This window comes from Kluyvera sp. (genome assembly GCF_965301105.1).
The window spans coordinates 1-43,866 of record NZ_CBDKZX010000031.1 but is presented as its reverse complement, the minus strand read 5'-3'; the positions used below and the strand labels follow the sequence as shown (position 1 = coordinate 43,866).

Genomic DNA, 43,866 nt, shown 5'->3' with positions numbered 1-43,866 from the left:
TCGACGATGCCGTTGGCGTACTGAATAATCGCCCCGGCGGACGGGCACGCCTTCAGGCAGCCCGGATCCTCACAGTGCATACAGCCGTCTTTACGAATCAGCCATTCCAGCTTGCCGTTCTGCTCGGTTTCGCTAAAGCGCATCACCGTCCAGGACTTGGCGCTCAGATCAGCCGGATTATCGTAAACCCCCACGCAATGACCTACCTCGTCGCGAATATCGTTCCACTCGGAGCAGGCCACCTGGCAGGCTTTGCAGCCCACACAGGAAGAGACATCAATCAGCTTGGCAACTTCTGCCTTATAATCCCGCGCACGAGGCGCAGGAGTGATCGGGTTGGTCGCAGAGCGTTTAATAATGTCTTGTGTTTCCATCGCCATTTAAACGCTCCTTACGCTTTCTCGATGTTAACCAGAAACGCCTTATACTCCGGCGTCTGCGAGTTGGAATCGCCCACGTTCGGCGTCAGGGTGTTGGCGATGTAGCCTTTACGCGCCACGCCTTCATAACCCCAGTGCAACGGGATACCAATGGTTTCCACCTGCTGGCCGTTCACGTTCAGCGTTTGCAGACGGCGAGTGACCACCGCGACGGCGCGAATAAAACCACGCTGGCTGCTGACGGTCACACGATCGCCGTTGGCAATCCCCTTGGCTTTCGCCAGCCCTTCGCTGATTTCCACAAACTGCTCCGGTTGGGCAATAGCGTTCAGGCGTGCATGCTTGGTCCAGGTATGGAAATGCTCGGTCAAACGATAGGTGGTCCCCACGAACGGGAACTTGTCCTTCTTGCCGAGACGCACGGCATCTTCTTCGTACAGACGAACCACCGGGCTTGAGATCACGTTCGGATGCAGCGGGTTGGTACCCAGCGGCGTTTCCATCGGCTCGTAGTGCTCCGGGAACGGCCCTTCTGCCAGCTTATCGAGCGCAAACAAACGGCCCAGACCTTCAGGCTGCATGATAAACGGATTGGTTTTGCTTCCCGGCGGCGCGGTATTGAAGTCCGGAATATCGTTACCGGCCCATTTCGTGCCATTCCACTGGATCAGCATGCGTTTCGGATCCCACGGTTTGCCGTTAACATCCGCCGAGGCACGGTTATACAGTACGCGACGGTTCAGCGGCCACGCCCACGCCCAGCCCAGCGTATTGCCAAGGCCTGACGGATCGGCGTTATCGCGGTTGGCCATCTGGTTGCCCTGCTCGGTCCAGCTACCGGTATAAATCCAGCAGGAGGACGACGTCGTACCGTCATCGCGCAGCAGCGCAAAGCTACTGAGCAGTTGGCCTTTTTTCGCCACCAGCGCGCCGTTGGCATCATAGAGATCCGCCAGCGCATAGCCGTTGTTCTCTTTCGCCACTTCTTCTGATTCCGGATGGTCCGGCTGTTTGTAGTGCCAGCCCATCTTCAGCAGCGGCTCAACGCCTTTACCGCCTTCGTTGCGATACATCTCGCGCAGACGATGGTAAATACCGGCCAGAATCTCGCCATCGTTACGGGCTTCACCCGGTGCTTCCTGGCCTTTCCAGTGCCACTGCAGCCAGCGGCCGGAGTTGGCGATAGAACCGTCTTCTTCAGCGAAACAGGTGGACGGCAGGCGGAACACTTCCGTCTGGATCGTCGATGGGTCAACATCGTTCGATTCACCGTGGTTCTGCCAGAAGGTGGAGGTTTCGGTCACTAACGGATCGATAACCACCATGTACTTCAGCTTGCTTAAGCTGCGCACCACTTTGTTTTTATCCGGGAATGACGCCACCGGGTTAAAGCCCTGACAGATGTAACCGGTGACCTTGCCGTTATCCATCATGTTGAAATATTTGATAACGTCGTAGGCCTGGTCCCATTTTGGCAGCCAGTCGAATCCCCAATCGTTCTCTTTTGTCGCCGCGTCGCCGTAGAAGGCTTTCATCAGGCTGACGTAGAACTTCGGATAGTTGCCCCAGTAGTTAACCTGATCCGCCAGTGTCGCTTTCGGCGTATTGGCGGACAGATAGCTTTGCAGATCGGTCTGTTTTTCCGACGGCAGCGTCAGATAGCCTGGCAGACTGGTCGACAGCAGACCCAAATCGGTTAAGCCCTGAATGTTGGAGTGACCGCGCAGCGCGTTCACGCCGCCGCCCGCCATCCCCATATTGCCAAGCAGCAGCTGGATCATCGCCATCGTGCGGATGTTCTGGGCGCCAACGGTGTGCTGAGTCCAGCCCAGCGCATACAGGAAGGTGGTGGTACGGTCTGCCGCGCTGGTCGAGGCCAGTACTTCACACACTTTCAGGAAGTCCGCTTTCGGCGTACCGCAGATATTTTCCACCACATCCGGCGTATAGCGGGAAACGTGCGCTTTCAGCAGGTTCCACACGCAGCGCGGGTCGGTCAGCGTTTCATCGCGTTTGGCGTAGCCTTTCTCATCAAACTGGTAGTTCCACGAAGATTTATCGTACTGGCGTTTTTCGGCATCGTAACCGCTGAACAGACCGTCTTCGAAGGTAAAGTCTTCCCGCACCAGCAGGCTGGCGTTGGTATAGTGCTTCACATATTCGGCGTTGATCTTGTTATTTTCGATCAGGTACAGCAGCACCCCCGACAGGAAGGTAATGTCGGTGCCGGAACGAATCGGCGCGTAGATATCGGCCACCGACGCGGTACGCGTAAAGCGCGGGTCGACGACGATAAGCGTCGCATCATTGTTGTTTTTGGCTTCCATCGCCCAGCGGAATCCCACCGGATGGGCTTCTGCGGCGTTACCGCCCATCACCACCACGACGTTAGCGTTTTTGATATCAACCCAGTGGTTGGTCATCGCACCGCGACCAAATGTTGGAGCAAGACTTGCTACCGTTGGTCCGTGTCAGACGCGCGCCTGGTTATCTACCGCCAGCATGCCGAGCGAGCGCACAAATTTTTGCGTCAGCATACCGGTTTCATTACTAGCCGCCGAAGCGCACAGCATCCCCGTGGACAGCCAGCGGTTGACCGTCACGCCCTGCTCGTTCTTCTCAATAAAGTTGGCGTCGCGGTCGGCCTTCATCAGTTTTGCGATGCGATCGAAGGCTTCATTCCACGAAATACGCTGCCATTTATCCGAGCCAGGCGCACGGTATTGCGGATAGCGCAGGCGGTTTTCACTGTGCACATAGTCCAGCAGCCCTGCGCCTTTCGGGCACAGCGCGCCACGGCTCACCGGATGATCCGGGTCACCTTCAATGTGATAAATTGATTCCCGGGTATTTTTAGCCCCATCGCCCAGGCTATACATTAAAAGCCCACAACCCACGGAGCAGTATGTGCAGGTATTACGAACTTCTTTGGCGCGCAGCAATTTGAAATTACGCGCCTGAGCCAGCGCCATTTTAGGAGCAAATCCTAATGCCGCTGCCGTCGTCCCGGCCATACCGCCCGCGCAGATTTTAAAAAACTTTCTGCGGCTGACGTCCATTGTTTTCCTCATTGTATGGATGTACTTCGCCGGAAAAACTAACAGCAATACTCTTGATTTATTTGCGTCAAATCAATGTCGAAAACCGATCCCCCCTTAATAGTCAAGGGTAACCAATTTTATTAATCCTTTAGGGTTAATCGTTATGGAAAAATATCCCAGTTAGCCGAAAAAAAATGCTATAAACGCAGACTTCGTTTGTAAAATCATCGGGTCAGAGATGGATAAAAAAAGAGCGACGCTCATCGGCCTCACCGCCATTGTATTATGGAGCACTATGGTGGGGTTAATTCGCGGCGTCAGCGAAGGGCTTGGCCCGGTGGGTGGTGCGGCGATGATCTATTCCCTTAGCGGCCTGCTACTCATTTTCACCGTCGGTTTCCCGCAGTTACGCCAGTTCCCACCGCGTTATTTGCTTGCCGGCAGCGTGCTGTTTGTCTGTTATGAAATCTGTCTGGCGCTCTCACTTGGCTACGCCGGCACGCGTCAACAAGCAATTGAAGTTGGCATGGTCAATTATCTCTGGCCAAGCCTGACGATTCTGTTTGCTATTCTGTTCAACGGTCAAAAAAGCAGCTGGTTGGTCATCCCTGGATTATTGCTCTCCCTGTTCGGCGTCACCTGGGTATTAGGCGGCGAACAAGGGCTGGATATCAATGAAATAACCCGCAACGTCATCTCAAGTCCACTCAGCTATATTCTGGCCTTCGTCGGCGCGTTTATCTGGGCAGCCTACTGCACCGTCACCGCCAAATATGCCAAAGGCAAAAATGGTATTACCCTGTTTGTTTTGCTGACGGCCTTAAGCCTGTGGGTAAAATTCTTGCTAAGCGACCAACCGCCGATGATCTTCAGCTGGCCGGTGAGCGTTAAACTTGTGATGTGCGCGCTGGCGTTAGGATTAGCCTATGCCGCGTGGAACGTAGGGATACTGCACGGTAACGTCAGCCTGCTGGCCGTCGCCTCTTACTTTACGCCAGTGCTCTCTTCAGCGCTGGCGGCGGTATTGCTTAGCGCCGCGCTCTCCTGGTCGTTCTGGCAAGGCGCTGCGATGGTCTGCGTGGGCTCACTGCTCTGCTGGCAGGCCACCCGGCGATAACCGGGCTAGTCTCCGTAGAGCTTAATACTCAGGATATTGGTAATTGAACGGCCATTCCAGTGGTACTCCAGGTGCTCTGCCTGCGTCACCTTCGTGACCAGACAGGGCCGATACAGCACGTAGCAGGTGTGCCCGATATGGCGCACCGAACAATAATGAATACCATCCCTGCCCTGCATTTTTTGGCCCTGCGCAAAGACCTTCGACTGGCTATAATCCGTCGCGTGATAAAGGGGCGATGAGATAAACGGCTCGTGGGTGATATCCGCTAAGGTCGCATTAAATTCGGTAAACAGCACCCGCATTTGTACTTTTTGCGCCGGCTCGTTGGTATAACCAAAGATACGTTCCTGATGGTAGACCGTCTCTTTAATGGCGGTGTCGAGCTGAGGCGCGCAGTAGTAGCCGCCAAAATCGCCGGTGCTAAACCGCGCGCCTTCCGGATTAATATGGGTGAAGGCCGCCATCACGTAACTGCTGCCGTTAAGCCCAACCAGCCAGTCCGCTTTCGGCACCCGCATCAGCTCACCGGCCTGCTCCAGCAAGCGTTCATTGGTAAGCGCTTCAACGGCCCACACCGCTTCAAGCTCATCGCTGCTGGCGACATCCTCGAACAAATCAATGGTGGGATAGCGGCTGGGAATGATCCGGTACGCCGCTGCCCCTGTTACATCAATGAGTGGTGGCGTTTCAGTGCTCAAGCCATGCCCCCTCGCCAGGACTGAAGCCGGGTCGCGACCTCGTAGAGATCGGCAACACGTCCACCGTTCATCACATCCATCGCTGAACGTCCCGCAAAGAAAGGATGAGAATTTGGTTTGCGCACCCAGCCATAGATGCTGTCATCAGCGGTGAACAGCAAACGCAGGCATTTATGGATATTCAGGATGTAGCTCATCCGTTCCTGAATATCCAGACTTAAACGAATGCCGCCCTTCGACTCTTTGTATTTGTTCAATGTTGAACGTGAGCTAATACCCAGAAGCCGAAGCTGTTCATCTGTGTTGCACTGCCATTTTTCCAGGATGCGGAACACAACCGGCAGTGCCTTGCTGGTATCAACGTTACCGTTTACATGGCTTTCTTGTACTGTAGCCATATGTCCTCCCATGCTTCATTTCGCGACACGCCAAAAAACTGGCCTGTACATTTAATCACAATTGTAGTCTAACTGTTCAACAATGTACATTGTCGGATAAAAAGCCACAAGGGTCTACCCGGATTAAACCGGGTCCGGAATCTTAGCCAGGCTACGCCAGATCCCGCCAGCCAGCAGCATAAGCAGTACGCCTGCGGTCGCCAGCACGATGCTATGCGAATTGATAAACGCTATTTTTGCCGCCTCCATCAGGCTTTGCGCCGGAATGGCGGGCATCGACTGCGCCAGCTTGATCGCTTCGCTGATTGAGGAAGCTGCCTGCTCCGCGGCCATACCGTCGATCCCCGCGGGCAGCACGATTGACGAGGTATAGCTGCGGGTCAGGATCAGACCAAACAGCGCAATGCCCAGCCCCGCTCCCAGCTCGTAGGCCATCGTTTCGATGGCGCCTGCCGCTGCCGCTTTCTCTTTAGGCGCCGCCGCCATAATCGCCGCACTGGAGGCGAGCAGCGCGCTGGCAACGCTAAAGCCCAGCAGGGTCATCATCCCCCATGCCAGCCACGGGTGGGCGCTGAAATCGGTCATAGACAGGCCAAGGAAGCTCAGCGCGCTTAACAGCATTCCGCCGGTCGCCACCTCACGCAGCCCAAGTTTCGACACCAGTATGCCGGCAATTGGCCCGCTAAAGCCGCTCGCCACCATCAGCGGCAGCATAAAGAGCCCGGCTTCAAATGGCGTTTTACCGTGCACAAACTGCAGCTCCTGCGCCATCAGCAGCTCAAAGCCCACCAGGGTAATCAGCGCCGTCATTGCCATCATCACCCCGCTTAAAATAACGCGATGGGTAAAGAGACGCATGTCCACCATTGGACGCGCAGCCGAGAGCTGTTTACGCACAAACCAGTACAGCATACCGGCACCGGCGATCGCCACCATCGACACCAGCCACAGCGCAAGCTGCCCTTTCAGCGCCGACTTGGCACTAAACACCAGCATCAGAATGGCGGCAATCAGCACCAGCGCCTGGAGCAGATTCAGCGGCTGTTCCCGTCGCGCGGGCTGACGCGGAACCACTCTGGCATTAATGGCAATAACCACCAGCACAATCGGCACGTTGATCAGGAATACCGAGCCCCAATAAAAGTGTTCAAGCAGCATCCCGCCCACCAGTGGGCCAAACGCCGCGCCACCAGAGCCCACGGCCGCCCACAGCCCTAGCGCCATATTACGGTGACGAGCCTGCGCAAAGGTGGTGCGGATCCCGGCAAGCGTCGCGGGGACAATCATCGCCGCGCCAATGGCCAGCAGCGCGCGGGAGGCAATCAGCGTCAGCGCGGTTGGCGAAAACGCCGCCGCCAGCGATGCCAGACCAAAGATCCCGCTACCCAGCAGCAGCAGGCGTTTAAAACCAATCTTATCGCCGAGCGCGCCCATCGGCAGCACCATCCCGGCCATGACCAGTGAATAGATATCAATGATCCATAGCAGCTCATTGCCGCTGGTACCCAGCGCGACGCTCAGCGTCGGCGCGGCCACGTGCAGCACGGTGGCATCAATCGCCACCGGGATATAGACCATCAAAATAGCCATGAGCGTTAACCATTGGCGTGACATTTTTTGTTCCTCAAATCATTATTTATTGTTGGACATGCGTCCAGGAACGAGATCCTGCCGGATTGTTGAACGCATGTCCAATTTTTTGTTATTCTGTTCGAAACCCTACGTAAACGAAGAAAAATGAATTATTTAACCCGAGAAGAACGGCGGGAAGAGATCCTCAAAACCGCCATGAAGGTCGCGCTGAGCGGCGGCTTTAGCGCCATGACCGTTCGCCATATCGCCAGCGTCGCCGGGGTCTCCAGCGGCCAGGTGCACCACCACTTCACCTCGATTGGCGAACTGAAATCCCTCGCCTTTGTCCGGCTGATTCGTGAAATGCTCGATATGCCGCTGGTGGCCGATGACGCCAGCTGGCACGATCGCCTGTTTTCGATGCTCGGCAGCGACGATGGCCGCCTTGAACCCTATGTGCGTCTGTGCCGGGAAGCGCAACTGCTGGCGGACAGCGACAGTGATATTAAAGGCGCCTACCTACTGACGATGGATATGTGGCATAAGGAAACCGTTTCACTGATTGTGCAGGGCACAGAAGCAAATGAATTCAGACCAATAGATAGTGCGGAAAATATTGCCTGGCGATTAATTGCTCTGGTGTGTGGACTGGATGGAATTTATGCGCTAGGGATGACGGAAATAAGCGACGAGATCTTTGCTCGTTATATACAGCATTATATTACACTAGAACTCCACCCCGCATAATTTACATTTAGTAACAATTAACAACGTTTTATTCACAGCGCGTTTTCTTACAACGCGCTTTTTTTATCTATTCTTCAACGATAAAGAGATAAAACGGCCAGACGATAATAATCCTCTTCCTACCTACTTCGCTGTTTTTCCTTTGTTTCTTTTTTATGACGTGTCTATCGAGGGTATTATGCCAAGCAATGAGAAAGATAATCATTACCTTTTAAAAGAATGGAAACCGGAAAATCCTGCCTTCTGGGAAAATAAAGGTAAATCAATCGCAAGGCGAAATCTGTGGATTTCCGTGGCCTGCTTATTACTCGCGTTCTGCGTCTGGATGTTATTTAGCGCAGTGGCGGTCAATCTCAATAAAGTCGGTTTTAATTTTACAACTGACCAACTCTTTTTATTAACCGCACTGCCTTCTCTCTCTGGTGCTATTTTGCGCGTGCCCTACTCCTTTATGGTACCTATATTTGGAGGGCGCTATTGGACGGTATTAAGCACGGTTATCCTTGTTATTCCGTGTATTTGGTTAGGTATCGCCATTCAGGACACCGCTACTCCGTTCTGGGTATTTGTCATCATCGCTCTGCTGTGCGGTTTTGCAGGCGCTAACTTTGCCTCGAGCATGGGTAACATCAGTTTCTTCTTCCCCAAAGCCAAACAGGGCAGCGCGCTGGGGGTCAACGGTGGCCTTGGCAACCTTGGCGTTAGCGTGATGCAGATGGTTGCCCCGGCGGTCATTTTTCTGCCCATGTTCGCGTTTATCGGCATTCACGGCGTCACGCAGGAAGACGGTTCGACGCTGGCGCTCAGCAACGCCGCGTTAATCTGGGTGCCGCTCCTCGTGATTGCCACGCTCGCCGCCTGGTTTGGTATGAACGATATTGCCAGTTCCAAAGCCTCGGTGCGCGAACAGCTGCCGGTACTCAAACGTCCACATATGTGGCTGCTGAGCCTGCTTTATCTCGCCACCTTCGGCTCGTTTATCGGTTTCTCGGCAGGGTTTGCCATGCTGGCAAAAACCCAGTTCCCCGACGTTAACATCCTCAAACTCGCCTTCTTCGGGCCGTTTATCGGCGCGCTGGCGCGTTCGTTTGGCGGGGTGATCTCCGACCGACTCGGCGGCGTCAAGGTCACGCTGGTGAACTTCATTCTGATGGCGCTGTTCTCCGGCCTGCTGTTCCTGACCTTACCGGGCAGCGGTTCCGGCAGCTTCCTTGCCTTCTACGTGGTGTTTATGGGGCTGTTCCTCACCGCCGGTCTGGGCAGCGGTTCAACTTTCCAGATGATCGCCGTCATCTTCCGTCAAATCACCATCGACAGCGTGAAAAAGCGCGGCGGCACCGACGAGCAGGCCCAGCATGAAGCGGTGACCGACACCGCCGCCGCCCTGGGGTTTATCTCCGCCATTGGCGCGATCGGCGGCTTTTTCATTCCAAAAGCGTTCGGCACCTCGCTTGCCATGACCGGTTCGCCGGTTGGCGCCATGAAAGTGTTCTTTGTCTTTTACGTCGTCTGCGTACTGGTGACCTGGTTGGTCTATGGCCGCCGCAAACCGACGTCCAAATAAACATAAAAATGTGAGCAGTGTAACCACGGGGGCGCAATCCCCCGTCAGGAGAAAATGTCATGAGCAAACTACTGGATCGCTTTCGCTACTTTAAGCAGAAAGGCGAGACCTTTGCCAATGGTCACGGACAGGTCTATGACAATAACCGTGATTGGGAGGATAGCTACCGTCAGCGCTGGCAGTTCGACAAAATCGTCCGCTCGACGCACGGTGTGAACTGTACAGGCTCATGCAGTTGGAAGATTTATGTCAAAAATGGCCTGGTGACCTGGGAAACCCAGCAAACCGACTACCCGCGAACCCGCCCCGACATGCCCAACCATGAGCCCCGTGGCTGCCCCCGCGGCGCAAGCTACTCCTGGTATCTCTACAGCGCTAACCGCCTGAAATATCCGCTGGCGCGCAAGAAGTTGATTGAACTGTGGCGCGAGGCGCTGGCGCAGCAAACCGATCCGGTGCTGGCCTGGGACAGCATCATGCAAAGCCCGGAGAAAACCCGTCGCTACAAAGAGGCGCGCGGAAAAGGCGGATTCGTCCGTTCGTCGTGGAAAGAGTTGAACCAGCTGATCGCTGCCGCTAACGTCTGGACTATCAAAAACTACGGCCCCGACCGCGTGGCGGGCTTCTCGCCCATTCCGGCGATGTCGATGGTCTCTTATGCCGCGGGGACGCGCTACCTGTCGCTGATCGGCGGAACCTGCCTGAGCTTCTACGACTGGTACTGCGACCTGCCGCCGGCCTCGCCGATGACCTGGGGCGAGCAGACCGACGTGCCGGAGTCTGCCGACTGGTACAACTCCAGCTATATCATCGCCTGGGGCTCTAACGTCCCACAAACTCGCACCCCGGACGCCCACTTCTTCACCGAAGTACGCTACAAGGGAACCAAAACCATCGCCATTACCCCCGACTTCTCGGAAGTGGCCAAACTCAGCGATCAGTGGCTGGCGCCGAAACAGGGTACCGACAGCGCGCTGGCGATGGCGATGGGGCACGTGATCCTCAAAGCATTCCACCTGGATAATCCGAGCGATTATTTTATCAACTACTGCCGTCGCTATACCGACATGCCGATGCTGGTGATGCTCGATAGCCGGGAAGATGGTTCATACGTCGCGGGCCGAATGCTGCGCGCCGCCGACCTGGTCAATGGACTTGGCGAAAGTAATAACCCGGAGTGGAAAACCGTTGCCTACAACAGCGATGGCGAACTGGTGGTACCAAACGGGTCCATCGGCTTCCGCTGGGGTGAAAAAGGGAAATGGAACCTCGAATCACAGGCATCCGGTAAAGAGACCGAGCTGACGCTTTCTCTGCTCGATAATCGCGACACGGTGGCGGGCGTGGCCTTCCCCTACTTTGGCGGCAACGAAAACCCGCACTTCCGCAGCGTGAAACAAGATCCCATTCTGGTGCGCAAACTGCCAGCAAAAGAGCTCACCCTCGCCGACGGCAGCCGTCGCCTGGTGGTCAGTATTTATGACCTGACGCTGGCCAACTACGGGCTCGATCGCGGCCTGGACGACAATCTGGCGGCCAAAAGCTTTGACGAACTGAAAGCCTATACCCCTGCCTGGGCCGAACAGATCACCGGCGTGTCGCGGCAGAATATCGAAAAAATCGCCCTCGAATTCGCCGATACGGCGCATAAAACGCATGGCCGTTCGATGATTATTCTCGGTGCCGGGGTGAACCACTGGTACCACATGGACATGAACTACCGCGGCATGATCAACATGCTGGTGTTCTGCGGCTGTATTGGCAAAAGCGGCGGCGGCTGGGCGCACTACGTCGGCCAGGAGAAACTGCGGCCGCAAACCGGCTGGCTGCCGCTGGCCTTCGCGCTGGACTGGAACCGTCCACCGCGCCAGATGAACAGCACCTCTTATTTCTACAATCACGCCAGCCAGTGGCGCTACGAGAAGCTGACCGCGAAGGAGCTGCTCTCACCGCTGGCCGACCCGACGAAATATAGCGGTCACCTGATCGACTTTAACGTGCGCGCCGAGCGCATGGGCTGGCTGCCCTCCGCCCCGCAGCTCAATCTCAATCCGCTGTCACTGAAAGCGAAAGCCGACGCGGCCGGGATGACTCCGCAGGACTATACCGTACAAGGACTGAAGTCCGGAGAGATCCGCATGGCCTGCGAGCAGCCGGACAGCGGGAAGAACCACCCGCGCAATATGTTTATCTGGCGCTCAAACCTGCTGGGCTCCTCCGGTAAAGGTCATGAATATATGCTGAAGTACCTACTGGGGGCAGATAGCGGTATTCAGAGTGAGGAATTTGGCTCCGCAGAAGACGTGAAACCGGAAGAAGTGGAATGGCAGACCGCCGCGATTGAAGGCAAGCTCGATCTGCTGGTGACCCTCGATTTCCGCATGTCCAGCACCTGTTTGTTCTCCGATATCGTCCTGCCAACCGCCACCTGGTACGAAAAAGACGATATGAACACCTCGGATATGCACCCGTTTATCCACCCGCTGTCTGCCGCCGTCGATCCGGCATGGGAATCGAAAAGCGACTGGGAAATCTACAAAGGCATCGCCAAATCGTTCTCCGAAATCTGCCAGGGACATCTGGGTACGGAAACCGACGTAGTACTGCAACCCCTACAGCACGACTCCCCCGCCGAACTGGCGCAGCCGTTCGCGATTCAGGACTGGCGCAAAGGCGAATGCGATCTCATTCCGGGTAAGACCGCGCCAAATATTATCGCCGTGGAGCGCGATTATCCGGCCACCTACGAACGCTTTACCTCGCTCGGCCCGTTGATGGACAAGCTAGGTAACGGCGGCAAAGGCATCGGCTGGAAAACGCAAACCGAGGTCGATTTCCTCGGCAAGCTCAACTACGTCAAGCAGCAGGGCCCGGCGAAAGGTCGCCCCTGTATCGAGACGGCAATTGACGCTTCAGAAGTGATCCTCGCCCTCGCCCCGGAAACCAACGGGCAGGTTGCGGTGAAGGCCTGGCAGGCGCTGAGTGAATTTACCGGCCGCGACCACACCCACCTGGCAACCAACAAAGAGGACGAAAAAATCCGCTTCCGCGATATTCAGGCGCAACCGCGCAAGATTATCTCCAGCCCCACCTGGTCTGGTCTGGAAGACGAGCACGTCTCTTACAATGCGGGCTATACCAACGTTCACGAACTGATCCCGTGGCGCACCGTCTCCGGGCGTCAGTCGCTGTATCAGGATCACCCGTGGATGCGCGACTTCGGTGAAAGTCTGGTGGCCTATCGACCGCCGATTGACACCCGCAGCGTGAGCCAGATGAACGCTATTCCGCCGAATGGGTTCCCGGAAAAAGCGCTCAACTTCCTGACGCCACACCAGAAATGGGGCATCCACTCCACCTACAGCGAAAACCTGCTGATGCTGACGCTGTCGCGCGGCGGGCCAATCGTCTGGCTGAGTGAAACCGACGCCAAAGAGCTGGGCATTGCCGATAACGACTGGATTGAGGCGTTTAACGCCAACGGCGCGCTCACCGCCCGTGCGGTGGTCAGCCAGCGCGTGCCGCCGGGCATGACCATGATGTACCACGCCCAGGAGCGCCTGATGAATATTCCTGGCTCGGAAGTGACCGGGCGGCGCGGCGGGATCCACAACTCGGTAACCCGTATTTGCCCGAAACCCACCCATATGATCGGCGGCTATGCACAACTGGCCTGGGGCTTTAACTACTACGGAACGGTCGGTTCGAACCGTGATGAGTTCATTATGATTCGCAAAATGAAAAACATTAATTGGCTGGATGATGAAGGCAATGATCAGGTACAGGAGGCGGCAAAATGAAGATTCGCTCACAGGTTGGGATGGTGTTAAACCTCGATAAATGCATTGGCTGCCACACCTGCTCAGTGACCTGTAAGAACGTCTGGAGCAGCCGCGAAGGCATGGAGTATGCGTGGTTCAACAACGTCGAAACCAAGCCTGGCATCGGTTTCCCGAAAGACTGGGAAAACCAGGAAAAATGGCAAGGCGGCTGGGTACGCGGCATCAGCGGTAAACTGACGCCGCGCATGGGCGGACGCGTCGGCGTGCTGGCAAAAATCTTCGCTAACCCGCTGATCCCGGGCATCGACGACTACTATGAGCCGTTCACCTACGATTATCAGCATCTGCATAACGCGCCGGAAGGCAAAAACCTGCCGACCGCCCGCCCACGATCGCTGATCAGCGGCCAGCGGATGAACAAGATTGAATGGGGGCCGAACTGGGAGGAACTGCTCGGCGGCGAATTCGAAAAACGCGCCCACGACCACAACTTCCAGGAAATGCAAAAGGAGATGTACGGCCAGTTCGAAAATACCTTCATGATGTACCTGCCGCGCCTGTGCGAACACTGCCTCAACCCAAGCTGTGTCGCCACCTGCCCGAGCGGCGCTATCTACAAGCGTGAAGAAGACGGCATTGTCCTGATTGATCAGGACAAGTGCCGCGGCTGGCGCATGTGCATCAGCGGTTGCCCGTACAAAAAAATCTACTTCAACTGGAAAAGTGGTAAATCAGAAAAATGCATCTTCTGCTATCCGCGTATTGAGTCCGGCCAGCCGACCGTGTGCTCTGAAACCTGCGTCGGCCGTATCCGCTACCTCGGCGTGCTGTTGTACGACGCAGACCGCATTGAAGAAGCGGCCAGCACCGAGAAAGAGACCGATCTTTACGAGCGCCAGTGCGACGTGTTCCTCGACCCGAATGACCCGGCCGTCATTGAGGAAGCCTTGAAACAGGGGATCACTCAGAACACGATTGATGCCGCCCAGCGTTCGCCGGTCTACAAAATGGCGATGGACTGGAAGCTGGCGCTGCCGCTGCATCCGGAGTATCGCACGCTGCCGATGGTCTGGTACGTCCCGCCGTTGTCACCGATTCAGTCGGTCGCCGACGCGGGCGGCCTGCCGAAAACCGATAGCATCCTGCCCGCGGTGGAAAGCCTGCGCATTCCGGTGCAGTACCTGGCGAATATGCTCAGCGCCGGCGATACCGGCCCGGTACTACGCGCCCTGAAACGTATGATGGCGATGCGCCACTATAAGCGTTCGCAGACCGTAGAAGGCGTGACCGACACCCGCGCCATTGAGGAAGTGGGCCTCAGCGTGGAACAGGTCGAAGAGATGTATCGCTACCTGGCGATCGCCAACTACGAAGATCGCTTCGTAATCCCCACCAGCCACCGTGAAATGGCGGAAGACGCCTTCCCGGAACGCAACGGCTGCGGCTTCACCTTCGGCGACGGCTGCCACGGGTCAGACACCAAGTTCAACCTGTTTAACAGCCACCGTATCGACGCCATTAACATCGGGGAGAAAGACTAATGCGGATCCTGAAAATCATCGGGCTGCTGCTGGAGTACCCCGATGAACTCAGTTGGGACAACAAGGACGAGCTTTTTGCCCTGATTGACAGCGATGCCCCGGCGCTGCGCCCGTTCCTGGAGCAGCATCTGGCGGTCTCGCTGCTCGATAAGCAGGCCGAGTGGTGTGAGATTTTTGAGCGCGGGCGTGCGACCTCGCTGCTGCTGTTCGAGCATGTTCATGCCGAATCGCGTGACCGCGGCCAGGCGATGGTTGAGCTGATGGCGCAGTATGAACAGGTGGGTCTACAGCTCAACTGCCGCGAGCTGCCTGACTATCTGCCGCTCTATCTGGAGTACCTCAGCATTCTGCCGCAGGCTCAGGCACAGGAAGGCCTGCAAAACGTGGCGCCGATTCTGGCGCTGATTGGCGGTCGGCTGAAACAGCGTCAGGCGCCGTGGTATCAGCTGTTCGATACCCTGCTGACGCTGGCCAATACCTCACTATCAAGTGACAGTGTCACAAAACAGGTGGCGGGCGAAGCGCGAGACGATACCCGCCAGGCGCTGGATGCGGTCTGGGAAGAGGAACAGGTGAAGTTTATCGAAGATAACGCCACCGCCTGCGACAGTTCTCCGCTGCAGAGCTATCAACGACGCTTTAGCCAGGACGTGGCGCCACAGTATGTGGACGTCCGTATGGGAGGCCCGAAATGATACAGTACCTTAACGTCTTTTTTTACGACATCTACCCTTATCTCTGCGGCACGGTGTTCCTGCTGGGCAGTTGGCTGCGCTACGATTATGGCCAGTACACCTGGCGCGCCTCCTCCAGCCAGATGCTCGACAAACGCGGAATGGTGATTTGGTCAAACCTGTTCCATGTCGGCATCCTCGGCATCTTCTTCGGCCACTTCTTCGGCATGCTGACCCCGCACTGGGTGTATGAATCCTGGCTGCCGCTGTCGCAAAAACAGCTGATGGCGATGATTCTCGGCGGTGCCTGTGGGGTGATGACGTTGGTCGGCGGCGCTGGCTTGCTGATTCGCCGTCTGTTTAACCCACGTATTCGCGCCACCTCGTCGACCGCGGATATTCTGATCCTCAGCATTCTGCTGATCCAGTGCTGCCTCGGCCTGACCACCATTCCGTTCTCCGCGCAGCATCCGGACGGCAGCGAAATGCTGAAACTGGTCGACTGGGCACAGGCGGTGGTCACCTTCCATGGCGGCGCCTCCGCACACCTGGACGGCGTAGCCTGGGTCTACCGCGTGCATCTGGTACTCGGCATGACCATCTTCCTGCTGTTCCCGTTCACCCGCCTGGTGCACGTCTGGAGCGCGCCGGTGGAATATCTGACCCGTCGTTATCAGGTGGTGCGTTCACGCCGATAGCCTTTTCGAACCCTGTAACCCGGCCGAGCATCGCGACGCCGGGTTTTTTATGCCACAAATAAAATATTAAACCTATTCTCAACCACTTTATCTTTCACCGCCACAATGCGTAATAACGCGCTATATTACGCTCGTTGAATTTATCGTAGTGTCTGACAGCACGCGGGAAATATAAATTCACCCAGCATCGTAATTAATAATCTTGTTATGGCGAGGCTCCTGAATAAACATAAGTTATCGCCCTGGTGGTATCGAGAGAGACCATCACAGGGAAATACAGGCATCCATCGAATCAAGGTGTTGCCAAGATAACTTCTGACGGCTCAAGGCCGTACAGATACGTTGTTCAGTGCTAAAACCGGGACGTAGGGATTTTTCTCAGCTTTTCCTGTTTTGTTCGCCCTATATAGAATTTCTATAGGGAACATTTTAATGTCTTACATTCATGCCACTGCACCGCACTACCCAACCGTCCCTGTAACGGGCGATCTTATTGCAAGCTACATGTCGAAAACGTTTATTTCGCTGCCGGAACCACTGAGCGTAAAAGAAGCGCGCGAGATGTTCCTGCGACAATTAAATGACGACCATTTCCCCTGCGCCGTATTCGTGGTTTCCGGCGACAACCTGCGCGGAATATTATCGACACGCACGCTGCTCCAGGCGTCCGATGATAATCAGCCGGTCGCGCAGTTGATGACCACCACCCTATACCACGTCGGCCCGGACGATACCCGCGACGTGGCAGCGGAACTGATCGAAAAGCACCGTCTGACCCTGCTGCCGGTGATTAAAAACGGCAAGCTTATAGGCTGTCTGAATGAAAAAGAGATCGACCAGCTGCTAGCGGATGAAATCACCGAAGACGCGCAGCTTCAGGGGGCGACGTTGCCGCTGGAAAAACCGTATCTGGAGATAAGCCCGGTTACGCTGTGGAAAAAACGCGCCGTCTGGCTGCTGCTGCTGTTTATCGCTGAGGCTTACACCAGCACCGTTATCCAACACTTTGAAGAGGCGCTGGAATCCGCCATCGCACTGGCGTTCTTTATCCCACTGCTGATTGGCACCGGAGGCAACAGCGGCACGCAGATAACGTCCACCCTGGTGCGCGCGATGGCGCTTGGCGAAGTGGGCCTTCGGGATCTGGGACGGATCCTGCGTAAAGAGATGTCGACGGCAATGCTGGTCGCCATCACCCTCGGCGCGGCAGGCTGCCTGCGGGCGTGGATAATGGGCATTGGCCCGGAAATTACCTTTATCGTCAGCCTGACGCTGGTGTGCGTCACCCTCTGGAGCGCCGTGGTTTCCTCTGTGATCCCGCTGGTCATCAAACGCGTCGGCATTGACCCGGCGGTGGTCTCCGCGCCGTTTATCGCGACGCTGATTGACGGCACCGGGCTGATTATCTACTTCAAAATCGCCCAGCACTTCTTAGGGTTAAACTAAGCGAACGCCCGGCCGAGGGATAGCCAACGCCGGGCTACAGGGCGGCGATGATTTTGTTAATGAGGATTTCCGGTGAGCCCATTGCGAAAATCTGGATATCGCCCAGCGCCATATAGTCGGGAAATCGCTGGCGGAACTTGGCCTCTTCTTTATCCCGTTCGAGCCCAAATCCGCGTTTAAGCTGACGCGTAACGATGCAGTCACACGCGACATCGACATCCTTTGACGGCATAAGCAAAATAGAACGCCCGGACTCCCGCACGCGCTGGCGGTTGCGTTGAACGATATCCGGGCGAATATCGGTTGCAAGAAAACCGGAAGACAGCGCAAAAACCACATTATGATGGCGCAGCTCAACCGATAGCGCTTCAAACAGCGCGGAGTTTTGTTCAAGATAAGCTTCATAGCCGTCAGTCTTGAGGTAATCACGAATGTTTGCCAGACGTTCGCAAAATTGCGTATCAAGATCGACAAACGCGTAGCCAAGCCGTTCGGCCAGTCTTTCCCCGACGGTGCTTTTCCCCACCCCGCCAGGGCCAATCATATAAAGATGCACGCTCCCCCCATCACTCGACCAGAACAATGTCGCGAACATAGCTATTCAAACACAAACGTATCTCCGGTCGCCGGGGAGATAACCTCCGGTAACCACAGTTTTCCCCACGCGCCAGTGCAGTGGCAACCCATGATTTTATCGGGCTTTAACTGCTGGAGAAACTGCCTGCTCTGCCAAAGCGTACGCGGAGAGGCGCAGCGCAAATGAAAGCCGCCAATCAGCGCATGAACGCGGTTTATCCCGGTAATTTTCTGACAGTGCTGGACAATGTTAATGATTCCACGATGTCCGCAGCCGGTAATAATCACCAGCCCGCGTTCCGACAAGTAGATCAGTACCCCTTCATCAATCACATAATCCGTTTTACCCGCGGCCACGCCATAGGCTCGGGGATGATCGACGCCGATCTCACCGGACCAGATAAAACGTTCGCTAATCGGCAACGGTGTGCGGGTGTACTCCATGTGATGACGGGTGTAATCAATATCCAGCGAGAGTTTTTTGATTTTATGGCTGCGCCCCGCAACGTTCACCGCGGCAAAGCGCTCCTGCCCAATTGTCGGGTGGCAGATGATGCGACTATTGTCCGGCAGCCAGGGAACGCCGCCGCAATGATCGTAATGACCGTGCGAAAGCACCGTCGCCGTGAGGTTATCAAGAGAAACGCCCATCAAAGCAGCATTGTGAAGGAAACTGTCATCCGGGCCAGTGTCGAACAAAACAGAGGTGGTTTCATCCTGCAGCAACAGGCTTAATCCGGCTCGGTTCCGTAACCGACTGTCGGCATCGCTGGCGAGATGATTTTCCAGTAAAACACGAAGCGTTAATGCCATGATCATTCATCCCTGAGGGTTTACCCCGGCGTCGGCTATCCCTCGGCCGGGCTACCTGTTATTTACCGGCTTCCGGATGGGTGTCGAATGCCGCCATTACCGCCGCCAGTTCGCTGACGCTAAAACCATATTTCGGATCGGTGACGCCAAGTCCAAAGCGGGTTTGTAGCGCTTCATACAGCGCGGGCACGTCCGGAAAATCCACCTTCTCGACCACGTGGTTTTTATCCCAATGGGTAAAGTGAAAGTTAGTCAACGTCATCTTGCCGCCGTCCGGTAGATGGCGGCACATCAGCAGGTGATGACGGAAATGCGACTGCGGCCAGTGCGCCGACCAGAAGTTGCCCATCACATAGTCAGAAGCGTACTGACGACCCAAATCAAAATGATACATCGACTGCCAGTGATCGTGATGGCTGTATTGCAGGATCCACTCCTGATTTTCATACAGCAAACGGTAATCACCGTGCGGGGTCGATTGCACAATATCCGCCAGCAGCTTGATCGGCGCGGTCAGCGTCTGGCCGCCAAAACCAACGTCGGCAATCCAGCGCTCTCCGTCGACCTCGACCAGCAGCAGGCGATGGGTACGCGGCGGCATCTGCGGCGGATGCGCCAGCACAACCCGCCCCAGCAGGCTACGCACGTGAAAGCCAATCTCCCGCAGCACGCGTTCAAACAGGCCATTCTGTTCAAAACAGTAGCCGCCACGATGGGCGTTAACCAGCTTGTCTTCCAGCGCCTGGTCGTCAAGATGCATCTCGCGTGGCAGGAGTACGTCGAGATTCTCAAAGGGAATTGCGCTGTTGTGATGGATATGCAAACTACGCAGCGTTTCCACCGAGACGTCGGGAGTGCCCGTCCAACCCAGACGAGCAAAATAGGCGTTTAAAAAAGGGGTCATCAATGGCTCCAGCATGAGGTTTCCGTCTTTTATAGCTTATTTTGCGCTTAAGAATGATTGTTTTGTGCGATCGGTTGAGGCGGCGTGTACAACGTCAAGCGCCCCACTTTATTCTGTATATTGCTTACGATTTTCACACCAATTAGTGTGAAAGCTGCATACCTTCATTCTCAGAGGAACCTCTATGAGCCGTTTTCGCCCCGTCGAACTTCACCACGCCAGCCGTTTACTTAACCATGGCCCAACCATTCTGATAACCAGCTATGACGATGAAACGAAGCGCCGCAACGTGATGGCCGCGGCCTGGTCTATGCCGGTTGAATTCGAACCGCCGCGTATCGCCATTGTGGTGGATAAAAATGCCTGGTCACGGGAAATTATTGAACGTAATGGCACCTTTGGCATTGTGGTGCCGGGCGTTGCCGCCGCCAACTGGACCTATGCGGTTGGCAGCATCAGCGGGCGCGAAGAGGATAAATTCAATGCCTACGGTATTCCGACAATCAACGGACCGGTGCTTGGATTGCCGGTGATAGAAGAAAAATGCCTGGCATGGATGGAGTGCCGACTCCTGCCCGCCACCGCAGCGGCATCACACTTTGACACCCTGTTTGGCGAGGTGGTGTCCGCTGCTGCTGATGAGCGGGCGTTCGTCGCCGGACGTTGGCAGTTCGACGATGATAAGCGCAATACGCTACATCATCTTGGCGCAGGCACCTTTGTCGCCAGCGGTAAACAGATCCGCGTGCCGCTCATTGACGCGCAATAAGGCCTTTTTTGAAGACTGCGCAAAAAATTTGTGCAGTCTCCTTAGCAGGAATGAAACACTGTTCCAACAACTCTTTGTTTTATCAACAATTCCCTCCCCTATTTCGCGCAAAAAAACCTCTGCGTAGACCAATAAAATATCGGCAATGCTCACAGAATATGAACGCAAAATTTTTTCGTATTGCGCATATGAAATGCGTAGTGATTTAATCCTTATTGCCAAATCTTCTTTACACGTAGACTGAGAATAAAAATGGAAAAGCGTTCACTGAATAAAAATATTGATTTACTCCTGCGCGGCTTTACTGAATTAAAAGATAATGGGCGTTTTAATGAACCCAATCTTGACGGGAGCGCCGGAGATTATATTTCATTCTCCAGTTGGGAATGGCCGCAGGGCGTTGGGCTATTTGGACTGGTACGTTTATGGGAAAACACAAAGTCTGATGATCTATATCAAATTATCGACCAGTGGTTTCAGGGAAATATCGAAAAAGGTCTGCCGAGCCTCAACGTAAATACCACCGCGCCGATGCTGCCCCTCTCGCTGTTCTGGTCCCATCACCGTCAGCCGCACTACCAGCAGGTGCTGGATAACTGGGCAAACCGCGTGATGACTGAGCTTCCGCGCACCCCGGAGCAAGGCTTCCAGCATGTGGTTTCCGACGGTATTAACGAAATGGAGATCTGGGACGACACGCTGTTTATGGTGGTGCTATTCCTCGCGCACTACGGTACGGTTTCCGGGCGTCAGGAGTTGGTTGATGAGGCGGTGCGTCAGTTCCTGCTGCATGCGCGCTATCTTAACGATCCGCAAACCGGTTTGTGGTACCACGGCTGGAGCTTTGTTGAGAACAGCAACTTTGCCAAAGCCCGCTGGGCGCGCGGTAACGCGTGGATTACCGTTGGTATCCTTGAGCTGCTGGAACTGGCAGACGTGGGCGCAGGCGTGCGCGAATACCTGATCGAGTGCCTGAAAAAACAGGTGAATACGTTGATTGACCTGCAGGCGGATAACGGCGCCTGGCATACCCTGCTGGATCATCCCGATTCTTACATCGAAATTTCCGCAACCGCCGGTTTTGGCTACGGCTTATTAAAAGGCGCACGCCTGGGAATTGGCGACGAACGCTGGTTAGAGGCAGGAATGAAAGCGCTGGCGATTGTTCAGGATAATATTGATGCTGAAGGAACTGTTCATAATGTTTCTTATGGCACGCGAATGGGGCGAACCCTGCAATTTTATAAAGACATTCCATTACAACCAACCGGCTATGGGCAAGCGTTGGCAATATTATGCCTGAGTGAAGGTTTGCGCCTGGCGGATAACAAATAAAATACGACTCTTCTCTTTGGGAGAAAAAAATGGCTATTGAATATAGTAATTTTAATTTAACGGCGGGAAACGCCGTGCGCTACTGGCAGCTATCTGATATTACAAGTTTGCGCTATGACACGGTGGATTCACCGATGGCAGGCGAAATGGATCCGTTTTTCTTTTTAAGCAAACATAAAAACTTTATTCCTCACACCTATCCGTGCCGCGATGATTTTCGCCAGCACTTTGCCGAGAAAAAGCCTCAGCCGTTCGCCAGTGCAAGCTACACGCGTTGGTGGTTCCCGTTTGCCTCTGACAGAGTCGATCTCTCAGGCTTTTGGTTCCGGCCAACCCGCGTTGGCGCCTGGGCCAGAACGCAGCTCGACTGCCCACAGGCGGGTGAGTATCGTTTCCGTCTGGCGACCTGCGGCGGCGCATTGCTCAAGCTGAATGGCGAAGAAGTGCTCTGGATGGCGGATTATCAGCGCAACCTGGAAAACCAGCGCGAATTCACCCTTTCGCTGAAAGCGGGGAAAAATGAGCTGGAGCTGTGGTTTGATGACTTAGCCGAACGCGATATTCGCTTCTTTTTCCAGCTCAACTACCTTGCCGGCGAACCGCTGCAGATCGCACTGGAAACCCCGCTGGTCGACGCGCAGGTCAAGGAGATGGAGCAGCTGCTTGACGGCGCATCCTTTGAGCATCCGGTGTATAACCGCGGCACTATTCGTCTGGTATTTCCTCAGCCGGCATCGACGGACTATGACCTGCACGTCAATGTGCTGGGCGATTTTATCTCTCTCGATGAACCGGTCGCGCTGGACAGCCGTCTGCCTGCCGGCGAGTCGCTGGTCGCCATTGCGGAAAGTGAAGACATCCCGGCTGACTTCCGTAATTTCCACATTACGCTGCAACGCGAAGGTTTCAGGATAAGCCGCACCCTCGGCGTCGAAATCTGCCACGCCGACCGACAGACGGCGATCCCGCAAACCCAGGAAGCGCGCATTGCGGAGGCGTTGAACGTCGTCGCTCAGGAAGGCGAATACAGCAGCGTTAAAGCGCTGGCGCGCCTGGCCTGCGGTCTCAACGATGAGCAAACTCAGCAGATGCTGGATGGCGTTCTGCCGTCGGTACTCGACTGCCATGATTGCGCTGACTTTACGCTGGTGCCGTTGCTGTGGTGTCGCACCGTGTGGGGCGACAAGATCGATCCCGCGGTTCGCGGGCGCATCGATGATGCCATTCTGCGCTTCCGTTACTGGATGGATGAACCGGGCAATGATGTTCAGTGGTACTTCTCTGAGAACCACGCGCTGCTGTTCCACACCGCCGCGCTGCTGGCAGGCAACCTCTTCCCGGATGCCATTTTCACCCGCTCCGGGCGCAGCGGCCGCGAACAGGCGGCGGCAGGTAAGGCTCGCGTCATCAGCTGGCTGGATCATTTCGAGCAGTGTGAAATGGCCGAATGGAACTCGGTGCCTTATTTCCCTATCGACCTGAAAGGGCTCACCGCGCTGGCAGCCCTGTCTGGCGACGAGCAAATCAGCCAACGCGCCATTGCGGCGATCACGCGTTTGCTGGCACAGATTGCCCGTTCCGCTCACCAGGGATTCCTGACCGCGTCGCAGGGGCGTTCTTACGAACATACCCTTCGCGCCGGGCGCTCTCTGGAGCTGGCGGCGATATCGCGTCTGCTCTGGGGTAAAGGCAACTACGGCTGCCGTTTCCATGCCCTGCCGCAACTCGCCCTGCTGCTGCGCGATGGCCTGCTCACCCTGCCGGCAGAACTGGCGGAGGTGGCTGCATGGCAAAAAGAGAGCGCCATTGAGTGGTGCTTTGCTCAGGGGGCCAACCGGATTGCCAAACTCTATCACTACAAAAACCGCCACGCGGCGATGGGCTCAATTGCCGGCTACCGCTGGGGAGAATGGGGTTATCAGGAGACGCCTTTCCATTTGCGTCTTGGCAACCAACCCGAAGCGCAGATCTGGATTAACCACCCCGGTGAAACCCTCCACGGCGGTTTCGGTCGCCCTTCTTACTGGGGTGGCTGCGGCACGCTGCCTCGCGTTCAGCAATATCGCGGGCTGGCCGTACTGACGTTCAATCTGCATGCCGATCAACCGCCGTTTACGCACGCATGGCTGCCGCAAAGCCAGTTCGATGAAGTCGCTATCAGCGGCCAGCGCGCTGCCGTACGTAGCGGCGACGGCATGGCGCTGCTGGTGGGCAATCAGGCGTTCGAAACGGTGAATACGGGCCCAACCCGCGGCTGTGAAATTCGCCTTAACGGGCAACAAACCTGCTGGCTGGTTCGCATCAACGATCGGGTCGACAGCGACATGGAGACTTTCAGCGCGCGCTTTAACGATCTGACCATGACGCAACATGACGACGGCAGTATCGAAGTCAACGATCCGCTGTACGGCACGGTGCGTTTCCTGGCCGATGGACGAGTGAGCGCCGAAAACCGCACGCTTGACCCACAGCAGTGGACCGTTGCAGGCAGTAGCAGTGAACTTCCTCTGTAACCAACGCCCGGCAGAGACCGGGCAAGGAAAATAATAATGGATACGCAAATAGATAAACCGTCTGCGCCTGCCGGGCAGACCTCTGGTGACGTTAATCCGAATACGCTGCACAACCCCGCTCGCGAAGTGGCGAAACCGAAAAGCAACTATCGCTGGGTGGTGTGTTCCATGCTGGTTTTTGCGACGACGGTTAACTACATGGACCGTCAAATTCTCGGCCTGCTGGCGCCGATGCTGCAAAAAGATATCGGCTGGACGCAAATGGAGTACAGCTGGTTGGTCAATGCGTTTACCGTCGCCTACGGCGTCGGCACGCTGGTGTGCGGGCGCATTATCGACAAACTGGGGACCAAAATCAGCTATGCGGTGGCGATGGTGGTCTGGAGCGCCGCGGCAATGGCGCACGCGGTCGTCGGTTCGGTCGCCGGTTTTGCGCTGGTGCGCGTGCTGCTTGGTCTCGGTGAGTCCGCTAACTTCCCGGCCGCGATGAAGGTGATTGCCGAGTGGCATCCCAAGAAAGAACGTACGCTGGCCACCGGTATTCTCGGGGTTGCGGTCAATATCGGCGTGGTTATCTCGCCGGCGTTGATCCCGCTTATCGCGGTGCATTACGGCTGGCACGGCGCATTCTTAATTCTTGGCGCCGTCGGCTTCCTGTGGCTGATTCCGTGGTTTATCGCCTTTGGTCCGGTGAAAGCGAAAGCCAGCGCCGAAGAGCAAGCGTGGATTGCCCAGGATAAAGAAGAAACCGTCAGCGTTTCCGCGATCAAATGGACGCGTCTGCTGGGCTACCGTCAACTGTGGGCTGTCGCATTAGGCAAAATGTTGACCGACCCCATCTGGTGGTTCTTCCTGTTCTGGCTGCCGAAGTGGCTCAACGAGTCACGCGGTATCAACATGGAAGGTCTGGGTCTGCCGCTGATTGTCATTTATCTGTTCGCGATCGTCGGCAGTCTGGGCGCGGGCTGGTTACCCGGTAAGTTGATGAGCAAAGGCTTTAGCACCGCCCGTGCACGTAAAATCACCATGCTGATTTGCGCCTGTCTGGTACTGCCGATTTTCGCCGCCACTCAGGTCGAAAATCTGTGGGCCGCCGTCGCGCTGGTCGGTTTAGCGGCGGCAGCACACCAGGGTTGGTCCGCCAACATTCTGACTTCGGTATCCGACCTGTTCCCAAGCGCCGCCGTCGGCTCCGTCGTCGGGATCGGCAGCACCTTCGGGATGATCGGCAGCGTTATCTTCTCTACGGTCATTGGCGCCGTGCTGGAAGCCTCCGGCAACTACTGGGCGCTGTTCGCCATCAGCTCAGTCGCTTACCTGTTGGCATGGGCGGTGATGTATCTGCTGTTAGTGCCGAAAATGGAACGGGCTAAATTCGAGTAACCCGCTCCTCTCCGGCTGGCCCGTATCAGGCGATACGGGCCACCGATTGACGCTCAACGATGGCGCACGCCAGCTCAATCCGTCGCGGTATTTCCACACTCCCTGCAATCATATCCTGCAACAGCTCCAGCGCCAGCGTGCCAATTTCCTGTACCGGCAAATGTACGGTGGTCAACGGCGGCGTGGCAAACTCCGCCTGCGGCAGGTTATTCATCCCGATCACCGAAATATCTTCCGGCACGCGCAGCCCTAAGGCCCGCACGCCATTGATCGCCCCGAGCGCCAGCGAATCATTCGCACACAGTATTGCCGTGCACTCCCGCGGATTATCGCGAAAACGCGCGATCACCGCCTGCTCCGCCAGTTCCGGCAGCCAGTCGGTGACCGTCAAAATACGTGAATCGTCGCACTGCAGTTGGCGGCAGCGCATCGCGTCTCGCCAGCCGTCTTCACGCTGTTCAATCGTTCGGCGGCCCGGGTGCGTTAAAAACAGAATATCGCGATGGCCGCGATCCAGCAGGTATTCACAGGCCATGCGCGTGGCAGAACGGTTACACGGCAGCACGCTGGATAAGCGCATCAGCGGATCTTCGGTGTTCACCAACACCGCCGGTTTTTTCAGGTTCACCACCGTATTGAGAAAGCCGCTGTCATCCACCGTCAGCGCCAGTACGCCCCCGACGTCCGGTTCCTCCAGCAGCGCTTGCAGGGCACCGTTATCATTATCGTTGAGCGGATGGGTGGTGAGATCAACGCCCAGCACTTTCGCCCGTTCCTTCAAGCCTTGCAGAACATACCAGCTGAACTGGTAGCGGTTATAATCGAGCATCGCTACCTGTGAAATGGCCAGCACAATGCGCGCGCCACCCAGCTCCTGAGCCGGCGTGTAACGCATCGCCCGCGCCACTTCCTGAATACGCGTACGCAGTTCATGGCTGACCCCTTTTTCACCGGAGAGCGCCCGTGACACCGTACTGAGCGAAGTGCGACAACGGGTCGCAATATCTTCCAGCCGGACGCGGCGATATCCCGCATCGCGCTCGGCCTGATTGTCTGATTTACTCATCTCTCATCCTTTCTGCCGCCGCTCTTCACTCGGCGTAATTCCAAAGACCTTTTTATACAGTGTGGTGAAATGATTGCTGTTAGCAAAGCCGCATAAATAGGCAATTTCGGTCACCGACATTTCCGTTTCACGTAATTTAACCCGTGCTGAAACCAACCGCAGCCGTTTTAAATAGTTATCCGGCGTTAATCCCGTCGCCTCTTTAATATGACGAAACGCGGTGCGGGTCGTTAAATGGAAGCGCTCGGCAAGCTGTTGCCAGTTATGGTCTTCAAAACAGTGTTCTTGTAGCCAGGTTAATAACTTATGCAGTTTATATTTGGTCGAGCTGTATTCCGCCTGCGTTTGCGCGTATTGCAGCGTAGTGACCAGCTGAAAAAAACGCGCTTCGCGTAACGCCTGATTTTTCGCTTCCCGCATCTCTGGAAGAAAGATCTGTGCAATCATCTCTTTACACGCCATACGTGTCTCCGGCGACAGCCAGCCGTAACAGCTGGCCTGCTGCGCTGAAAACTGCCCCAGCAGCGTGTCAATCTGCCGCAAATAATGAAACGGCACCTGCGGATTGATCAAAATATTAATCAGCTTAAGGGTTCCCAGCTCGTCGTAAAAATGAAAATCGCCAGATTTGACGTAAAAAACGTCCCCTTGTTGAATATACAACGGGCGACCATTAATAACATGCAGACCGTGGCCCTGCTCCACAATCACCAGTTCATCAAACTCGTGGCTATGCTCGCAGTTATTATCCTCCGGGTCGCTGGCATACATCGCCAGCTTATCGCCGGTACTGGCGAAATAATATTCAGTAGTCAGTGTAATCATTGATGCTATCCAAACGGCTTACCGCACGACGGCACGATAAGCCATTTTTGCCCCAACGACGATTGAGAATCGCGGATTTGTGATCGTCAGTCGCACTATCCCACCATCAGTGCCACTCTCGCGCCAAATTTGGCATTAGCAGAGTGGTTGCCGTCCCTCACGCCGCCGTATCCTGCGGACAACTTATTCCGAGGACGTCGTATGTCACAAGCCATTCAGCTTAATGCCCAGCTCCCCATGGTCCGCCAGCCGCAGTTCTTGCACAAGGCAGACTCGCTCACCCCTGAGTTGCATCGTCAACCGCGATTGCCGCTTGCCGTCATTAACGCCGTTGCCGATCCGCAGGCGCTGTTCGGCTGGCGCGCCGAGCCGCTCTGTTCGCTGGAAGCGCTGTATCAGCGCGAGTTCAGCGAAGGCGAAAGCGTGATTATCGATTTTGGCAGCCACTGCGTCGGTTATCTGCAGTTTGCCTGCCACAGCGCCGGGAGCCCGCCGGATGCCCCCGCCCATCTGCAACTCACCTTTGGCGAGACACTCTGCGAGGTGTGCGAACCGTTTAGCGATTACCGCGGATGGCTCAGCAGCAGTTGGCTGCAACAGCAGGATTTATGGCTGGACGTGTTGCCCGCCGAGGTTGCGCTACCGCGTCGCTACTGCTGCCGCTACGTGAAAATTGAGGTCAAAGCCGTGTCGCGCAAATTCCGCCTGCGCTTCGACAGCCTGTTGCTCAACACCGTCACTTCAGCTCCCGAGCAGTGTCCGTCATGTGAGAGCGCCGACGCCGAACTCCAGGCCATTGACCGGGTGTCGGTACTGACGCTGAAAAACTGTATGCAGGAGGTCTTTGAAGACGGTCCGAAGCGCGACCGCCGCCTGTGGCTCGGCGATCTTCGCCTGCAGGCACTGGTCAATGACGTGACCTTTGCCCGCCACGATCTGGTGCGTCGTTGCCTGTATCTGTTCGCGGGTCACACGCGTGCCGACGGCATGGTTTCCGCCAACGTCTTCGTCAAACCGCAGACGATCGCCGACGACACCTTCCTGTTCGACTACTCGCTGTTTTTTGTCGATGTTCTCTACAACTATCTGCAAAGCGCCGAAGATCTTGCCACAGCGCGCGAATTGTGGCCGGTCGCCAGACGACAGCTCGAACTGGCCTTTACCCGCCTCGACGACAGTGGGATCGTGCGCGACAGCGACGACTGGTGGGTGTTTATCGACTGGCAGGAAAGTTTAAACAAACAGGCCGCGGCCCAGGGCGTGCTGATCTACTGCCTGCAACGCGGCCTGTGGCTGGCTGAACGGTTTGAGCCGCAGCTTGTCGCCGCCTATCGCGCACAGCTTCAGCGCTTAAAAGCCGTGGCGCAAACGCAGTTCTGGGATGACGCGCAGGGCTATTTCATCAGCGGCGAGGCGCGCCAGGTTTCCTGGGCTTCGCAAATCTGGCTGGTGCTGGCGGAAGTCGGCCACCCGGAACAGCGTCTGGCGGTTATGCAGCGGCTGCTGAGCCATCCGCCCGCGATCGCCATGAATACCCCCTATCTCCGCCACCATTTTATTGCCGCCCTGCTGCAATGCGGGCTGCGCGAGCAGGCAGTCAAGGAGATCAAAGCCTACTGGGGTGAAATGGTGCGCTATGGCGCGGACACCTTCTGGGAAGTGTTTGATCCGCAGCATCCTGAATTTTCTCCGTATGGTAGCAAGCTTATCAATAGCTACTGCCATGCATGGAGCTGTACCCCGGCCTGGTTTATCCGCCTGTACGGTCTGTAACAACTAACGCGAGTTTATTTATATGGCAGAAACAACGTTTGAACGCTGGAAACAGCGCGTGGGCTACGGTATCGCCGATCTCTCCTGCAACCTGGTGTGGCAGCTTATCTCGCTTTACCTGATGTTTTTTTACACCGACGTGATGGGCTTACCGGCTTACTACGTCGGGTTGATGTTCCTCATCACCCGCCTGGTCGACGGCGTGGCCGACGTGCTGATGGGGCTGGTGATTGACAATACCGCGACCCGCTGGGGGCGCTGCCGCCCCTATTTGCTGTTCGGCGCGGTTCCCTTTGGTCTGCTGTGCATTCTGGCGTTCTATGTCCCGGATTTTGGCACCACCGGCAAACTGGTTTACGCCTTTATCACCTATTTGTGTCTGTCGTTCCTCTATACGCTGGTGAATATTCCGTTCTGCGCCATGCTGCCGTTCCTGACCAATGACTCCGGCGAGCGCACCACGCTCTCTACCGTGCGCATTTTGCTCGGCTCCCTTGGCGCAACCATTGTAGCCGTCGCCACGCTGCCGCTGGTCAGCGCACTGGGTAAAGGTAACCAGGCGCACGGTTTCTTCTACACGGCGATCGTGTTCGGCGTGATCGCTACCTTCTTTTTGCTGGTCAGCTTTCGCAACGTGAAAGAGAGTATCAGCATTACTCAGGAGCGCATGACCCTCAAGCGCGCGTGGGTGAGCCTGCGAGCCAACCGACCGTGGTTTGTTTTCGCCATCAATATCTTTCTGATGTGGGGCGCATTTTTCTTCCAGACCGGCGCGCTGGTGTACTTCTTCCACTACTACGTCGGCAACGTTGAGTTGACGGCGGTGGTCGCGGGGATTTCCACCTTCGTGCCGCTGCTCGGTACGCTAACGGTGCCGATGCTGGCCAGCCGCATGAAAAAACGTCATGTCTATCTGGTCGCCAGCACCATTAACCTGCTGGGCATGGGGGTGATGATTGCCGCCGGAGCGAATACGTGGGGGCTGATTGTTGGCGCCGTGATCCTGTCGCTCGGCGCAGGTCAACGCACGGCGATTTACTTTTCGATGCAGGCCGACCCGGTCGACTACGGGGTATGGAAAACCGGCATTAATACCGCAGGTATTCTCACCTCTATTAATGGCTTCCTCGGTAAAGTCGCCATGGCGGGAGCCGGGGCTATTATCGGCGTGCTGCTCTCCTCCAGCGGCTATGTCGCCAACGCGACGCAAAGCGACAGCGCTATGCTGGCGATAAAAGCCTGCTATCTGTATATCCCGGCGCTGCTGATTGTCGCTTCGATGATCTGCATTGGGCGCTTCTATCGTCTGGATGACGACTACGAGCAGATTCGCGCCGACCTGGATGCGGGGCGGCATGCGTCAGAAGAGATGACCGCGGTCGCCGCAACGAAAACCGCATAATATCCGTGCAGAAGTCGCCCGGCGTGCCAGAACAACGCCGGGCGACTGCGTCATCACATACTGTAACCCGGCTTTTTAATCAGCGTCTCCATCTGCGGCGCAATCTCGCTATCCCAGACCTGCTGCCAGTCGCTTTCCTGCACCTGATTCAGGGCCACGCTCACCGAGCGGTCTTTGGTATTAAGATGGCGAATCAACACTTCAGTGATGTCCGCCGCGAGCGCGGTTTTCTGTTCATCGTTCAGGTCGCGGGGGAAACATTTAATATCAACGTGTGGCATGGGCAGGACTCCTTATAATGAGACCCCTAAAACTACCACAGTCAGGCCGCTTCATCCGTCATTTCGTGCGCGAGCAAGGAGTGAATTCAGCGCTTAATTGCGCGATAAACGCCTCGGTTTCCCGCTGATTGCGCAGGCGTACAAAGCGGATGTGCGCCCAAGCTGGATCGGCCATGTCTTGCAGGTAGCGCTGGCGGTTGAGACGCCAGGTTTTTAGCGTCCACAGAATGATCGAATCGCGGCTAAAAAATGAGCGACGAAAACTCTCACGGTTGCCGGTACCCGGCCACAGCTCTTGCTGACGCCATGCGCGCACTGTCGCACGCGTGACGGCCTGCCGAAAGGTGCGCCAGAAACTGTAATCAACCCACACCACCAGATCCACGTCGCGCCATTTTACCGGGCGACTGCGATTATAGTTGCCGTCCAGCACCCAGTCAGGGCCCGCGATGGCCTGCGCCAGCCCGGCGAAGAGCGTCTCATCGCTGACCCCCTGCCAACCCGAACGCCAGTAAAGCGTATCCATTTCGATATAGGGCACGGAAAATAGCGCCGCCAGACGCTTTGCCAGCGTCGATTTACCCACGCCGCTGGTGCCTACCACATTGATTTTCATTGTCATCTCACCTGATATCACCTGTTGCATATAAATCATCGGCTATTACACTGAAAAAATCATTCTGCAACGATGAGCCAGATTCATTAATGGTCGCACCTTATGTTAAAAGATAACATCAACGATCTGATCTCTTTTATGGTCGTCGCGCGCGAGCGCAGTTTTACCCGCGCGGCCGCACAGCTTGGGGTTTCACAGTCGGCGTTGAGCCATGCGATGCGAAATCTGGAAAGCCGTCTCGACGTTCGCCTGCTGACGCGCACCACCCGCAGCGTCGCCCCGACGGAAGCCGGAGAACGACTTTATCAAAGTCTCAGCCCACATCTGCAAGAAATTGAACAGGAAATTACCGCCCTACGCGATTCTCGCGAACGACCGGCGGGCAATATTCGCCTGACGGCTGCTGAGCACTCAATGAATACCGTGCTCTGACCACGACTCAAGACGTTTATGCAGCAATACCCGGACATCAATATTGAAGTGATTGTGGATAACGGTCTTACCGATATTGTCGGTGAACGGTTTGACGCGGGAGTCCGCCTCGTTGAACAGGTGGCGCGCGATATGATTGCGGTGCGTATTGGCCCCGACATGCGCATGGCGGTTGTCGGTTCTCCCGGATATTTTGCCCACCACGGTATCCCGCAAACACCCCACGACCTTCAGCATCATCGCTGCATCAACATGCGTTTGCCAACGCGCGGCGGGTTATATGCATGGGAGTTCGAACGAAACGGCGAGCCGCAGCGGGTTCGGGTTGAGGGACAATTGACCCTTAACTCCCTGCCCCAACGCATCGAGGCCGCCGAAGCCGGTTTGGGCCTGGCCTACGTGCCGGAAGACACCATCGTCGATGGCGTAGCCGCCGGACGTTTGCAGCATGTGCTCGCCGACTGGTGCGCGCCGTTCGCGGGTTACTCGCTTTACTATCCCAGCCGCCGCCAGCATACCGCCGCGTTTGCGCTGTTAGTGGATGCGTTACGCTACTCATAAAAACGCGTAGGCCTGATAAGGCAAAGCCGCCATCCAGCCTACATTTCCGTAAGAGGTCAGAGCTAAACTGCGGATTTAGGCTGCAAGTTCTCGTCGAACACCAGCCGCTTTCTGTCCGGTTCTTCTTCGGTTAACGGTTCAACGGCAACCAGCGTCTTCTGGCAACGGTCGACCAGCACCTGATATTCGCGAGTGCCCTGCTTTTTCCACTCAAGCTCCTGCTCGGTTAAGGTACGAATCGCCTTTGCCGGGCTGCCGATAATCAAATGATTGGCAGGCATTTCGGCACGCGCCTTCACGAATGCGCATGCGCCAACAATACTGTTTTCACCAATGGTCGCGCCGTCGATAATCACCGCGCTCATGCCAACCAGCGCATTACGGCCAATCACGCAGCCGTGCAGGATCGCCCCGTGGCCGATATGCCCGTCTTCTTCCACGACGGTGTCCTGACCGGGAAAACCGTGCATCACGCAGTTATCCTGAATGTTGGCCCCATCTTTCACCACGATACGGCCAAAATCGCCGCGCAGGCTGGCGTTCGGCCCGACGTAAACTCCTTTACCGAGGATCACATCGCCAATCAGCACGGCGGTGGGGTGAACGTAGCTTTCCGTCGGAACAACCGGGATCATCCCGTCTATCTGGTAAATCGGCATCGCTTCTCCTGTTACGCTTCGGGCAATCCCCCAAAACGCTGGTAATAGAGCGGCCCCGGCGCAGGGAGTTCGCCTACCGAGCTTTCGCCTTTTTCACTGACGAAAGCCTGTGCCCCTGGGGCCACGCGTTGATAGATGTTGATACAGAGCTGGCGCGCGGTTTGGCCCAGCCAGTGGGCAGGCAACAGCTCTTCTGGCAGCAGCGGATCCTTCAGCACCACACGGCGATAGAAGTGGATCAGCAGTAGACGGATCTGAAAACAGCGTTCCGGCGTGAGTTCATCCGGCCCCGCATCCCGCAGCAGCGGCAACAGTGGGCGGAACAGTGTGATAAACGCTTCGTACATGGCGTTCTGCTCGGTCAAATGCCAGCACTCCTCGACCCGCTCACGCAGCGCGGCGCGCGAGAGCGCCAGCGGCGAATGTGCTTCGAAGAAGATCACGTTCTCCGCCACGCCGGCTTCGTGCAAAAGCGACTGGACATCCGCCAGCTTTTGCGACGGCGAGGCTAAAAGGCTCGGCGCAAGCACGCCAAACCCCTGCCAGATCAGCTGTTTTTTGACTTCGGCCAGGGTGTTTTTTTCCAGCCCTTCAGAGAGCAGCAGCAGCCAGGTACCGTCCCATTCCGGCGCGTTGGCGCGGTAAATTTTGCTCTCGGCACGACGCGTCAGGCGCAGGCCTTTGTCGCTCAGACGATAGAAGCTACGGCGGCCAATGCGCACCACGTCCAGCCACTCTTCTTTGTTGAGGCGAAACAGCGCGGTACGCACGAAGCGTTCGCCAAAGCCTAACCCTTCAAGCAGCGCGGCCACGCTGCCAAGCCAGACTTCGCCGCCACGCTGGGATAAACAGTCACCATAGAGCGAGGCAATCAGCGAGGTGCCGCTGATCGGCATTGCTGTCACCGCCTGCTGAATAAAGCTATCGAGTTTTTCCATATGATTCATAGTGTTGTTGTTTTTGTCCTTTTTGAATCATAGCACAGGAATAAAGCCGCGAAACGCCAGGAGTTTGTAGGCCGGATAAGGCAACGCCGCCATCCGGCAAGCTGCGCCGAATTGCCTGATGGCGCTGCGCTTATCAGGCCTACCATTCTCAGCCGTTGGCAGCGGCCTTACGCAGGTCAAACACGCGGCAGGCCTTGCCTTCTGAGCGTGGAATACTGCCGCAGTTAACGATGCTGACGTCGGTGGAAATACCGACCATCGACTTAATGCGATGACGCAGGTGGTGGCAAATCTGGCAGCGCTGCTCATGGCTCAGCACCAGGCTACTCTCTTTGAGTTCCACGCGTACCGAAAGTGAATCAAGATGCCCACGGCGATCGACTTCCAGCTGGTAGTGCGGCGCCAGATGTTCAATTTTGAGGATCTCTTCTTCCAGCTGCGACGGGAAGACGTTCACGCCGCGAATAATCAGCATGTCGTCGCTGCGCCCACTGATGCGATCCATACGGCGCATAGTGCGGGCAGTGCCTGGCAGCAGACGCGTCAGGTCGCGAGTACGGTAGCGGATCACCGGCAGTGCCTCTTTGGTGAGCGTGGTGAACAGCAGTTCGCCGTGCTCGCCATCGGCCAGCGGCGTACCATCGTCCGGGTTGACCACTTCCGGGAAAAAATGGTCTTCCCAGATGGTGGGGCCATCGCCGGTTTCAATACATTCCATCGCCACGCCCGGCCCCATCACTTCAGACAGGCCGTAGATATCCAGAGCGGTAATACCGAGGCGACGTTCAATCTCCGCCTTCATACCGGTGGTCCAGGGTTCCGCGCCAAAGACACCGGTACGCAGCGAACAGCCGCGCGCGTCGCCGCCCATCTGGCGCTCCAGTTCTTCAATCAGGTTCAGACAATAAGATGGCGTCACCATGATCATGTCGGGTTTGAAATCACGGATCAGCTGCGCCTGTTTCTCGGTCTGGCCGCCGGACATCGGGATCACCGTGGCCCCTAAGCGTTCAGCGCCGTAGTGCGCCCCCAGGCCGCCGGTAAACAGGCCATAGCCGTAGGCGACGTGAATTTTATCCTTCGCCGTGCCGCCTGCGGCGCGCAGCGAACGGGCGACGATATTCGCCCAGGTATCAATATCGTTCTGCGTATAGCCAACCACGGTTGGCTTGCCGGTGGTGCCGGACGACGCATGGATACGCACCACTTGCTCCATCGGCACCGCAAAGGTATCGAACGGATAGTTGTCGCGCAGATCCTGCTTGGTGGTGCAGGGAAACTTATTGAGATCGCTCAGCTCATGAAAATCGTCAGGATGGACGCCCGCCGCATCGAACTTACGGCGGTACATCGGCACATTTTCGTAAGCGTGTTTCAGCGTCCACTTCAGACGCTGGGTTTGCAGGGCCTGTAACTCGTCACGCGATGCAGTTTCAATCGGATCTAATGTTGTTGTAGTTGTCATTTTGTAGGGTACTCGCAGGTCAATTAGCTCACACTCTCTCGAGGATCATGGCAATGCCCTGACCCACGCCAATACACATCGTACACAGCGCATAGCGTCCATTGCGTCGTTCCAGCTCCAGCGTCGCTGCCAGCGCCAACCGCGCGCCGCTCATACCTAACGGGTGGCCTAAGGCGATGGCGCCACCGTTGGGATTCACATGCGCCGCGTCGTCCGGCAGCCCAAGCTGTCTGAGCACGCCCAGCGCCTGGGCGGCAAAGGCTTCGTTCAGCTCAATCACGTCCATATCGTGAATATTCAGCCCGGCGCGCTCCAGCACTTTACGCACCGCCGGAACCGGTCCAAGCCCCATGAATTTCGGTTCGACGCCCGCCGTCGCCATGGCGACAATACGCGCGCGCGGCGTCAGGCTCTGCGCGGCGGCCTGCTGCGAGCTGGCGATAATCAGCGCCGCGGCACCGTCGTTCACGCCGGAGGCGTTGCCCGCCGTCACCACGCCGCCCTTGCGGAACGGAGTTTTCAGCGCGGCCAATTGCTCAAGGGTGGTATCGGCACGCGGATGTTCATCTTCACGCACCGCGCTGACCGCGCCCTTCTTACCGATAATCTGCACCGGCACGATTTCCTGCGCCAGAATGCCGTCATGCTGCGCTTTAGCGGTACGCTGCTGGCTGCGGTAAGCAAAGGCATCCTGGTCGGCACGGCTTATTTTTAACAATTCCGCTACATTCTCTGCCGTTTCCGGCATGCTGTCAGTACCAAATTGTTGCTGCATGAGCGGGTTCACAAAACGCCAGCCGATGGTGGTATCAAACATCTCGGCCTGACGCTGGTAAGGCGTGGTCGCCTTGCCCATCACGAACGGCGCACGGGACATCGACTCCACGCCGCCGGCAATCATCAGATCCGCATCGCCCGCTTTAATCGCCCGCGCGGCGAAGCCAATCGCATCAAGGCCGGAGCCGCACAGGCGGTTGATGGTGGTGCCGGAAACCCCGTACGGATAGCCCGCCAGCAGCGTCGCCATATGGGCGACGTTACGGTTATCTTCCCCGGCCTGGTTGGCGCAGCCAAAAATGACATCGTCGATACAGGTTGGGTCTAACTTCGGGTTTCGGCTCAACAATTCACGCAACGGAATGGCCGCCAGATCGTCGGCACGAACCCCGGCCAGCGCGCCACCGTAGCGGCCAATCGGCGTACGAATGCCGTCACAAATAAATGCATCACGCATCAGACTTCTCCTGTTATCGTGCCGCCGATGCGGTGCGATTTGCCGCGAAACAGCGCCACGGTTTTTTGCTGCGGGTTGACGATTTCAATGTCATAGACACCGGTCAGTTTGCCCTGCTGTTTCACCCGGGCGGTGGCGGTTAATTTCTCGCCCGCAAAGGCCGGACGCAGAAAATCGATGCTGGCAGCCGATGCCACCGCCGCCAGCCCCTGGCTGTTGCAGGCGTAGGCAAAGGCGGTATCCGCCAGCGTGAAAAGCTGCCCACCGTGGCAGGTTTGATGCCCGTTCAACTGCGAGGACGATACGGTCATCGTCATCTGCGCGTAGCCGTCGTCCATCTCGATAATTTCGATCCCCAGCGCCTGCGCGCAGGTGTCTTTCTCATACATGGCGCGGGCGTTGCGCCAGGCTTCGTTACTCATCACGCATCTCCATCAGCGCTTTCTGGCGCAGCAGCGCACTGGGGCGATAACGTTCTTCGCCGTAGTGCTGTTGTAGGTTTTCCAGCAGACGCAGCACGCGCCCCCAGCCGAGCGATTGCCCCCAGGCCAGCGGGCCACGTGGATAGTTCACCCCAAGACGCATCGCGGTATCGATATCCTCGGCGCTGGCCACGCCTTTTTGCACCGCATCCAGCGCTTCGTTCGCCAGCATCGCCACCGTACGCCACACCAGAAGTCCTGGGTAGTCGGCAATACGCAGCACTTTTTTGCCCTGCTGCTGGAAGTAGTACACCGCTTTGTCGGTGGCTGAATCCGGGTTGGTTGGCGCGCCGGCCAGCACAACGGTATCGCCCGCGGCATGGTCATACACCACCACCGGACGCTGGTACTGCACGCTTAAGGACAGCGCGGTTTCACCGGTGGTTTCCAGCAGCAGCACATCGTCTAATTCTGTGACAACGTCACTTTCAACCCTCTTCGCGGCGCGTTCGGCAGATACGGCAGCCAGCGCCAGTTCAGGCTGGTTTTCCAGAGGCCAACGGTAGACGCCATGGCCGTTTTTTTTACCCAGACGCCCCGCCAGTGCCAGCTCCTGCTGCAGCAGCGACGGCAGAAAACGGCGGTCCTGCCAGAAGGCGTTAAACACCGAACTGGTCACGGCGAAGTTCACGTCCTGGCCGATAAGGTCAGTCAGCGCCAGCGGCCCCATCGGAAAACCGCCGCCGTCACGCAGCGCCGCGTCAATCACTTCCGCTGATGCCACCTGCTCTTCCAGCGCGCGCCAGGCTTCGGCGTAGTACGGACGCGCCACGCGGTTAACGATAAAGCCCGGCGTGGAGCGGCAGCGTACCGGCTGTTTGCCCCAGGCGGTCACGCACTGGCAAAGCTGCTCGACCACTTCGGTAGAGGTGGCAAGCCCGCTCACCACTTCCACCAGTTTCATCACCGGCGCCGGATTAAAGAAGTGCAGCCCGGCCACGCGTTCCGGGTGTTTGATACCCGCCGCAATGGCGGTAATGGAGATGGACGAGGTGTTGCTGGTCAGCAGCGTTGACGGCGGGCAAATCTCCGCCAGCTCGCTGAACAGCGCCTTTTTAATCTCCAGACGCTCGGAAGCGGCTTCAATCACCAGCTGCGCCTCGGCAAGCTGCGTTAATTCGGTTGCTGGCGTAATACGCGCCAGCAGCGCCTGCGCCTGTTCAGTGCTAATTTTGCCGCGGCTAACGCGGGCGTTCAGGCGCTCGGCAATGCCGTCGATAGCGCGCGTAATCGCCTCGGCGGAAATGTCATACAGCCGCACCGCGTGCCCGGCGCTCGCTGCCACTTCGACAATCCCGGCCCCCATGGTGCCGCCGCCAATCACCGCGACGGTGTGAAGAGTCTGGCTCATGGCTTATTTCCCGCTGAACTGTGGTGAACGTTTGGCGAGGAAGGCGCTGACGCCTTCACGATAATCGTCGCTGCGACCGGCCAAACGCTGGTAGTCGCGCTCAAGCTCAAGCTGCTGATCCAGCGAGTTAGTTTCGGAAAGCTGTAGCGCTTTCTTAATCAGCCCCAGACCATAGGTCGGTTGGGTCGCGAAATGGCGCGCCATGGTCAGCGCGGTATCTTTCAACTCGGCGTCGTCAACCACCTGCCAGATCATCCCCCACTGCGCGGCCTGTTCGGCGCTGAGGTTGTCGCCGAGCATCAGCAGGCCAACGGCACGAGCACGACCGGCAACGCGCGGCAGTACCCAGCTGCCACCGCAGTCCGGCACCAGGCCAAGCTTGCTGAAGGCCATGACAAACTTTGCTGAACGCGCGGCAATCACGATGTCGCAGCCCATCGCCAGCGTGGCGCCAGCACCGGCGGCGACGCCGTTCACCGCGCAGATAACCGGTTTTGGCAGCGCGGCTAAACGGCGCACCAGTGGGTTGTAAAAGCGTTCCACCGACATGCCCAGATCCGGCGCGGGGCCGCTGGGGTCAACGTTACGGTCGTTCAGATCCTGCCCGGCGCAAAAGCCGCGTCCGGCGCCGGTGATCAGCAGGCAGCGAATGGTGTCGTCGCGTTCGGCCTGTTTCAGGCAGTCGGCAAGCTGCTGGTGCATCACATCGTTAAAGCTATTGAGTCGGTCCGGGCGGTTCAGGGTGATGGTCATCACGCCTTGTTCCACTTCGCTGAGAATGAATGCGTCCACGATTAGCGTCCTTTAAATTCCGGTGTGCGTTTTTCTAAAAAGGCGCTGACGCCTTCACGACGATCTTCGGTGCCGCTGAGCAGCGTAAACAGCTGACGTTCCTGCACCAGACCGGCCTGTAAGCCCACCTCGTGCGCCAGACGCAGCGACTGCTTTGCCGCCCGCAGCGCCAGCGGTGAGTGGCGAGCGATGGTCGCCGCCAGCTTCAGCGCGTATTCATCGGAGAGGTTCGCTGGGTGAATGTCGCTCACCAGCCCGGCCTGCTGGGCGCGTTCGGCATCAATGCTTTCGCCGCTCAGTACCATGCGGCTGGCCAGCGCTTTGCCGACGCTGCGAATAAGGCGCTGCGTACCGCCAGCGCCCGGCATGGTGCCGAGGGTAATTTCCGGCAGACCAAAGCGGGCGTTATCGCCGGCAATGACCAGATCGCACAGCAGCGCCAGCTCGCAGCCCGCGCCCAGCGCGTAGCCGTTCACCACCGCAATCAGCGGTTTGTTGAAGGCATCAATACGCGCCCACAGACGCGGGCGAATATCGTCGAAGGTGGCGGGCAGGTCTTTTTCCGCCATTTCGTTGAGATCGGCACCGGCGGCGAAATAACGCGGGTTGCCGCTAATCACGCAGACGCTGATACCTGAATCTGCCGCCGCGCTTTCCAGCGTTTCGGCAATCTGCGTCAGCAGCGCATTGTTCAGGGCGTTACGCGCCTGCGGGCGGTTCAGGGTCAGTTGCAGCACGCGGTCGTGACGGGTAATCAGCAGTTCGCTCATGCCATCCCCCGCGCGTCAAAGTCGACTACCACGTCGCCGCTGGTGGGCAGCGCCTGGCAGCTAAGAACATAGCCCGCCGCCACTTCATCGGCTTCGAGGCTGTAGTTGGCGGCCATCGCCACTTTACCGCTCACCACCTTGCATTTGCAGGTGGCGCAGACGCCGCCTTTACAGGCAAATGGCAGGTCAGCGCCCTGACGCAGCGCGGCGTCGAGAATGCTGTCATCTTCGGCGTTCAGCGAAATCAGGCGATCACGGCCGTCCTGGCGGATAGTGACCGTGCGGCCCTCCGCCTGTACGCCGGTGGCGCGTTTCACGCTGCTGCCGGGGGTGTTGAAGCGCTCAAGGTGAATCGATTTCTCCGGCACGCCCAGTTCGCGCAGCGCCACTTCGGCTTCGTCCATCATCGCCGACGGGCCGCAGATAAAGGCGTCGTCAAAGCGGCTGAAATCGATCAGCGTTTTGCCGAGCGCATGCAGTTTTTCACCGTCAATACGCCCTTGCAGCAGATCGCTGTCCATCGACTCCTGGCTGAACAGGTGCACCACCTGCAAACGCTGCGGATAGCGGTCTTTCAGGTCAGCCAGCGTCTGGCGGAACATCATGCTGTGGCTGCTGCGGTTGCCGTAGATCAGGGTAAACTGGCTCGCCGGTTCGGTCGCCAGTGTGGCTTCGATAATCGCCATCATCGGCGTAATGCCGGAACCGGCGGCAATCGCCAGATATTCCGCTTGGCGCTCGGCCTGCGGCTGGTAGCCAAAGTGCCCCTGCGGCACCATCACCTCAAGCGCCATGCCCTGCTGAATATCGCTCTGGGCATAGCGGGAGAAGCGGCCGCCGTCGATGGCTTTGACCGCCACGCTGATTTCAGACGGCGAGCGGCTGCGGCAGATGGAGTAGCAGCGGCGTAACTCTTCTCCGCCGAGGCGGGTTTTCAGCGTCAGATGCTGGCCCGGACGGAAGGCGTAAACGCTACGCAGCGCGTCGGGAATGGCAAAAGTGATGGTGACCGAATCACGGGTTTCCGGTTCAACCTTTGCCACGGTAAGCGAATGAAATGTTGTCATCGCAGCCTCAAATACATTTAAAGTAATCAAAGGGTTCACGGCAGCTATCGCAGCGATACAGCGCTTTGCAGGCCGTGGAACCGAATTCGCTAATCAGCGAGGTGTGGGTGCTGCCGCAGCGCGGGCAAACCACATCCTTCGGCAGCGCGTCGGCGTGGCAGGCGTGGGCCTGCGGCGGGCTGATACCGTACTGACGCAGACGTTCGCGGGCATCCGGGCTCATCCAGTCGGTGGTCCACGGCGGGTCGAGCTGCAGCACGATATGCACCGGCGTATAACCGTGCTCCGCCATCACCGCGCGAATTTCCCCCAACAGATGTTCGGTGGCCGGGCAACCTGAATAGGTCGGCGTAAAGCCAATCACCCAGCCGTCGCCGTGACGCTCCACGCGGCGCACCATGCCGAGGTCGGTAATGGTCAGCACCGGCACTTCCGGGTCTGGAATGGCGCTTAATAATCCCCAGACGGTACGCACTTCCGGGGGCGCGATTGCGGCGAGACGTTGCATAGCCACCTCCTGCTACCACTGCTGGCCGGGATACGACCGCTGTAAATACTGCATCTCTGCCAGCATCGGGCCGAGATGTTCACTGTGCAGCCCCTGCTTACCGCCGCGACGGAACGCCGCTTCTTCAGGGATTTGCAGACCCGCATCAAGCAGCGCGGTGTGCACCGTCGCCTGCCATTCGGCCTGCAATTCGCGCGGGTCAACAGCGATGCCCTGCTTGCTCAGGCTGATATCCAGCTCATCGGCCATAAACAGTTCACCGGTGAAGCGCCACAGGTTGTTGATTGCCTGCTGCATCAGTTGCGCGGAATAGTCGGTGCCGTTGCCCAGACGCTCCAGCCAGCCGCGGCTAAAGCGCAGGTGATAACGCACCTCTTTCAGCCCTTTGGCGGCGATGGCGGCAATCTGTGCGTCGCGGCTATTCACCAGACGGCTGAACAGCGCCACATGCCAGGCATCGATAAAAAACTGACGGGCAATGGTGTCGGCGAAATTACCGTTCGGCTGCTCCACCAACAGCAGGTTGCTGAACTGACGCTCATCGCGGCCAAAGGCCAGCGTGTCTTCATCACCACTGCCGTTCAGTTCAGCGGCGTAGCTCAGGAAGTTGCGCGCCTGACCCAGCAGGTCAAGGCCGATATTGGCCAGCGCGAGGTCAATCTCCAGCTCCGGCGCGTGGCCGCACCAGGCGCCTAAGCGCTGGGCCAGCACCAGGCCGTTATCGCCAAGACGCAGCGCATAGGTTGCAACGGGGTTTTGCGTGTTCATCGTTGCCTCACATATGTTCCATGCCGTCCGGCACGGTATAGAACGTCGGGTGACGGTAGACCTTGCTCTCGGCGGGGTCGAAGAACTCACCGCGGTCTTCCGGCTGTGAGGCGACGATTTCGCTCGCCTTCACCACCCAGATGGAGCAGCCTTCGCTGCGGCGGGTGTACGCATCGCGGGCATTTTCCAGCGCCATTTGATCGTCGGCGGCGTGCAGGCTGCCCACGTGACGGTGCGACAGACCCTGTTTGCTGCGGACAAACACTTCGTATAACGGCCAGTATGTTTTGCTCATCTTTTTCTCCTCAGGCGGCATCGCGAGCGCGTTGTTTTTCGGCATGCGCCAGCGCGGCTTCGCGCACCCATGCCCCCTCTTCCCAGGCTTTGCGCTTGGCGCCCAGACGTTCGTGGTTACAGATGCCACGCCCGTTGATGACTTCGTTGAGTTCCTGCCAGTCGATTTCGCCGTAACGGTAGTGACCGGTAGCTTCGTCAAACGTCAGATCGGCATCCGGCACCTTCATGCCAAGGATCTCGACCTGCGGGACAGTGTTGTCGACGAAGCGCTGACGCAGTTCGTCGTTGGAATGCAGTTTGATCTTCCACGCCATGCTGCGTGCGCTGTTCGGCGAGTTGTCATCGCTCGGCCCGAACATCATTAATGCCGGCCACCAGAAGCGGTTGATCGCGTCCTGCAACATCTGCCGCTGTTCTTCACTCCCCGCCGCCAGCGCCATGCAAGCTTCAAAGCCCTGACGCTGATGGAAGCTCTCTTCTTTGCAGATTTTGACCATCGCCCGGGCATACGGGCCGTAAGAGGTACGGCACAGTGCCACCTGGTTGACAATCGCCGCGCCGTCGACCAGCCAGCCGATCACGCCGATATCCGCCCAGGTCAGCGTCGGGTAGTTAA

General features: G+C 57.1%; 39 protein-coding genes, 1 pseudogene and 1 riboswitch. Of the genes and pseudogenes, 15 read left to right on the top strand and 25 right to left on the bottom strand.

Annotated elements, in window-relative coordinates; all coding sequences use genetic code 11:
- Window positions 1-380: 4Fe-4S dicluster domain-containing protein (locus tag ACW14G_RS12595; protein ID WP_455648610.1), on the bottom strand; the 380-nt coding region annotated here is incomplete at its 3' end.
- Between the two features lie 11 nt (window positions 381-391).
- The gene (gene fdnG, locus ACW14G_RS12590) at window positions 392-3,439 is read right to left on the bottom strand and encodes a formate dehydrogenase-N subunit alpha (RefSeq protein WP_455648609.1); all 3,048 of its coding nucleotides are present in this window, start codon (window positions 3,437-3,439) and stop codon (window positions 392-394) included.
- Window positions 3,440-3,659: 220 nt separating this feature from the next.
- Between fdnG and yddG the strand changes: the two genes are divergently transcribed.
- Window positions 3,660-4,538, top strand: a complete 879-nt coding sequence (gene yddG / locus ACW14G_RS12585; protein WP_249021815.1) for an aromatic amino acid DMT transporter YddG — start codon at window positions 3,660-3,662, stop codon at window positions 4,536-4,538.
- 5 nt (window positions 4,539-4,543) lie between these two features.
- On the opposite strand, the gene ACW14G_RS12580 is transcribed toward yddG, so the two are convergent.
- From ACW14G_RS12580 to ACW14G_RS12570, 3 genes are all read right to left on the bottom strand, one after another.
- Window positions 4,544-5,239, bottom strand: coding sequence for an RES family NAD+ phosphorylase (locus tag ACW14G_RS12580; RefSeq protein ID WP_223802611.1), 696 nt, complete (start codon window positions 5,237-5,239; stop codon window positions 4,544-4,546).
- Entirely contained in the window at window positions 5,236-5,637 is a 402-nt protein-coding gene (locus tag ACW14G_RS12575; protein WP_064545512.1) for an antitoxin Xre-like helix-turn-helix domain-containing protein, read from the bottom strand. Before ACW14G_RS12575 ends, ACW14G_RS12580 begins: the two co-directional genes overlap by 4 nt.
- 123 nt (window positions 5,638-5,760) lie before the next feature.
- Window positions 5,761-7,251, bottom strand: a complete 1,491-nt coding sequence (locus ACW14G_RS12570; RefSeq protein WP_249021816.1) for an MFS transporter — start codon at window positions 7,249-7,251, stop codon at window positions 5,761-5,763.
- 123 nt (window positions 7,252-7,374) lie between these two features.
- Here ACW14G_RS12570 and ACW14G_RS12565 point away from each other — a divergent pair, with 123 nt between their 5' ends.
- The 7 genes from ACW14G_RS12565 to ACW14G_RS12535 all read left to right on the top strand — a co-directional run bounded on the left by ACW14G_RS12565 (window position 7,375) and on the right by ACW14G_RS12535 (window position 17,661).
- Window positions 7,375-7,956 (top strand): TetR family transcriptional regulator, encoded by a 582-nt coding sequence (locus tag ACW14G_RS12565; RefSeq protein ID WP_163445568.1) that lies wholly within the window; start codon window positions 7,375-7,377, stop codon window positions 7,954-7,956.
- Between the two features lie 178 nt (window positions 7,957-8,134).
- Entirely contained in the window at window positions 8,135-9,520 is a 1,386-nt protein-coding gene (locus tag ACW14G_RS12560; protein ID WP_419058711.1) for a NarK family nitrate/nitrite MFS transporter, read from the top strand.
- Between the two features lie 59 nt (window positions 9,521-9,579).
- A complete protein-coding gene (locus ACW14G_RS12555; protein ID WP_419058709.1) occupies window positions 9,580-13,320 on the top strand; it encodes a nitrate reductase subunit alpha in 3,741 nt (1,246 codons plus the stop codon).
- Window positions 13,317-14,843, top strand: coding sequence for a nitrate reductase subunit beta (gene narH, locus ACW14G_RS12550; protein WP_065357006.1), 1,527 nt, complete (start codon window positions 13,317-13,319; stop codon window positions 14,841-14,843). Before ACW14G_RS12555 ends, narH begins: the two co-directional genes overlap by 4 nt.
- Entirely contained in the window at window positions 14,843-15,538 is a 696-nt protein-coding gene (gene narW / locus ACW14G_RS12545; protein WP_065357005.1) for a nitrate reductase molybdenum cofactor assembly chaperone, read from the top strand. The genes narH and narW overlap by 1 nt, the downstream gene beginning before the upstream one ends.
- Window positions 15,535-16,215, top strand: a complete 681-nt coding sequence (narI, locus tag ACW14G_RS12540) for a respiratory nitrate reductase subunit gamma (protein WP_064545526.1) — start codon at window positions 15,535-15,537, stop codon at window positions 16,213-16,215. The genes narW and narI overlap by 4 nt, the downstream gene beginning before the upstream one ends.
- Before the next feature lie 194 nt (window positions 16,216-16,409).
- Window positions 16,410-16,593, top strand: a riboswitch (M-box (ykoK) riboswitch).
- 54 nt (window positions 16,594-16,647) lie between these two features.
- Window positions 16,648-17,661, top strand: coding sequence for a magnesium transporter (locus tag ACW14G_RS12535; RefSeq protein WP_249021818.1), 1,014 nt, complete (start codon window positions 16,648-16,650; stop codon window positions 17,659-17,661).
- Between the two features lie 34 nt (window positions 17,662-17,695).
- Here the strand turns inward: ACW14G_RS12535 and ACW14G_RS12530 are convergent, their stop codons facing one another.
- The 3 genes from ACW14G_RS12530 to nhoA are packed head-to-tail and all read right to left on the bottom strand — an operon-like array spanning window position 17,696 to window position 19,954.
- On the bottom strand, window positions 17,696-18,217 hold the full coding sequence (locus ACW14G_RS12530) for a shikimate kinase (protein WP_249021819.1): 522 nt from the start codon (window positions 18,215-18,217) through the stop codon (window positions 17,696-17,698).
- 41 nt (window positions 18,218-18,258) lie between these two features.
- Window positions 18,259-19,050 (bottom strand): MBL fold metallo-hydrolase, encoded by a 792-nt coding sequence (locus ACW14G_RS12525; RefSeq protein ID WP_249021820.1) that lies wholly within the window; start codon window positions 19,048-19,050, stop codon window positions 18,259-18,261.
- A gap of 58 nt (window positions 19,051-19,108) precedes the next feature.
- The gene (nhoA, locus tag ACW14G_RS12520; RefSeq protein WP_167575855.1) at window positions 19,109-19,954 is read right to left on the bottom strand and encodes an N-hydroxyarylamine O-acetyltransferase; all 846 of its coding nucleotides are present in this window, start codon (window positions 19,952-19,954) and stop codon (window positions 19,109-19,111) included.
- Between the two features lie 184 nt (window positions 19,955-20,138).
- On the opposite strand from nhoA, the gene ACW14G_RS12515 reads away from it, so the two are divergent.
- The 4 genes from ACW14G_RS12515 to ACW14G_RS12500 all read left to right on the top strand — a co-directional run bounded on the left by ACW14G_RS12515 (window position 20,139) and on the right by ACW14G_RS12500 (window position 25,954).
- Window positions 20,139-20,723 (top strand): flavin reductase family protein, encoded by a 585-nt coding sequence (locus tag ACW14G_RS12515; RefSeq protein WP_249021821.1) that lies wholly within the window; start codon window positions 20,139-20,141, stop codon window positions 20,721-20,723.
- A 252-nt stretch (window positions 20,724-20,975) separates the two neighbouring features.
- On the top strand, window positions 20,976-22,058 hold the full coding sequence (gene bglB, locus ACW14G_RS12510) for a beta-galactosidase BglB (RefSeq protein WP_223802603.1): 1,083 nt from the start codon (window positions 20,976-20,978) through the stop codon (window positions 22,056-22,058).
- 29 nt (window positions 22,059-22,087) lie between these two features.
- A complete protein-coding gene (locus ACW14G_RS12505) occupies window positions 22,088-24,571 on the top strand; it encodes a PA14 domain-containing protein (protein ID WP_419058705.1) in 2,484 nt (827 codons plus the stop codon).
- Between the two features lie 36 nt (window positions 24,572-24,607).
- Window positions 24,608-25,954, top strand: a complete 1,347-nt coding sequence (locus ACW14G_RS12500) for an MFS transporter (RefSeq protein WP_191091002.1) — start codon at window positions 24,608-24,610, stop codon at window positions 25,952-25,954.
- Between the two features lie 25 nt (window positions 25,955-25,979).
- On the opposite strand, the gene ACW14G_RS12495 is transcribed toward ACW14G_RS12500, so the two are convergent.
- Together ACW14G_RS12495 and ACW14G_RS12490 are read right to left on the bottom strand one after the other, a co-directional pair.
- Window positions 25,980-27,020: a LacI family DNA-binding transcriptional regulator gene (locus ACW14G_RS12495; RefSeq protein WP_249021823.1), complete on the bottom strand. Its 1,041-nt coding sequence runs from the start codon at window positions 27,018-27,020 to the stop codon at window positions 25,980-25,982.
- Window positions 27,021-27,023: 3 nt separating this feature from the next.
- Entirely contained in the window at window positions 27,024-27,845 is an 822-nt protein-coding gene (locus ACW14G_RS12490) for a helix-turn-helix domain-containing protein (protein ID WP_163445547.1), read from the bottom strand.
- A gap of 201 nt (window positions 27,846-28,046) precedes the next feature.
- Between ACW14G_RS12490 and ACW14G_RS12485 the strand changes: the two genes are divergently transcribed.
- Window positions 28,047-29,618: an alpha-L-rhamnosidase-related protein gene (locus ACW14G_RS12485; protein WP_249021824.1), complete on the top strand. Its 1,572-nt coding sequence runs from the start codon at window positions 28,047-28,049 to the stop codon at window positions 29,616-29,618.
- A gap of 22 nt (window positions 29,619-29,640) precedes the next feature.
- Entirely contained in the window at window positions 29,641-31,020 is a 1,380-nt protein-coding gene (locus tag ACW14G_RS12480) for a glycoside-pentoside-hexuronide (GPH):cation symporter (RefSeq protein WP_249021825.1), read from the top strand.
- 53 nt (window positions 31,021-31,073) lie between these two features.
- Here ACW14G_RS12480 and pptA read toward each other — a convergent pair whose 3' ends face one another.
- Both pptA and ACW14G_RS12470 read right to left on the bottom strand, forming a co-directional pair.
- Window positions 31,074-31,301: a tautomerase PptA gene (pptA, locus tag ACW14G_RS12475; protein ID WP_163445541.1), complete on the bottom strand. Its 228-nt coding sequence runs from the start codon at window positions 31,299-31,301 to the stop codon at window positions 31,074-31,076.
- Window positions 31,302-31,359: 58 nt separating this feature from the next.
- A complete protein-coding gene (locus tag ACW14G_RS12470; protein WP_163445540.1) occupies window positions 31,360-31,917 on the bottom strand; it encodes a P-loop NTPase family protein in 558 nt (185 codons plus the stop codon).
- Window positions 31,918-32,019: 102 nt separating this feature from the next.
- Here ACW14G_RS12470 and ACW14G_RS12465 point away from each other — a divergent pair.
- Window positions 32,020-32,910, top strand: a pseudogene (locus ACW14G_RS12465) (LysR family transcriptional regulator).
- 62 nt (window positions 32,911-32,972) lie between these two features.
- On the opposite strand, the gene paaY reads toward ACW14G_RS12465, so the two are convergent.
- The 13 genes from paaY to paaA all read right to left on the bottom strand — a co-directional run.
- A complete protein-coding gene (gene paaY, locus ACW14G_RS12460; RefSeq protein WP_163445536.1) occupies window positions 32,973-33,569 on the bottom strand; it encodes a phenylacetic acid degradation protein PaaY in 597 nt (198 codons plus the stop codon).
- An 11-nt stretch (window positions 33,570-33,580) separates the two neighbouring features.
- Window positions 33,581-34,507, bottom strand: a complete 927-nt coding sequence (paaX, locus tag ACW14G_RS12455) for a phenylacetic acid degradation operon negative regulatory protein PaaX (protein WP_163445534.1) — start codon at window positions 34,505-34,507, stop codon at window positions 33,581-33,583.
- 157 nt (window positions 34,508-34,664) lie between these two features.
- On the bottom strand, window positions 34,665-35,981 hold the full coding sequence (gene paaK / locus ACW14G_RS12450) for a phenylacetate--CoA ligase PaaK (protein WP_163445532.1): 1,317 nt from the start codon (window positions 35,979-35,981) through the stop codon (window positions 34,665-34,667).
- Between the two features lie 28 nt (window positions 35,982-36,009).
- Window positions 36,010-37,215: a 3-oxoadipyl-CoA thiolase gene (gene pcaF, locus ACW14G_RS12445; RefSeq protein WP_167575863.1), complete on the bottom strand. Its 1,206-nt coding sequence runs from the start codon at window positions 37,213-37,215 to the stop codon at window positions 36,010-36,012.
- Window positions 37,215-37,637: a hydroxyphenylacetyl-CoA thioesterase PaaI gene (gene paaI, locus ACW14G_RS12440; RefSeq protein WP_163445528.1), complete on the bottom strand. Its 423-nt coding sequence runs from the start codon at window positions 37,635-37,637 to the stop codon at window positions 37,215-37,217. The genes pcaF and paaI overlap by 1 nt, the downstream gene beginning before the upstream one ends.
- Entirely contained in the window at window positions 37,630-39,048 is a 1,419-nt protein-coding gene (locus ACW14G_RS12435) for a 3-hydroxyacyl-CoA dehydrogenase (protein WP_249021828.1), read from the bottom strand. The genes paaI and ACW14G_RS12435 overlap by 8 nt, the downstream gene beginning before the upstream one ends.
- Before the next feature lie 3 nt (window positions 39,049-39,051).
- The gene (gene paaG, locus ACW14G_RS12430; RefSeq protein WP_455648608.1) at window positions 39,052-39,840 is read right to left on the bottom strand and encodes a 2-(1,2-epoxy-1,2-dihydrophenyl)acetyl-CoA isomerase PaaG; all 789 of its coding nucleotides are present in this window, start codon (window positions 39,838-39,840) and stop codon (window positions 39,052-39,054) included.
- 2 nt (window positions 39,841-39,842) lie between these two features.
- Complete coding sequence (gene paaF, locus ACW14G_RS12425; protein ID WP_249021829.1) at window positions 39,843-40,610, bottom strand: 2,3-dehydroadipyl-CoA hydratase PaaF; 768 nt, start codon at window positions 40,608-40,610, stop codon at window positions 39,843-39,845.
- Window positions 40,607-41,677, bottom strand: coding sequence for a 1,2-phenylacetyl-CoA epoxidase subunit PaaE (gene paaE / locus ACW14G_RS12420; RefSeq protein ID WP_249021830.1), 1,071 nt, complete (start codon window positions 41,675-41,677; stop codon window positions 40,607-40,609). Before paaE ends, paaF begins: the two co-directional genes overlap by 4 nt.
- A gap of 7 nt (window positions 41,678-41,684) precedes the next feature.
- The gene (gene paaD, locus ACW14G_RS12415; protein WP_167575867.1) at window positions 41,685-42,185 is read right to left on the bottom strand and encodes a 1,2-phenylacetyl-CoA epoxidase subunit PaaD; all 501 of its coding nucleotides are present in this window, start codon (window positions 42,183-42,185) and stop codon (window positions 41,685-41,687) included.
- Between the two features lie 12 nt (window positions 42,186-42,197).
- A complete protein-coding gene (gene paaC / locus ACW14G_RS12410) occupies window positions 42,198-42,953 on the bottom strand; it encodes a 1,2-phenylacetyl-CoA epoxidase subunit PaaC (protein ID WP_249021831.1) in 756 nt (251 codons plus the stop codon).
- A gap of 7 nt (window positions 42,954-42,960) precedes the next feature.
- Window positions 42,961-43,248 carry a 1,2-phenylacetyl-CoA epoxidase subunit PaaB gene (gene paaB / locus ACW14G_RS12405; protein WP_003030843.1) on the bottom strand — a complete coding sequence of 96 codons (288 nt, stop codon included), beginning with the start codon at window positions 43,246-43,248 and terminating at the stop codon, window positions 42,961-42,963.
- A gap of 10 nt (window positions 43,249-43,258) precedes the next feature.
- A partial coding sequence (gene paaA / locus ACW14G_RS12400) for a 1,2-phenylacetyl-CoA epoxidase subunit PaaA (RefSeq protein ID WP_455648607.1) occupies window positions 43,259-43,866 on the bottom strand: 608 nt, incomplete at its 5' end.

What these genes read in the sequence shown, in the direction of transcription:
- ACW14G_RS12575 (WP_064545512.1), bottom strand. Translation starts at nt 5,637, where the DNA reads ATGGCTACAGTACAAGAAAGCCATGTAAACGGTAACGTTGATACCAGC.
- ACW14G_RS12570 (WP_249021816.1), bottom strand. Translation starts at nt 7,251, where the DNA reads ATGTCACGCCAATGGTTAACGCTCATGGCTATTTTGATGGTCTATATC.
- ACW14G_RS12435 (WP_249021828.1), bottom strand. Translation starts at nt 39,048, where the DNA reads ATGAGCCAGACTCTTCACACCGTCGCGGTGATTGGCGGCGGCACCATG.
- paaY (WP_163445536.1), bottom strand. Translation starts at nt 33,569, where the DNA reads ATGCCGATTTACCAGATAGACGGGATGATCCCGGTTGTTCCGACGGAA.
- bglB (WP_223802603.1), top strand. Translation starts at nt 20,976, where the DNA reads ATGGAAAAGCGTTCACTGAATAAAAATATTGATTTACTCCTGCGCGGC.
- paaK (WP_163445532.1), bottom strand. Translation starts at nt 35,981, where the DNA reads ATGACAACTACAACAACATTAGATCCGATTGAAACTGCATCGCGTGAC.
- paaF (WP_249021829.1), bottom strand. Translation starts at nt 40,610, where the DNA reads ATGAGCGAACTGCTGATTACCCGTCACGACCGCGTGCTGCAACTGACC.
- ACW14G_RS12525 (WP_249021820.1), bottom strand. Translation starts at nt 19,050, where the DNA reads ATGGCATTAACGCTTCGTGTTTTACTGGAAAATCATCTCGCCAGCGAT.
- paaB (WP_003030843.1), bottom strand. Translation starts at nt 43,248, where the DNA reads ATGAGCAAAACATACTGGCCGTTATACGAAGTGTTTGTCCGCAGCAAA.
- narW (WP_065357005.1), top strand. Translation starts at nt 14,843, where the DNA reads ATGCGGATCCTGAAAATCATCGGGCTGCTGCTGGAGTACCCCGATGAA.
- ACW14G_RS12485 (WP_249021824.1), top strand. Translation starts at nt 28,047, where the DNA reads ATGTCACAAGCCATTCAGCTTAATGCCCAGCTCCCCATGGTCCGCCAG.
- ACW14G_RS12470 (WP_163445540.1), bottom strand. Translation starts at nt 31,917, where the DNA reads ATGAAAATCAATGTGGTAGGCACCAGCGGCGTGGGTAAATCGACGCTG.
- ACW14G_RS12495 (WP_249021823.1), bottom strand. Translation starts at nt 27,020, where the DNA reads ATGAGTAAATCAGACAATCAGGCCGAGCGCGATGCGGGATATCGCCGC.
- yddG (WP_249021815.1), top strand. Translation starts at nt 3,660, where the DNA reads ATGGATAAAAAAAGAGCGACGCTCATCGGCCTCACCGCCATTGTATTA.
- paaX (WP_163445534.1), bottom strand. Translation starts at nt 34,507, where the DNA reads ATGGAAAAACTCGATAGCTTTATTCAGCAGGCGGTGACAGCAATGCCG.
- ACW14G_RS12490 (WP_163445547.1), bottom strand. Translation starts at nt 27,845, where the DNA reads ATGATTACACTGACTACTGAATATTATTTCGCCAGTACCGGCGATAAG.
- ACW14G_RS12565 (WP_163445568.1), top strand. Translation starts at nt 7,375, where the DNA reads ATGAATTATTTAACCCGAGAAGAACGGCGGGAAGAGATCCTCAAAACC.
- ACW14G_RS12515 (WP_249021821.1), top strand. Translation starts at nt 20,139, where the DNA reads ATGAGCCGTTTTCGCCCCGTCGAACTTCACCACGCCAGCCGTTTACTT.
- pcaF (WP_167575863.1), bottom strand. Translation starts at nt 37,215, where the DNA reads ATGCGTGATGCATTTATTTGTGACGGCATTCGTACGCCGATTGGCCGC.
- ACW14G_RS12560 (WP_419058711.1), top strand. Translation starts at nt 8,135, where the DNA reads ATGCCAAGCAATGAGAAAGATAATCATTACCTTTTAAAAGAATGGAAA.
- narI (WP_064545526.1), top strand. Translation starts at nt 15,535, where the DNA reads ATGATACAGTACCTTAACGTCTTTTTTTACGACATCTACCCTTATCTC.
- paaD (WP_167575867.1), bottom strand. Translation starts at nt 42,185, where the DNA reads ATGCAACGTCTCGCCGCAATCGCGCCCCCGGAAGTGCGTACCGTCTGG.
- paaC (WP_249021831.1), bottom strand. Translation starts at nt 42,953, where the DNA reads ATGAACACGCAAAACCCCGTTGCAACCTATGCGCTGCGTCTTGGCGAT.
- ACW14G_RS12500 (WP_191091002.1), top strand. Translation starts at nt 24,608, where the DNA reads ATGGATACGCAAATAGATAAACCGTCTGCGCCTGCCGGGCAGACCTCT.
- narH (WP_065357006.1), top strand. Translation starts at nt 13,317, where the DNA reads ATGAAGATTCGCTCACAGGTTGGGATGGTGTTAAACCTCGATAAATGC.
- ACW14G_RS12480 (WP_249021825.1), top strand. Translation starts at nt 29,641, where the DNA reads ATGGCAGAAACAACGTTTGAACGCTGGAAACAGCGCGTGGGCTACGGT.
- ACW14G_RS12555 (WP_419058709.1), top strand. Translation starts at nt 9,580, where the DNA reads ATGAGCAAACTACTGGATCGCTTTCGCTACTTTAAGCAGAAAGGCGAG.
- paaE (WP_249021830.1), bottom strand. Translation starts at nt 41,677, where the DNA reads ATGACAACATTTCATTCGCTTACCGTGGCAAAGGTTGAACCGGAAACC.
- ACW14G_RS12535 (WP_249021818.1), top strand. Translation starts at nt 16,648, where the DNA reads ATGTCTTACATTCATGCCACTGCACCGCACTACCCAACCGTCCCTGTA.
- nhoA (WP_167575855.1), bottom strand. Translation starts at nt 19,954, where the DNA reads ATGACCCCTTTTTTAAACGCCTATTTTGCTCGTCTGGGTTGGACGGGC.
- ACW14G_RS12505 (WP_419058705.1), top strand. Translation starts at nt 22,088, where the DNA reads ATGGCTATTGAATATAGTAATTTTAATTTAACGGCGGGAAACGCCGTG.
- pptA (WP_163445541.1), bottom strand. Translation starts at nt 31,301, where the DNA reads ATGCCACACGTTGATATTAAATGTTTCCCCCGCGACCTGAACGATGAA.
- paaI (WP_163445528.1), bottom strand. Translation starts at nt 37,637, where the DNA reads ATGAGTAACGAAGCCTGGCGCAACGCCCGCGCCATGTATGAGAAAGAC.